Annotated in this window: 34 protein-coding genes (1 of these 34 only partly in view); 16 read left to right on the top strand and 18 right to left on the bottom strand. The window is 52.2% G+C overall.

Annotated features, from left to right (window positions below; genetic code table 11):
* Nucleotides 1–344: 344 nt before the first annotated feature.
* Complete coding sequence (locus DUE52_RS23310; protein ID WP_114408480.1) at nt 345–1844, bottom strand: acetyl-CoA carboxylase biotin carboxylase subunit; 1500 nt, start codon at nt 1842–1844, stop codon at nt 345–347.
* Nucleotides 1845–2069: 225 nt separating this feature from the next.
* Between DUE52_RS23310 and DUE52_RS23305 the strand changes: the two genes are divergently transcribed.
* Both DUE52_RS23305 and DUE52_RS23300 read left to right on the top strand, forming a co-directional pair.
* On the top strand, nt 2070–3380 hold the full coding sequence (locus DUE52_RS23305; RefSeq protein ID WP_114408474.1) for an aminotransferase class I/II-fold pyridoxal phosphate-dependent enzyme: 1311 nt from the start codon (nt 2070–2072) through the stop codon (nt 3378–3380).
* A 158-nt stretch (nt 3381–3538) separates the two neighbouring features.
* Nucleotides 3539–3718 carry a BF3379 family histone-like protein gene (locus DUE52_RS23300; protein ID WP_114408473.1) on the top strand — a complete coding sequence of 60 codons (180 nt, stop codon included), beginning with the start codon at nt 3539–3541 and terminating at the stop codon, nt 3716–3718.
* Between the two features lie 80 nt (nt 3719–3798).
* Here the strand turns inward: DUE52_RS23300 and DUE52_RS23295 are convergent, their stop codons facing one another.
* Together DUE52_RS23295 and DUE52_RS23290 are read right to left on the bottom strand one after the other, a co-directional pair.
* On the bottom strand, nt 3799–4206 hold the full coding sequence (locus DUE52_RS23295) for a MaoC family dehydratase (RefSeq protein ID WP_114408472.1): 408 nt from the start codon (nt 4204–4206) through the stop codon (nt 3799–3801).
* Nucleotides 4207–4222: 16 nt separating this feature from the next.
* Nucleotides 4223–4654, bottom strand: a complete 432-nt coding sequence (locus DUE52_RS23290) for a YybH family protein (RefSeq protein WP_114408471.1) — start codon at nt 4652–4654, stop codon at nt 4223–4225.
* Between the two features lie 157 nt (nt 4655–4811).
* Here DUE52_RS23290 and DUE52_RS23285 point away from each other — a divergent pair, with 157 nt between their 5' ends.
* Nucleotides 4812–5687, top strand: a complete 876-nt coding sequence (locus DUE52_RS23285) for a diacylglycerol/lipid kinase family protein (protein ID WP_114408470.1) — start codon at nt 4812–4814, stop codon at nt 5685–5687.
* Between the two features lie 110 nt (nt 5688–5797).
* Nucleotides 5798–6145, top strand: a complete 348-nt coding sequence (locus tag DUE52_RS23280) for a translation initiation factor (protein WP_114408469.1) — start codon at nt 5798–5800, stop codon at nt 6143–6145.
* 68 nt (nt 6146–6213) lie between these two features.
* Here DUE52_RS23280 and DUE52_RS23275 read toward each other — a convergent pair whose 3' ends face one another.
* Nucleotides 6214–7704 (bottom strand): peptide MFS transporter, encoded by a 1491-nt coding sequence (locus tag DUE52_RS23275; protein ID WP_114408468.1) that lies wholly within the window; start codon nt 7702–7704, stop codon nt 6214–6216.
* Nucleotides 7705–7842: 138 nt separating this feature from the next.
* On the opposite strand from DUE52_RS23275, the gene DUE52_RS23270 reads away from it, so the two are divergent.
* Nucleotides 7843–8499, top strand: coding sequence for a peptidoglycan DD-metalloendopeptidase family protein (locus tag DUE52_RS23270; protein WP_114408467.1), 657 nt, complete (start codon nt 7843–7845; stop codon nt 8497–8499).
* Between the two features lie 140 nt (nt 8500–8639).
* Here DUE52_RS23270 and DUE52_RS23265 read toward each other — a convergent pair whose 3' ends face one another.
* Nucleotides 8640–9122, bottom strand: coding sequence for a hypothetical protein (locus DUE52_RS23265; RefSeq protein ID WP_133299924.1), 483 nt, complete (start codon nt 9120–9122; stop codon nt 8640–8642).
* Nucleotides 9123–9344: 222 nt separating this feature from the next.
* Here DUE52_RS23265 and DUE52_RS23260 point away from each other — a divergent pair, with 222 nt between their 5' ends.
* From DUE52_RS23260 to DUE52_RS23250, 3 genes are all read left to right on the top strand, one after another.
* Nucleotides 9345–10061, top strand: coding sequence for an SIMPL domain-containing protein (locus DUE52_RS23260; RefSeq protein ID WP_114408465.1), 717 nt, complete (start codon nt 9345–9347; stop codon nt 10059–10061).
* Nucleotides 10062–10172: 111 nt separating this feature from the next.
* Nucleotides 10173–12656, top strand: a complete 2484-nt coding sequence (locus tag DUE52_RS23255) for a zinc-dependent metalloprotease (protein ID WP_229312277.1) — start codon at nt 10173–10175, stop codon at nt 12654–12656.
* Between the two features lie 190 nt (nt 12657–12846).
* Nucleotides 12847–14262, top strand: coding sequence for a hypothetical protein (locus DUE52_RS23250; RefSeq protein WP_114408464.1), 1416 nt, complete (start codon nt 12847–12849; stop codon nt 14260–14262).
* 74 nt (nt 14263–14336) lie between these two features.
* On the opposite strand, the gene DUE52_RS23245 is transcribed toward DUE52_RS23250, so the two are convergent.
* A complete protein-coding gene (locus tag DUE52_RS23245; RefSeq protein WP_114408463.1) occupies nt 14337–14990 on the bottom strand; it encodes a YceI family protein in 654 nt (217 codons plus the stop codon).
* 51 nt (nt 14991–15041) lie between these two features.
* Entirely contained in the window at nt 15042–16091 is a 1050-nt protein-coding gene (locus tag DUE52_RS23240; RefSeq protein WP_114408462.1) for a ligand-binding sensor domain-containing protein, read from the bottom strand.
* Between the two features lie 243 nt (nt 16092–16334).
* Between DUE52_RS23240 and DUE52_RS23235 the strand changes: the two genes are divergently transcribed.
* Nucleotides 16335–17720 (top strand): sialidase family protein, encoded by a 1386-nt coding sequence (locus DUE52_RS23235; protein ID WP_114408461.1) that lies wholly within the window; start codon nt 16335–16337, stop codon nt 17718–17720.
* Between the two features lie 187 nt (nt 17721–17907).
* Here the strand turns inward: DUE52_RS23235 and mdh are convergent, their stop codons facing one another.
* Nucleotides 17908–18843, bottom strand: coding sequence for a malate dehydrogenase (gene mdh, locus DUE52_RS23230; protein WP_114408460.1), 936 nt, complete (start codon nt 18841–18843; stop codon nt 17908–17910).
* A gap of 170 nt (nt 18844–19013) precedes the next feature.
* Between mdh and DUE52_RS23225 the strand changes: the two genes are divergently transcribed.
* From DUE52_RS23225 to gatA, 3 genes are all read left to right on the top strand, one after another.
* Complete coding sequence (locus DUE52_RS23225; protein ID WP_114408459.1) at nt 19014–19448, top strand: YkvA family protein; 435 nt, start codon at nt 19014–19016, stop codon at nt 19446–19448.
* 84 nt (nt 19449–19532) lie between these two features.
* Nucleotides 19533–19742, top strand: coding sequence for a Sec-independent protein translocase subunit TatA/TatB (locus DUE52_RS23220; protein ID WP_114408458.1), 210 nt, complete (start codon nt 19533–19535; stop codon nt 19740–19742).
* A gap of 203 nt (nt 19743–19945) precedes the next feature.
* Entirely contained in the window at nt 19946–21388 is a 1443-nt protein-coding gene (gatA, locus tag DUE52_RS23215; RefSeq protein WP_114408478.1) for an Asp-tRNA(Asn)/Glu-tRNA(Gln) amidotransferase subunit GatA, read from the top strand.
* Nucleotides 21389–21628: 240 nt separating this feature from the next.
* Here gatA and DUE52_RS23210 read toward each other — a convergent pair whose 3' ends face one another.
* The 9 genes from DUE52_RS23210 to DUE52_RS23170 all read right to left on the bottom strand — a co-directional run bounded on the left by DUE52_RS23210 (nt 21629) and on the right by DUE52_RS23170 (nt 34787).
* Complete coding sequence (locus tag DUE52_RS23210) at nt 21629–25465, bottom strand: PVC-type heme-binding CxxCH protein (protein ID WP_114408457.1); 3837 nt, start codon at nt 25463–25465, stop codon at nt 21629–21631.
* A 283-nt stretch (nt 25466–25748) separates the two neighbouring features.
* The gene (locus DUE52_RS23205; protein WP_114408456.1) at nt 25749–26684 is read right to left on the bottom strand and encodes a hypothetical protein; all 936 of its coding nucleotides are present in this window, start codon (nt 26682–26684) and stop codon (nt 25749–25751) included.
* Between the two features lie 99 nt (nt 26685–26783).
* A complete protein-coding gene (locus DUE52_RS23200; protein ID WP_114408455.1) occupies nt 26784–27242 on the bottom strand; it encodes a hypothetical protein in 459 nt (152 codons plus the stop codon).
* Nucleotides 27243–27254: 12 nt separating this feature from the next.
* Complete coding sequence (locus DUE52_RS23195; protein ID WP_114408454.1) at nt 27255–29939, bottom strand: fibronectin type III domain-containing protein; 2685 nt, start codon at nt 29937–29939, stop codon at nt 27255–27257.
* A gap of 44 nt (nt 29940–29983) precedes the next feature.
* Nucleotides 29984–31270, bottom strand: coding sequence for an FG-GAP repeat domain-containing protein (locus tag DUE52_RS23190; protein WP_114408453.1), 1287 nt, complete (start codon nt 31268–31270; stop codon nt 29984–29986).
* Nucleotides 31271–31383: 113 nt separating this feature from the next.
* A complete protein-coding gene (locus DUE52_RS23185; RefSeq protein WP_114408452.1) occupies nt 31384–32019 on the bottom strand; it encodes a response regulator transcription factor in 636 nt (211 codons plus the stop codon).
* 77 nt (nt 32020–32096) lie between these two features.
* A complete protein-coding gene (locus DUE52_RS23180; protein WP_165841011.1) occupies nt 32097–33167 on the bottom strand; it encodes an ATP-binding protein in 1071 nt (356 codons plus the stop codon).
* A 25-nt stretch (nt 33168–33192) separates the two neighbouring features.
* Nucleotides 33193–33855, bottom strand: coding sequence for a hypothetical protein (locus tag DUE52_RS23175; RefSeq protein WP_114408450.1), 663 nt, complete (start codon nt 33853–33855; stop codon nt 33193–33195).
* A complete protein-coding gene (locus tag DUE52_RS23170) occupies nt 33852–34787 on the bottom strand; it encodes a hypothetical protein (protein WP_133299923.1) in 936 nt (311 codons plus the stop codon). The genes DUE52_RS23175 and DUE52_RS23170 overlap by 4 nt, the downstream gene beginning before the upstream one ends.
* Nucleotides 34788–35381: 594 nt before the next feature.
* Between DUE52_RS23170 and DUE52_RS23165 the strand changes: the two genes are divergently transcribed.
* Entirely contained in the window at nt 35382–36077 is a 696-nt protein-coding gene (locus DUE52_RS23165) for a lipid-binding SYLF domain-containing protein (protein ID WP_114408448.1), read from the top strand.
* A 50-nt stretch (nt 36078–36127) separates the two neighbouring features.
* On the opposite strand, the gene DUE52_RS23160 is transcribed toward DUE52_RS23165, so the two are convergent.
* Nucleotides 36128–36904, bottom strand: coding sequence for an NUDIX hydrolase (locus DUE52_RS23160; protein ID WP_114408447.1), 777 nt, complete (start codon nt 36902–36904; stop codon nt 36128–36130).
* 129 nt (nt 36905–37033) lie between these two features.
* Here DUE52_RS23160 and DUE52_RS23155 point away from each other — a divergent pair, with 129 nt between their 5' ends.
* The 3 genes from DUE52_RS23155 to DUE52_RS23145 form a co-directional block, all read left to right on the top strand.
* Nucleotides 37034–40807 carry a ThuA domain-containing protein gene (locus tag DUE52_RS23155; RefSeq protein ID WP_114408446.1) on the top strand — a complete coding sequence of 1258 codons (3774 nt, stop codon included), beginning with the start codon at nt 37034–37036 and terminating at the stop codon, nt 40805–40807.
* Between the two features lie 77 nt (nt 40808–40884).
* Nucleotides 40885–44220 (top strand): glycosyl hydrolase, encoded by a 3336-nt coding sequence (locus DUE52_RS23150; protein WP_114408445.1) that lies wholly within the window; start codon nt 40885–40887, stop codon nt 44218–44220.
* Nucleotides 44221–44299: 79 nt separating this feature from the next.
* Nucleotides 44300–44558 carry the start of an alpha/beta hydrolase family protein gene (locus DUE52_RS23145; protein WP_114408444.1) on the top strand. 1034 nt of this gene lie beyond the right edge of the window, so 259 of the gene's 1293 nt are visible here — the first part of the coding sequence; it begins with the start codon at nt 44300–44302; the stop codon falls past the right edge of the window.

The following is a 44558-nucleotide window of genomic DNA, read 5'->3' as shown; positions in this document are numbered from 1 at the left end:
ATCCGGGTGGCCTTAGCCGTCTTACAATCGGGGAAGCCGTTTGATTCTCGACTAAACCTGCCAACCGAAGAAAATTTGGTTTCAAACTTGTAAAATTTGACAGTTCATGGGTACGCAATCACCTGCATCTGCCTGTTGCGTACCCAAAGGCACGCGGGAGGAACCGGGTAGCCTTTTCGTTACAAACATCTGTCCGCTAGGCGGCCAACCATCCCTCATTCGCGTTACAGTATCAGAAAAAACCATTCTAAAGATCGTTCTGCGCCAACAGCCAAAGAGGGTGTAAAAAAAAGCAACCTTCGTACACTACTGATTTTACATTTGAAATTTCCGAAATCGGTGGTCTACCTCAATCGTCTTTCCTTCCACTTACTTTTCTTCGCGTCGGTGACAACGACCTCCGGGGCGGTTTTCACCTGGCGGTTTTGAAACAGCCAGGCCGCCAAAACCCCCGCCAGTTGGGTTTCTTCCAGACTCGTTTCGGGTGTCAGTTTATCAGGTGTAAAATAATGGTTGACGAAATGGGTGTCGAACTGTCCCGAGCGGAAGGCATCGTGCTGCATCACAAACCGGCAGAACGGCAGCGTCGTTTGCACACCCGTAATGCGGTATTCATCGATGGCGCGGATCATTTTCTCGATGGCTTCGGCGCGGGTGGCTCCCGTTGTCACCAGTTTGGCAATCATGGGATCGTAATAAATTGGAATGGCCATGCCCTGTTCAAAACCATCGTCGACCCGAACGCCGTTGCCCTGGGGGCGCACGTAGGTTTCCAGCGTTCCGACGTCGGGCAGAAAGTTGTTGGCCGGATCTTCGGCATACACCCGGATTTCGATGGCATGACCGTTTATTTTCAAATCCCCCTGTTTGATTTCCAGCGGTTTCCCTTCGGCAATGTAAATCATCTGTTTCACCAGATCGATGCCCGTAATCTGTTCCGTCACCGGGTGTTCGACCTGAAGCCGGGTGTTCATTTCCAGAAAATAGAAATTCAATTGGTCGTCGACGATAAACTCCACCGTTCCGGCCCCGTAATAGCCACAGGCCCGCGCCACTTCGACTGCGCAACGCCCCATCTCGGCCCGAATTGCCGGCGTTAACACCGACGATGGTGCTTCTTCCACCACTTTCTGGTGACGGCGCTGAACCGAACATTCGCGTTCGAAGAGGTGAATGATGTTGCCGTGTTGATCGCCCAGCACCTGAATTTCCACGTGGCGGGGCGACGTAACGTATTTTTCGATAAAAACCGATCCGTCGCCAAAGGCCGATGTGGCCTCGCTGACGGCCCGGTTCATGCCTTCGTCAAACTCCGCGTCGCTTTCCACAATCCGCATTCCTTTGCCTCCTCCGCCCGCACTGGCTTTAATCAGAATCGGGTAACCGATCTGGGCCGCCGTTTTCCGGGCGTCGTCGCGATCCGTGATGGCTTCGGGCGTGCCGGGAACCATCGGGATATTATAGGACGCAACGGCCGCTTTGGCCGCCAGCTTACTGCCCATCACTTCGATGGATTCCGGTGACGGCCCGACAAAGATCAGCCCGGCGTTGCGGACGGCGCGGGCAAAACCGGCGTTTTCCGACAAAAAACCGTAGCCCGGGTGAATGGCATCCGCACCGGTTTGCCGACAGGCTTCAATGATGGCATCGGCCCGCAAATAGGATTCGGAAGAGGGGGGCGGCCCCACGCACACGGCTTCGTCGGCATACCGGACGTGGAGCGACTGGCGGTCGGCTTCGCTGTAGATGGCTACGGTTCGAATGCCCATTTCGCGGGCGGTTCGCATGATTCGCAGGGCAATTTCACCGCGGTTGGCGACGAGTAATTTCTGAATGTTAGCCATTGAATGTGAATCGTTGGTCATTCGGATTTCGGTGGCTGAAGGGCCTTGTTGCAGCAGATAACCGAACCGGAATGTACCTGCAAAAATATACTTCTCGCTGCCTGCTCCTAATTTCCGGTGGTAATTTCTAAAACCAACCCCCGCTTTGCGGTTGACAGATTTTAATTTACTTTTGTACTAATGTGGTTAACAAACTCATTATAAACCGGTAAATAGCGCAATAAAGTGGATTTATTTGAGAAATTACGCACCAACCTCGGACCCATCGGTTCGTCATCGCGGGAGTATAACGCGCACCATTATTTTGCATTTCCCAAGCTGGAAGGCGAGTTAGGGCCGCACATGGTGTTTCGGGGGAGGAAGATGCTCAATTGGAGTTTGAATAATTATCTGGGGCTGGCCAACCATCCCGAAGTCCGGAAAATCGATGCCGAAGCGGCTAAGGATTGGGGTCTTGCGTACCCGATGGGCGCCCGGATGATGTCGGGTAATTCGGATCTGCACGAAGAACTGGAGAAACAATTGGCGGAGTTTGTCGGCAAGGAAGACTCGTTTCTGCTCAATTATGGCTACCAGGGCGTGATGTCGGCCATCGAAGCCGTGGTCGATTACCGGGATGTGATCGTCTATGACGCCGAATGTCATGCGTGTCTGATCGACGGTATTCGGTTACACAAAGCCAAGATGGGCGAATACTACAAATTCAATCACAACGATATCGATAGCCTGGAGAAAAACCTGCAACGGGCCACCAAAAAAGCCGCTGAAAAAGGGGGCGGTATTCTGGTCATTACCGAAGGCGTATTCGGCATGTCGGGCAAAGTCGGCATTCTGAAAGAGATTGTGGCTTTGAAGGAAAAATATGATTTTAAATTGCTGGTCGACGACGCCCACGGTTTCGGAACCATGGGGCCGACGGGTGCCGGTGTGGGCGAATTGCAGGGGTGTCAGGATGGCATCGACCTGTATTTCTCGACCTTCGCCAAGTCGATGGCGGCCATTGGTGCGTTCATTGCCGGTGACCACGACATTATCATGTACCTGAAATATAACATGCGTTCCCAAACGTATGCCAAAGCCTTGCCGATGCCTTACGTCGTTGGGGCCATGAAGCGGCTCGAACTGATCAAAACCCAACCGGAACTCCGCGAAAAACTGTGGCAGAACGTACGGGCGATGCAGGACGGTTTGCGGGCGCGTGGGCTCAACATCGGGGATACGACCTCGCCGGTGACGCCGGTTTTCCTGCACAGCGAAGGCGGTGTTCAGGAAGCGGGGGTGCTGGTTCGCGACCTGCGCGAAAACATGGGCGTCTTCTGCTCCATTGTTGTCTATCCGGTGGTTCCGAAGGGTGTCATCATGTTGCGGATCATTCCAACGGCGGCTCACTCGCTCGAAGATGTTGACTACACCCTGAAAGCCTTCACTGCAGTGTCCGAAAAACTAAACCAGGGATTTTATCGTGAAAATGCCCACCAGGTCCTGATTGATGCCGCCCTGGTGCCCTCAGAAGTCGCCAAAACGGTGGCGGAATGACCGTTTAGTAAGGAAACGTGCTTTATTTGGATTTTTCCAACGTTTTTTTTGACGGTTTTCTTGCGCTGAATCATAGAATGCGTATATTTCGTCAAAAACGCGGTTTTTGAGCGTTTTAGGGCATTTTTCACAACTTTTTAACCCCCATACGAACTGTTATGGCACGTTTCGATGAAATAAAAAATCTGGTCATGTCTTTGGAAGGTGATTTCGAGAAATTCTACGAAAAAGGCAATCAGGCTGCCGGTACCCGCGTACGGAAAGGCATGCAGGATCTGAAGACATTGGCTCAGGAGATTCGCTCTGAAGTGCAAGGTCAGAAAAATGCAAAAGAGTAAACAACAACTTACTCCAAAACCAAACAAGCCCGGCGATTCGTCGGGCTTGTTTGGTTTTTGGAGGGCAATGAATCCGGCGTTCAGGATTTCTTATACATCAAGGTCGCCACGCCACGCGTCGTTAACTTGCCGGTTTGGGTATCTTTAATTTCAGTCGACACTTCCGCGATGTGTTTGTCCGGATTGGTGGAAACCACCGTAAAAACCGCTTCATAGTCTGTATCGACAAACATGGGCCGCAGAAAGTCCAGCGTTTGCTTCAAATACACCGAACCGTGTCCGGGGAATTGCGTTCCCAGGATTTTGGTGAACACGCTGGCACCCAACATGCCGTGAATAATGGGCCGTTTGAAGGGCGTCTGGCTGGCAAACTCCGCGTCGAGGTGCAACGGATTGTCGTCGCCGGTAACGCGCGCAAACGCTTCGACGTCGGCTTGCGAGAAACGAAAGGTATGCCGGTGAACGGCGTTTAATTCAAAAGGGGTCATAAAAACGAAAACGTGATTAGCTGGAATGGTCGCTGACGATCACCCATTGTCCGTTAATTTTTCGCCAAAGTAACGTAAAATGTCCTTCCGCATCGCCGACTTTCGGGCGGGTCAGGTGAAATTTTCCGATCACATACGCTACATTTTTGGCCTGGAACTCCAGTTTCAGAATGGTAAACTTCAACGTTCCCATGGCCGCCCGGTCCGGATACCGGCGTTTGTAATTACTCAGCGTAGCCTCGTAGCCGTACGTAATGCCCACTTTGCCGATAAACGTCAGTGAGTCCGACTTCCAGTAGCCGTTCATGAAAGCCGTGGTATTGCCGGCATTCCAGTCGGCGGTTTGGCGATCCAGAATGGACAGAATCGCTTTGCGGTCGGCGGGTGTCTGGGCCTGAGAACCGGTGATGACGAACAAAAAAAGAAAGAAGCCGACTAGTTTTTTCATTTTATCCCGTACTTTGATGGCTTATAATTTCCCCAATACTAATGAATAAAATTCGCAAATTTTACGAAGAATATAAGCCTTACATCTTTTCGGATGGCTGGTATTACATTTTTATCATTGTGTTCATCCTGATCCTGTTTATTTTCTTTTCCTGACCGTGGCGCAAACAACTTTGCTGGCGATTGTCAATCCCCTGTCGGGGACGGCTTCGGTACAAAAAAAGCAGCAATGGATTGAATTTTTGTTGAAAATAGCGGTTGATGCTGGGTTTACGCCTGAAGCACGCTTTACGACGCATCCCGGACACGCCACCGAACTGGCCACCGACGCCGTTCGGCAGGGCATCCGCCGGGTGGTGATCATCGGGGGCGATGGCACGATGAATGAAACCGCCCGGGCGCTGTTGAACACGCAAACCGCCCTGGGAATTGTCCCGGTGGGTTCGGGAAACGGGCTGGCACGGCATTTGAAGTTACCGCTGAATCCGAAAAAAGCCATTGAGCGGGCCATCCATGGACGCCCGGTGGTGATCGACAGTGGTCGGATCAATGAACACGCTTTTTTTTGCACGACCGGAATAGGCTTCGATGCGTACGTTGCCCAGGAATTTGCCCGGCAGCCCATCCGGGGGTTGCCCACCTACATCCGAACCACCTACCGGGCGTTCTGGAACTACCAGCCTGCGACCTACGAAATTGACGGGAAACCGCAGTCGCTCTTCTCCCTGACCGTGGCCAACGCCGGGCAGTTTGGCAACAATGCCTGGATTGCTCCCCATGCCAATGTCGCCGACGGGTTGCTGGATGTCTGTCTGCTAAAACCGTTTCCCCGCAGCGCGGTGGGCCTGCTGGCGTGGCGGCTTTTTAACAAAACCCTCGACCAGTCGAACTACCTGACGGTGCGACCCGCCCGGTCGGTGGTGGTGAAAGGAGCGGGGCCGCTATTGATCCACGTCGATGGGGAGCCGTTGCTACTGGACACCGACACGGCAACGGTTCAGGTGGTGCCGTCGAGTTTGCTGGTGATTCGGTAGAGTGGTTCGTCTTGGCTTTTTGGTCGCATAGCGACCGAATGTTTGTAGAAAAAAGTAGCAATATTCCCTCTATCGGTCGCGTAGCGATCGAACTAAAATGGCTAAAAACGATGAGTAAGAAAAATAACAACGATAAATCCCGCTTCGGAATCGTGTATTCGACGGACCCGAATTATGCGTACCAATCCGGCGCTTCCAACGCGAAAACGCTGAAACCGGAACAGCAGAACCTAAAAATCTGGCTCGATCGCAAGGGGGGCGGGAAGGTCGTGACGGCCGTCCGGGACTTCATCGGCACCGACGCCGACCTGACCGAAGTGGCCAAACAGCTAAAAACCGTATGCGGCTCCGGCGGCTCGGCCAAAGACGGCGAGATCCTGATTCAGGGCGATCACCGCGACAAAGTCCTGGCCTGGCTCACGGCAAAGGGGTATAAGGGGAAGAAAGCGGGGGGGTAAAAGGAATGATGGATGATGAATGATGAACGATGATTGGGCTGACGCGTAAATTCATCATCCATCATTCTCTATTTCACTCCTCCCAGCCAGCTTTTTAGCGGTTTGTGGAAAATCAGGATCAAGAGGGCGAAGCCGAAGCTGAAATAGACGACGCTCATGAACATTTCCGGCATCTGCTGAACATTCCCTTCGTCGAAACCGCCCGCAAACAAACCGGCAATCAGGTTGCCCAGTGAGGTGCCGACAAACCAGATGCCCATCAACTGGCTGAGGTAGCGTTTGGGAGCTAGTTTGGTGAACGAACTCAGCCCCACCGGACTCAGGCAAAGCTCGCCCAGCGTGTGAAACAAATAGGTGAACGTCAGGAAGATCGGGGAAGTGAGCTGGCCGGTCAAAGCAATTTTGGAAGCCATTACCATCACCAAATACCCGAGTCCTAAAAGAAACAGCGCGACGGCAAACTTGAGGTGGGGTGCCGGATTCTGGTTGCGGTTTCCCAGATAAATCCAGAGTGCGGCCAGAATCGGGGAGAAGATGAGGATGAACGCCGGATTGAAATTCTGGAACCAGCTCGAGGGCATTTGCCAGCCAAAAAGATTCAAATCCGTATACCGGTCGGAGAAAATCTGGAGCGACGAACCCTGCTGTTCAAAGCCCGCCCAGAACACGGCAGAACCCAGGAAGAATACGAACAGAACACCCACCCGCTTCTTTTCAACGAGCGTTAAGCCGCCCGCCAGCAGAATGAACAGAAAATAGCCGACTGCCGTCAGTGTAATGATAACCCCGGCGCCTTTGGCTAATCCCTGCGCGGTGGTCAGATCCAGAATACCCGTAAACTGCAAAACGGCGAGGATGGCCGCGAGGCCCACCACAAAAAACAGACTGCGGTTCTGGTTGGTCGTGTCGGTAGATGCTTCGGCTTTGGCCGGGACATTTCCGTAGTCGCTGAGGTATTTCTGACCGAAAATCCGGAAGACCACCAGGCCGAACAACATGCCGACGGCAGCCGCGCCAAACCCGTAATGCCAGCCCACTTTCTGTCCCAAATATCCCACGATGGTGATTCCCAGAAACGAGCCCATATTGATACCCATGTAGAAAATCGAAAAAGCCGCATCGCGCCGGGCACCACCTTCGGGATAGAGTTCACCAACGATGGAACTGATGTTGGGCTTTAACAAACCCGTACCGATGGCAACGGTGGCTAAACCGATATAAAACAAGGCGCTCCCGGCCGGAATGGCCAGCAGAACATGCCCGAACATGATGACAAAACCGCCGTACCAGATGGATTTTCGCTGTCCCAGAATGTTGTCGGCAATCCAGCCGCCGGGCAGCGAAAGGAGGTAACCCGAAGCCGTATACAAGCCATAGATGGCGGCTCCTTCCATTTCGCTGAGGCCCATGCCGCCCCGGACGTTGTCGATCAAAAAGAGCAGCAGGATGGCCCGCATGCCGTAGTAGCTAAACCGCTCCCACATTTCGGTGAAAAACAGGACATAGAGGCCTGTAGGGTGTTTGGCAGACGTGGTAGTAGGGGATGCAGTGGCTTGCATTCGGCAGTTTAGGTTGATGAGTGTAGTTAAGAACGAAAATTCGGTGTTTTTTCAGGATTCAGGACATTAAATATAGAGGATACGCCGGAATCTCCCAAAAGTTGTACGGGTATTGGCAAAACTGACCAACTTTGCGCTATGATTCTGCCCTTCGATTTTCGCACCGATCCGTATCTGATACTGGATTTTACCGCCCAAAATTCAGAACTGGACAGCCTTGACCTTACCAATACGGCTGTTTTTACCGATTACGTCTTTGGGAAACTTCGCCGGCAGGGTGCCGTGGTGGGCGTGGGTGGTTACAACGAACACCGGGTCATCTACCGGCGCAGTCCGCATTTCAATCAGGCCGAAGCATCCCGTTGCATCCATTTAGGCATCGACCTCTGGGCCGAAGCCGGAACGCCGGTTTTTGCCCCGCTCGATGGCGTGGTACACAGTTTTCAGGATAACAATCATTTCGGCGATTACGGCCCCACGATTATTCTTGAACACCGGCTGGATGAAAAACCGCTTTTTGCACTTTACGGGCATCTCAGCCGTTCGTCGTTGCGGGGTTTAACAGTAGGAAAGTCTTTCAAAGCCGGGGAGAAAATCGCTGAAATTGGCCCGTATCCGGAGAACGGCGACTGGCCTCCGCACCTGCACTTCCAACTGATGACTGATTTGTTGGGTCATACGGGAGACTTTCCGGGTGTTTGCTCGCTGGCGGATCGGGAACGGTATCTGGCAGTTTGCCCGGATCCGAACCGCTTGCTGCAAATACCGGGGTTATCCCAACCCCCTGAAGGGTAGGGCTGTTAGGTTTTGAATTGGAATTGATTAGGCCGATCGTTCTGACCCTCATTTGCCCCCCAGCCCCCTAAAGGGGGAGCTTGGAGCGCGAGAAAACTCCCCCTTTAGGGGGCTGGGGGGCAAATGCGGATTAGGGGCAATTATTTTTCGGTAATCGAAATGATGATGTCGTGGGGAGCCGGTTCGTCACCACCAAAATACGGATAGAGCCGGTAGCGTTGAGTACTTTGCACAATGTTGCAGCCCCGCGCAATGGTGGTCTCCTTACCTTTGAAGGTGAAGACATAGTTGCCGCCAACGATGCTGATTTGGTAATCAGCAGGCTTGTTAAGTTCAGCGGTGCCGAGTTCTTCCGAAACGCGCTCGCCGTTGCGGTAGCAATAGGCATAAATCCGGAGGGCTTTGTCCCGCCAGTTCCAGCCAAAGCGGGCGCTGGACGTGTTGTGTTGAACATTACAGTCCGAAAAACCGTATAGTTTGTTGATGTCGTGCTGGTTTTCGGGAATTTTGTTGGTATAAACGGCGGAACTGTCGAAAATGACGCTGAACGACAAGGTTGTTTTGGCAGTATACGAAAAGTCGTTGTGATCGGCGTAATTGCCACCGGCTTTGATTGTGTACACGGTGGTAACCGGCGCGGTAGGGTCATCCGGTTTTCCGGAAGGAATCTTGCACCCGTGAAGACCAATCAGGCCCAGGAATATCAAAAGAATAAAATAACGCATTACCAGGTTGATCCAGAGAATCTTAAAACGAGTGTGAGGTGTGAACAGTTTTAGGCAACCAAAAATAACGAAATGATCACTTATTCAAAAACGGTAAACAACCAGTAATCTTTTATAACCATGCGGAAACTTAGTTTTTTTGTATTGAGCATATTGAGTCTTTTTTCTCCGGCGGTTGCCCAGACGCCGGACCTGCCCGTCAACCGGATTGTGGTGTTGGGTGATGCGGAGCTTGAATTACCGGCCGATCAGGTTCGCATCACGGTCACTTTGCAATTTTCGGATCCGGCCGACGCCCGGAAAGCGTATGTTGCGCACCAGGCTGCCGAAAAACGGCTAGTGAAGTTACTGAAAGATTACCAGATTGACGAGAAAGAAATACGGTACACCTTACTGCAGGTTCAGAAAAATGATGGGTCGATCTACCAGAATGGCCAGCAGAAGCCGGAGGTCATCACCAATCAGCAAGTCATTTTTGAGTTGAATAAACCGGAACGGTATCTGGATCTGCAACTGGCGCTGATCAATGGCGGTTTCAACCGCTTTCAGGCCGGCTATCGTTCGACCAAACAGGAGACCAGCAAAAATCTGGTGCTGGAAAAGGCCGTTGAGGTGGCTCGCGAAAAAGCGGCCATTCTCGCCAAAGCCGCCGGGCGAACGCTGGGAACCGTGCTGAGTGTGCGCGACACGGAAGAAACCGACCCGGTTTTACAGCGGGGCTTTGGACTTAGTGCGATGGACGAAGTCGTACGCGTCGGGTATGGCGGCAGTTTACTCGATATTCCGCAGACGATCCGGATTCCGGCGCAGGTGAAAGTGACGTTTGAATTGAAGTAAAAAAGGCGAAATGCCGCCGGTATTTGAATAAAGTGGTTAAAAAAAGGGGTGGTTCTGGGTTCAGAGCCATCCCTTTTCTATATTTAGTGCAAGAATACGAACCTGCACTTTATGAACAAACTACTCCTCGCATTAACCATTTTGCTCACTACTTCGGCGGTTGCCCAGACCGCTTCGACCGGCACTCCCCCTACCATCGCGTCGTATACGGCAGGCATGGAAAAGCAACCCGGTTTTATGACGTTTTACTGGGATGCCAAAAAAGGGAAGATCTGGCTGGAGATCGACAAGTTCGATACTGAACTCCTCTATTATCCGACCCTGGCCTCGGGCATCGGTTCCAACGACATTGGTCTTGATCGGGGGCGGCTGGGGCAGGAACACATCGTCAAATTTCAGCGCACCGGCCCGAAGGTGCTGATGGTCGAACCCAATTACCAGTACCGCGCCATCACCAGCGACGCCCTCGAACGCCGGGCGGTCGAAGAGTCGTTTGCGCAGTCGGTCCATTGGGGGTTTGACATTGTGGCCGAAGAGGAAAGCGGTCCGACGGGTCGGCGGGTGCTGGTCGATCTGACGCCGTTTCTGATGCTCGATGCGGTGGGGGCGGTGCAGGCCATCAGCCAGACCCGCCAGGGAAATTTCCGGCTTGATGCCAGCCGTTGCGCCATGTATCTGCCGCATTCCAAATCGTTTCCGCAAAATACCGAATTTGAAGTCACCATCACGCTGACCGGCGACACGCCCGGCGCGTACCTGCGCTCGGTGGTGCCGACACCAACCGCCGTAACGATGCGGCAGCACCATTCCTTTGTTCAATTGCCCGAAGCAGGTTATAAAGCACGGGAGTTCGATCCGCGCATCGGCTACGGCGGCATCGAGTATTTCGATTACGCAACGCCCGTCAGCCAGCCGATCATCAAGCGGTATATTTCGCGGCACCGGCTGGAAAAGAAAGATCCGAAAGCGGCTGTCAGCGAAGCCGTTAAGCCCATTGTCTATTACCTCGATCCGGGTACGCCCGAACCGATCCGCACGGCCTTGATGGAAGGCACGGCCTGGTGGAATCAGGCGTTTGAAGCGGCCGGGTACAAAGATGCGTTTCAGGTGAAATTGCTGCCGGCCGATGCCGATCCGATGGATATTCGCTACAACCTGATTCAGTGGGTGCATCGTTCCACGCGCGGCTGGTCCTACGGAGCGAGCATCATCGATCCGCGAACGGGTGAAATCATCAAGGGAAAAGTGACGCTGGGCTCGCTGCGGGTTCGGCAGGATTACCTGATTGCGCAGGGACTGGTCGGCAACTTCGACACCGATACCTCGCACGTATCCGAAATGATGCAGATGTCGCTCAACCGGCTGCGGCAACTGGCTGCACACGAAGTGGGCCATACGCTGGGACTGCCACACAACTACATCGCCAGCACGCAAAATAGGGCGTCGGTGATGGATTATCCGACAATGGTGGCCAAAGTGAAAGGCGCGGCCATCGACCTGTCGGATGCCTACACGCTGAGCATTGGCGACTACGACAAATGGAGCATCATCTGGGGCTACCAGGATTTTCCGGCGGGAACCAACGAGAAGCAGGAGTTGAACAAAATCGTTCAGCAGATGCACGCCAAAGGTCTGACGTTTCTGACCGATCAGGACGCCCGGCCCGAGAGCAGCGCCCACCCGGCCACGCACTTGTGGGACAATGGCGGCAATGCGGTCGATGAATTGAAGCGCACGATGGAGGTTCGGCGGGTGGCTCTGGATCATTTCAACGAAAAGAAAATTCCGGCGGGAACGCCGATGGCAACGCTGGAAGAGGTTTTTGTGCCGATGTACCTGTTTCACCGGTACCAGGTCGAAGCGGCCGCCAAGGTGCTGGGCGGACAAACGTATACCAATGCGTTGCGGGGCGATGGCCAACCGGTTCTGTCGGTGGTTCCGGCGAGTGAGCAACGCCGGGCACTGGATGCTCTGTTGTCTACGCTCCGCCCACAGGTGTTGACGGTACCGTCGGTGCTGTTGAAATCCATTCCACCGAGGCCGTTCCGGTACAGCCCCAATTCGCGGGAGGTGTTCAAACGCCGGACGGGCATGACGTTCGATCCGCTGGCCCCACCCGAAGCGGCCGTTTCGATGACGTTGCGGATGATGCTCAACCCGGAGCGTTGCGCCCGGCTGGTTCACCAGAAGGCTTTCGATCCGGCCCAACTCGGCCTGGACGATGTTCTTGTTCAGCTACTTAAAGCGATTTATAAACGGCCCTTTGATAAAGGCTATGTTGGAGAAATTAACTACATGACCAGTTTGAAGGTAGCGGAACAACTCATCGCGTTAGCCCAGAACAAAGAGGCCGACGGAGCGGTGCGGGCTTTAGCCCACTGGTCGGTCCTGCGCATCAAAACGCTGGTCGGTCCTGCGGTGGCAGGTGACACTTCTTACGGACTGATTTCGCACCTGATTCGTCAGTATGAGATGAATCCGGCGGAGGTGCCTGCCCCTTCCGTTCTGGCTGCGCCGGATGGAGCGCCCATTGATCCTGGCCAGGAATGGCTGGAGTCGTTGCTGGGCGAACCCGCCTGTGAGTGGGTGCGCTAACTCATTTTAATGCGGTTTAAACCGTATTCAATCACATTTTAGCAGAATTAAAGACCGAACCGCCTACTTTTGGGGGTTCGGTCTTTGTTTTTTTCGGAAAAGAGAGCTGAGACAAGAGAGAAAAGACCCAATACTTTACCCGGTCTTTTTTCTCTTGTCTCAGCTCTCACGTCCCTTACACCACCTCCTGATGAGAAAAATACTAGCTATCCTTTGTTTCGTAGGAAGTCATTCGATTTTCGCCCAACCATCCGCCGATTCGCTGGCTTCGGCCAAAACCGCCCGACCAAAACCGGTACCGGAGAAAAATGAGTTGAAATACAACCTGAACGAGTCAGGTTCCCACTTTTTCAAAGTCACGTTTCTGAACCAGACCTGGTTGCGGCTCAACCAGAGCAACCCCGGCACAACGGTTGTTGGGGATGCCAAAGACCAGACGTTTGACATTGGTCTGCGCCGGACCCGGATTCAGCTATTCGGTCAGCTCAACGACCGGGTTCTGGTGTACTTCCAGTTTGGGATGAACAACTTCAATTTCCTGAATGCATCTCCCGCTTTCAACACCACCGGTACGGTTTCAAACCGGAAGGTACAGGCGTTTTTTCACGATGCCCTGGCGGAATACCTGGTTTTCAAGGACCGGGATTACCTGAAAATCGGGGGCGGTTTAACCATTGTGAACGGCTTGTCGCGCTTTAGCCAGCCCGGCGTCAGTTCGATCCTGTCGATGGATGTGCCGGTTTTTGCCCAGGCCACCGTCGATCAAACCGACGAGTTTGCCCGGAAACTGAGTCTATACGCCCGGGGTCAGGTCGGTCGGTTCGACTACCGGGTGGCCATCAGCGATCCATTCCCGATTCAGACCAACGGGGCGGCTCCTCCGGCGCTGGGACCCAACGCCAATTTTGCGCTGAAAGGCCACACCAAGCAGTTTCAGGGCCTGTTATTGTACCAGTTTTTCGACAAAGAGTCGAACCAGACGCCGGGCTATATGACAGGTACATATTTGGGGAAAAAGAAAATTGTCAACCTCGAAGCCGGATTTATTTCGCAGAGAAACGCCGTCTGGCACACCGGTGCCACGGCGACCGACACGGTTTACCAGAACCTGAATCTGTGGTCCGTAGCGGCTTTTCTGGACATGCCGGTCAATCGCGCGAAGGGTTCCGCCGTTAGTGCTTACCTCGGGTATTTCAACCTCGATTACGGCAAAAATTACCTGCGTTACAACGGCATCATGAACCCCGCCAGCGGCACCACGCAGTCGGTCGGCGGGCTGGGCGGAACGCAGGGCAATGCGTTCCCGATGTTCGGGACGGGTAGTGTGATTTATTCGCAGGTCGGGTATCTGTTCCGCCAGGATTTGCTGGGCAGCAACGGAACGCTGATGCCTTACGCGCAGGCCCAGCTTGGCAACTACGACCGGGTGAACCGAAGCATGGGTGTTTACAACGTCGGTCTGAACTGGCTAATCAAGGGCCACAATTCCAAAATTACGCTCGACTATCAAAACCGCCCGTACTACATCGCGCTTCCGGCCACCGGCCAACTCGACGCGCAGGGACGGCGTGGTCAGCTTGTGTTACAATACCAGGTATTTATTTAAGAAATCCATGATGAAAATGAGAGCGGCTCGAAAGGCCGCTCTTTTGATGCGTCGGCAAAAAAGGTTTCAGGTGTTTATTTTCTTGCTACGATCTTCATATAGAGTTCAATGTTATCTGAAACAGCTTGATCAGCTAAATTATCGTAAAACTTTCCTGATCTGTAACGGATACCCCATTGTGTCCGATCAATGATCAACCTGCCATTCGCTTTTACAATTCCGTCCTGAACTTCCATTCTGGCCGGAAAAGTAACCGGTTGTGTGACACCTTTAATGGTCAGATCACCTTTAACGATAGTGTGACCTCTCAATGATTCAATGTTGGTAATGGCGATTGTAGAAACGGGGAATTTTTCGACATCAAAATAATCAGGCGATTTTAAGTGTTTAACAGGCGTGTTTTTACTTGCTTTGTCTTTATATTCTATTGAATTCATGTCTATTTCAGCTGTACCACCCATAAGTTGGCCGTTTTCAATCATCAACTCTCCTTTTGATAGATGGATATACCCTACGTGTTCTTCGTCAATATCAAATAGCATTGAACCTTTCCATGTTATAACACTTTCAGTCGTATCAATACTATATTTTTCACGCGTAACATGTCTCAGGGATACGGCGCTTGCCGCTGCATTATTTTTATTTTCCTCTTTTACAGATCCATCACAACCAAAGAATAAAGAAGCAATAAATAAGATTAAGTTCGTGATTGATAGCTTGTTGTTCATCCTGTAGAAATGATAATAATTGACAAATGATTTTAAAGGTAGTAATACACATTATTTTTGATCCTCTTTACTTTTAAAGTCCGTGATGGTCTTTCCGTCGTAACGATACACGCCGTTCAAAGATCCAAACCAGATACTTCCATCCTTAGCTTCCAAAATCCCACAAAGCATTTTTTCAATTGACATTATTTCGGTTACTATAGGCTTTTTATTGTACAAAGAATTTTGATCATAACGGAAAAGTTTCCATGCTCCAACTCCATTGGGTTTTACTGCACCAGTAGTCCAAATGTTCCCCTTTTTATCTTCGATTATAGCAGAAGTACTCCTCTGATTAATTTTGGTAAAGGCACTGCCATCATAGCGCCAAAGACCAGATGTAACGATCAGCGTATCGCCTTTTTTGTCTTCGATTATCGTTGCCCCGAACCAGATAGCACCCTTTTTATCTTCGGTCATACCCCAAACGTTGTTGAAGGCTTTACCGTCTTGATTTCTGAAAACGGTAAATGTTTTTCCATCATAGAAACAGGCCTCGCCCCTTGTGCCAATCCATAATTTCCCGGTTTTGTCTTCCAGAATAGTAGTAACAGCGTTATTGGGCAGTCCGTCTTTCGTTGTAAAATTTCGAAAGGATTCCCCGTCGTAACGGCTTATTCCTCCTCCTGTTCCGAACCAAATAATGCCTGCTTTATCTTCATAAATAGACATAACCGCATTATTGGCAAGCCCCTCCCTGGTTGTAAAATGCTGAAAGGATTTTCCATCGTAATGATAAACCCCAGAATCAGTGGAAGCGAACCAAAGATTTCCGCGTCGATCTTCCAGAACATCCCAGTATCTGCGCGAACCTATTTTACTTGCGATATTGGTAAACGATTTTCCATCATATCGAAAAACGCCACCCCATGATGCCGCAATCAAAATGTCTCCGTTTCTATCCTGCTTTACATTCCGAACCATTGTGTTAGGCCCGTAGGAAGTAACAGTGTCTTTGATATTGTAATTGATCGTATCTTTTGGGAGGTCTATTTTTTTTCCTCCACAGGAAGCGCAAAGAACAGATAGCAATAAAGCACAAACGTATACGAGTTTAGTCATTACTCTTTTTGTTTTCAAGGGTTTCAACAAAGCTAAAGGTTGTTATTCTGGGGTCTGTCAAGAGCCTGTAAAAGAAGGTTAACGAAATGTTAAAGTTGTTTGTGAGCGGCTTCCCAACAACGATCCAGTATAGGCCTGATTTAAAAAGGAAGAATAATATCACAAATGGAAATAAAAGTAGTAGAACGCTGAAAGCGTGGCGTCTAACTTTGTCTATGAAGGCATTTTAGAAACACCGACACGATGGAAACAAACGCTACCGGGAATTCATCACGAAGAAATTTTCTGCAAAAAACCGCTCTGCTGGCGGCCTTGACGCCGAAGCAGTGGGGACGTTCTGCCGCTGAAACGGAACCGGCCAATTGGGCCGGGACTGGCGAAAATGTCCCGGAAATGGTGGAAGCGGACGGCCGGTTACGCCTGAGTTTTGGCGAAGAAAAGGTGATTGTTCCGAAGGGATTACAGCCGTTCATGCTGGTGACCAAAACCGGCGCGATTATCGTTCAGGCGCAACTGCCGGAAAAACCGTTTCCCTCGCCCCGGATGCATTATGAACGGGCGATGGGAACGTACATTTCCCGCGATGACGCCGAAACCTGGACGAACATCCCGCTGAAACCCGGTGAAAACGGTGTGAATCTGGAAGGGGGCGGTATTCAGTTGAAGGACGGTACGCTGGTCGCACTGGATACGTACATTGTACCGGGAAAAAAAGACGGGCAGGGGATGGGGCAATTGTATACTTCCCGGGATGACTGGCAGACGCTGGAAGGGCCGGTGGACGTTCCGTTCGATCTGCCGGGGGCTGATTTTTACGCATCCAAAGACGATGGCGGCCATCCGCACGAAGCCCAACGGCTGCACCGCCGAATTCTGGAAATGCCCAACGGGGATCTGCTGACCACTTTTTACGGGTGGACCAAAGAAGATCGGACGCCTTCGACGTACATGGCCAGTATGATGAAGACCCGGGTTTTGCTGGTGCGCTCAACCGATAAAGGGAAACACTGGAAACAGGTCGCCACCGTCGCCGTTGGACCCGACATCGGCACGGAAGGACTCGATGAACCCGTCATTGCCCGGATCAGCAAGGGACCCAATGCCGGACGACTGCTCTGTTTCATGCGGACCGGTCGTGAACTGCGGGAGTCGTTTTCGGATGACAACGGAGCGACCTGGAGCCCGCACCAGCCCCGGATTTTTGCCGGGCTGGATATTTACCGGACAGAACTCTGGGTCGACTGGCTCCGAAACAAAACCGACTCCAAAGGAAAACCGCTCGATGAGGGTAACCCCGACGAACTCCGGGGGGCGGTGGTGGACCCTGACCTGATTGTGCTTCGGAGCGGCCTGCTGGTGGCGGCATTCGGCATTCGTGTCCCCCAGAAAGCGTGCTGGAAGTACCCGGAGCATTCCTGGAATGGCAACTACCTGGCGTTCAGCCAGGATCACGGAAAAACCTGGCCTAACGTGGTCCGGATGACATCCGGTGTCATGACCACCCATTACATGGCCATCGAGGAGATGAAGACTGATAATAAAGTGTATGTTGCCTATGATTTGGGAGCCTGGGGGAAAAGTCCGCGAAACGCCGTCGGTCGTACCCTGGAGATCACGATCAAATCCTGAGGACCTCAATACAGAATAGTCAAGCCGTCTGATAGCCCCAAAATCCCCTAAAGGGGACTTTTAGCATCCGGATTTAGCTGCGTCCAAGTCCCCTTTAGGGGATTTTGGGGCGGCAAACGAAAATCCCGATACGAAAAAAGGACACCATCATGGGTGTCCTTTTTTCGTATCGGGAAACGGGATTTTTTTACAAGTCCAGCGTTTTCAGAATGTCGTTCATGTTCCGAACGGCGTCGGCCGACTTGTTGAAAGCCGCCTGCTCGTCTTCGTTGAGGTCGAAATCCACGATGCTTTCCCAGCCACTGCGGCCGATGACCACCGGCACACCGAGGCAAATATCCGACTGGCCGTATTCGCCTTCCAGCAGAACGCAGCACGGAATGACGCGTTTCTGATCGCGAACGATACTTTCGACCAGGGCCGCACCGGCGGCTCCGGGCGCATACCAGGCCGAAGTGCCGATCAGTTTAGTCAGCGTTGCTCCACCCACCATCGTGTCTGCGGCTACTTTTTGCAGCGTTTCGGCATCCAGGAACTGGCTGACCGGAACCCCCGAATACGTCGCCAGACGCGTCAGCGGAATCATGGTCGTATCGCCGTGACCGCCGATTACCACGCCCTGCAAATCGTTGGGGGAACACTTCAGGGCCAGCGACAAATAGGTTTTGAAACGGGCCGAATCCAAAATTCCTCCTAATCCGATTATACGGTTTTTGGGGAGTCCGGACGACTTCAGCGCCAGGTACGTCATCGTGTCCATAGGATTGGAAATGATGACGAAAATAGCGTCTGGAGAGTGTTTTAAGATATTTTCGGTAACGCCTTTTACAATGTTGGCGTTGGTACCAATCAGGTCTTCACGGGTCATTCCCGGCTTGCGCGGAATCCCCGATGTAATCACGACAACATCCGAATTGGCGGTTAATTCGTAATTATTGGAGGAACCGGTGATTTTGACGTCACAGTCCAACAACGTAGACGCCTGAAGCATGTCTAAACCTTTGCCTTCGCTAAGCCCCTCTTTGATGTCCAGGAGCACAACCTCCTCGGCTAATTCACGTCGGGCGATGTTATCGGCACAGGTCGCTCCGACGGCCCCGGCACCTACTACGGTAATTTTCATAGAGTTAATGGTTTATTAACTGACAACTGTTTTGAACGATACAAAAATAGGGGAGCCGGGGGACACTGGTACTGTAAATAGAAGCTTTTTTTTACAGAATTAGACAATTGGGGTAGAAAATGTGTTATTAGGGTGTCCAGCTATCCAGGGACTTTAGATAACATCCAACTATGGCAAACCGTCGCTTATTAACGGCCATCCTGAGTTCAATTTTCTTCCGGCGCTCCACTGAAAAGGCGTCGCGGTATACCCGAAGTGGGAAGAGTATGCTTGATTTGCTGCACCGCGTGGCCGACAAAACCCGCGTTCTGGGCGTAGGGGCCAGTTATTCGGCCGCCAAAGACCAGATCAACATTCTGGTCCGGATGGTGCGGGCGTATGCCAAAGGCGAATACCGGGCCATTTCCGGCAAAACGCTGCTGCGCATGGTCGCGGTGCTGGTGTATTTTGTGTCGCCACTCGACTTTATTCCGGACGTGTTGCCGGTGCTGGGCCTGACCGACGACATTGCCCTGATTCTGTGGCTGGTCAGTTCCATATCCGACGATATCAACCAGTTTACGGAGTGGGAACGCAACCACGCATCGTCGATTAAAATTGGGTGAAATCGTTTTTTTAGTACACAATAAATTCGTAATAATCGTTACTTTTGTAAAGAGTTTCTGCATACACTCATAACTCATACTATCATGGCATTACTCACAATTTATGCATTTTTAGGCTCACTCGGCGGAACGGAACTTCTATTGATCGGTCTGGTGATCCTGTTATTCTTCGGTGCAAAACGGATTCCTGACCTGATGAAGGGCCTTGGCAAAGGCATTAAAGAATTTAAAGACGCTACCAAAGACGTTCGCGAAAACATCGAAGAAGGACTTCGCGATACGAATGTGAAATAAGGAATGATGCCTTGTAAAGGAATTATAAATGTAAAATGCTAAATGATGAATGTAAAAGTTTCCGGACGCAATCTGCTTTTACATTTTACATTCATCATTTAATATTCTACATTCCTTTTCATCATTTCAAAAGATTTTCAGACAACAGCTCGGCCTGAACGGTCGTTCTGTTGTCTCTTTTTTTCTACCAGCCGTACTTTGTTATGCCCGTAAAACCGTACGATTCCCTTTCTGACATCCAGCGCGATCTGGCCGCTGGATCAATTACCTGTCGCCAATTGGTGGAGCATTACCTCCAGCGAATTGACGACCACCAGCACCTGAATGCGTTTGTGGCGGTGTATACCGACGAAGCGCGGCAGCGGGCGGATGAAGTGGATGCCAAATTGAAAGAGGGAAAGGCAGGTCGGCTGGCCGGTATGGTATTGGGCATCAAGGATGTGCTGTGTTACAACCAACACGGTGTTCAGGCAGGGAGCCGGATTCTGGACGGTTTTGTGTCGCAGTTTACGGCCACCGCCGTGCAGCGGGTCATCGACGAGGATGTGATCATCATTGGCCGTCAGAACTGCGACGAGTTTGCGATGGGTTCCTCCAACGAAAATTCGGCGTTTGGTCCGGTCCGGAATGCGGATGATCCCGACCGGGTGCCGGGTGGATCGTCGGGCGGTTCGGCGGTGGCGGTTCAGGCGGGGTTGTGTCTGGCGTCGCTGGGGTCGGATACCGGCGGGTCGGTGCGTCAGCCTTCGGCCTTTTGCGGCACGGTGGGCCTGAAACCCACCTATGCCCGGGTGTCGCGCTGGGGTCTGATTGCCTACGCGTCGTCCTTCGATTGCATCGGTCCGATTACCCATACCGTCGAGGATGCGGCTTTGCTGCTGGAAATCATGGCCGGTGCCGATGAGTTCGACAGTACCGTGAGCCGAAATGACATCCCGGCGTATAGCCAGCAACTGATGGTAAACCGCCCGTTGCGGATCGGCTACCTGCGCGAAGGCGTCGAAAGCGAAGGCGTCGATCCCATCATTCGGCAGAAAACGCAGGAGGCTCTGGGCCGTTTGCGCGAGCTGGGCCACACGGTCGAACCGGTGGATTTTCCGCTGTTGAAGCACATCTTGCCTACGTATTACATTCTGACTACGGCTGAAGCCAGTTCCAATCTTTCCCGTTTCGACGGCGTCCGGTTTGGTTACCGCAGCCCCGACGCCACGGATCTGGAGTCGCTCTACAAAAAATCCCGGACCGACGGTTTTGGCGATGAAGTTCGTCGCCGGATTATCCTCGGCACCTTTGCCCTCAGTTCCAGTTACTACGACGCGTATTACACCAAAGCCCAGCAGGTTCGCCGGTTGATCAAGGATGAAACCGATGCGCTGTTTGCCCACTACGATCTGATCGCTTCCCCCGTAACGCCGACAACGGCATTCCGGATTGGCGAAAAATCCAGCGATCCGCTGCAAATGTACCTGGCCGACATCTTTACGGTGCAGGCCAACGTAGTGGGTTGCCCCGCCATTTCCATTCCAAACGGCACCGACGAAAATGGGCTGTCCATCGGTTTTCAGTTCATGGCGGCTCCCTTCCGCGAAGCCGATATGCTGGCGGCTGCCAATCAGTTGACGAAATTGCAAGCCGTCGAAGCGTAGCCCATTTCTTTCGTCGGGTAACGTCTTTGAGTAACCGAGACATTTAGCCCCGTCAGGGGCTAAACAGCGCAGCGTCGGTAGCCGAAAGGAACGACAATCTTCCCCGCGTGCTGTGAGGTACGCGACAATTTGCAGCACCGGGAGGTTGCGTACCTCACGGCACGCGGGAGCGTGGAACAACCGGGTTAGCTACCGACGCTGCGCTGTTTGATCCCTACGGGATGAATAAACCAGATGACGTTACTTTTTCGCCTGTTTCACCGGCGTGGTCGTCCGCAGGAAAGCCACGAGGTCAATGACTTCGTCTTCCGTCAGGGCGTCGAGCAAACCGGTGGGCATCATGGAGTTAGGCGTCACTTCGCGCGACTGCACATCGGATTTGTTCAAAACCACCGCATCCTGACCCACCACGCGCAGGGTGAGTTGCCGTTCGTTTTCACCCGCCACATTTCCGGAATACGTGCGCCCGTCGCGGGTCGTCACCACCACCATCTTGTAGTCGTCCTGAATTTCGCCACTCGGATTGAGAATGTTGCTGAGCAGATAATCCACATTGCCCCGGTTTGAGCCCGTAATATCCGGGCCAATGCTGCCGCCTTCGCCGTACATTTTGTGGCAAGGACCACAGGTTCGCTGAAAAACCAGACGCCCTTTGACGGTATTGGCACTCAGCAACGCCCGGTCAGTGAGCAGTTTCTGGTAGCGGGTATAGGCCTTTTCGTCGATACCGTGCTGCTCAATCGGCCCCCAGATCTCGACAAAACCGCTGCCCACCACCCGCAGCAACTGCCGGGCGGCATAGGTGGGTACATCCCGTTTCGGAATCTTGTTGTTTTTCAACGCCTGCGCCAGTTGCCAGCCGTATTTCGGGCGGGACGACATCGTTTGCACCACCTGAAGTTTGTCGGCAGGACTGAAATCCGCATACCGCGCCAGCAACAGTTCGCCCAGCGATTCACGGTCATACCCGGCAATGGCGCGGATGGTTTCGCTGCGCAGATTTGGCTCGTTCAGTAACGCGGGCAATTCCGCCAGGAGTTCGGGCCGTTGCTGACCCGCGATGGATTTCAGGGCTTTGAGCCGTTGGTCGAGGGGCGCTTTCCGGTCTTTCAGCGTCGCCAGCGACTTCCGGGCGGTTTCCGTATCACCAAACTGCTGGCCCACCTGCTGAGCGAGCGGGGCGGTTTTGGGATTGGCTTTTAGTTTGGCATAAACCGTTTTCCAATTGGCCGGGGTTGCCAGATCCGTGCGTCCTTCCAGACCATCGCGCATGCCTTCCAGCAAGCTCACCTGCGTTTTGGGCGATTTCCCGAGGGCCGTAATCAACGTTGGCGTTTGGTCGGCATCCACAATTCGACGGGCAATGAACCGCGCCACCATCGGAATTTCGCAACGGGCCGCGAGGTCTAACGCCCGGGTCGGATTGGTTTTGACGAGTGGTTCAAAACCGAACCAGATCATTTTGGGCAGGTTGTGATCGTTTTTGTCTTCGCCGTGGGCCATCAGTTCTCCGGCGATTTTCCACTGCGATTCTGTGTCAACCCGTTGCAGGGCCGACGCCAGATAAAGCCGAACCACCGCCGAGGGGTCTTCGCGGGCCATCCGAACCATTTTTTCCTGAACAACTGTTGGTGGCGCTTTGTCTTCACACAACATCTGAACGGCCCAGGCCCGAACGTAGGCGTCTTTGTCGTCCAGGACTTTCGTGAGTGCTTTTTCGTCGAAACCGCCGGTGATGTGCAGCGTCCACAAGGCCCGGAGCCGCCAGTCGGCGTTGGCATTCGTCTCGAATAGCTGGCGGAGTTGCGCGTGGGTTTGTCCGCCGAGTTTCCCCTTTGCGGCCCGGTTTTGCAGAATAATCCGCGCCCGCCGGGCGTGCCAGTCGCTTTTAACGGTTTGCAGACCGACCAACTGCTGATCGGTCATTTTGGTGAGGTCCGAATACCGCCCCGTCCAGTTTTCAGCCAATGAGTTTTTGGGCATGATCCGAAAAATCCGGCCGGTTTCGCTGTTCAGTACTTCCTTCCCGCAAATGTCCGCATCGTGCCAGTCCAGCACATAAAGCCCGCCATCCGGCCCGACTTCCATGCTGAAACCCACCCACTGCGCGTTGTTGGCCTGCAAAAAATCGGCACCGTGATGGCCGACGAATCCCGACCCCTTGGGTTCCAGCACATCCGCCAGAATGGCGTGTTCGTGGATATTCGCCATGAAAATCCGGCCCTGCTGCGACGCCGGAAAGGCATCGGACTGGTATACCCGCGCCCCGCCGTGCGCCGATCGGTGGCTGTGGTCGGCAATGGTTTTGATGTCATTATAGATGTACGGGTTGAAATGCTGCCCGCCTTGCCGGTGGTAAATACCGCCCGGAACGACGTGCCAGAGGTGCGGAATGACGCAGGCCGTCATAATAAGCTGGCCTTTCGCGTCGTAGTCGATGCCCCACGGATTACTGAAACCGTGGGCGACTACCTCAAACCGGTCTTTGGTAGGATGATAGCGCCAGACGCCCCCGTTGATATCGACGCCTTCGCCCTCCAAAATGTCTTCGGGAAAAGGATCGTTGTGTTTATACAGTTTCCCTTTGCCGTTCGGTTTTCGAACCTTCGACGGGGTGGCAAACCCTTGCAAACCGTAGAGCCAGCCGTCGGGTCCCCAGTGCAGGCTGTTCAGTGTTTCGTGCCGGTCGCGGATGCCCCAGCCCGTTAGCCGAACCTCGATGTCTTTCACATCCGCCACATCGTCGCCGTTGCGATCGGGAACGAAGAGCAGATTGGGGGGCGCACCCAGAAACAGGCCGTCGAAACCCACGGCTATGGCTGAGGGAAACGCGATGCTATCCAGAAAAACTTTTTGTTTATCCGCCACGCCGTCGCCGTTGGTGTCTTCCAGAATCAGAATACGGCTGTTTCCGGCTTTGGAAAAACCGTGCCCACGTGATTCGTAATCGCGGTTTTCGGCCACCCAGAGTCGTCCGCGATCATCCCAGCAAAAGGCCATGGGTTGGGTCATCATCGGTTCCGACGCCCAGACGTTGGCCTTGTACCCCTCCGGCATCGTCATGCTTTCAACCGCTGCCTGCGGAGTCAGAAATTTGGCTTCCAGTCCTTCTTTCTGAGCAAGGCCCCACAACGTCGAGGTATTATACATGGAAGTATTGCCGCTGAACTCACTCCAGGTTTTGGTCAGTTCCACATCATTCAGTTCGCCGGTGTAAACGACGACCTGATGGCGGATGGTTTCCGTATCACCTTTTTCGATTTTCCAGTCGCCGGTTCGGGCGCGGGCAGGGCCGATGCCGAGCTGGTTGTCGACCCGCCAGGTTTGGGGATACCCTTTGTTTTCCGGATGATCAAAAATGGCGATGTGCGCCAGATCGGTCCGGCCTTCCACCTGCATCCCGGCATCGACCCACATGGCGCGTTGGCCCTCCGCTTTTTCGTTGCGTTGCCGGGCCGCGTTGATCACTTCGCCCTTGATGCCTTCACGCCAGGGCATTCGCAGAAACAGCCCGCCGTAGTCGTATTTACCAATGGTAATGTCGGTGATGGCTTTGCCTTTCCACTCTAGATCCAGCAGAAATTTTCCGTTTTGCTCGCGCATCGTCCAGTTCTGGGTTTCCCGCAGAACGGCCTCGCCTTTTTCGTCCAGCAAATCATACACGGTTTGCCATTTGACGTCGGTTCCGGTGGCTTTGGTCACCGTGGCCGAAACCCGGCGCCAGTAGTCGCCCTGTGGGTGGTGGAAATAATCCCGGCCATTAACGCGGGTAAAGCCCCAGTACAAACCGGTCTGGTGCTTGTGGTGGCCGGGGCTGTATTCGGTCAGAACGCCCTTGCCGTCGGGCGCGTTGATGGGGTGGAGGTAAGGTCGGAAATCAGGCTTCGCATTCTGAACCACAATCGGTTTTTGGCCGTCGCTTCGAAAAACCGAAATCTTACCGGTTTTGGCATCCTGTTTAATGCGCAGCGGTTTTCCCGTGCCGGGCGGTTGCCTGGACGATCCTGTTTGGGATCGTTGAAAAAAGCTGGCAGAAGAGAGAATGATCAGGGTTAGGAATAAGAAAACGGATTTCATGACGGTTTAGGAGCAATGACGGTTTATGGCCAAAATTAGTACTAAAACGTCTAAGAATTGCATAATAAACAACAATGTCTATCCGATCTTTGCGAATGGGTTGTGCTGGATAAATTGCCTGATTGTTACAAAGCTTGATATGATTTTGAAAGCGGGCTGTCATAAGACGATCTGGTGAGAGCCTCTTTAGCTGTTGAATTACGCGAGTTGGAGGAAGTTATCATTGTCTTTCCAACCCAATCCAAAACCGCGGGGCAGAACGGCAAGATCAGAGTGGTATGATTCAGCGTAATTTCAGGGTACCATTCTGCTCAAAGTAGACGTTGCAAATAGGGACGTTACTATAAGTCCGGTTCAGGTTTTTTAACAAATTTTCTTTTATCCGTTTCACAGGAATTAGATTCAGAAAATCAGCTCTGGCCTTGAAATTTTCCAGACTTAGCGTCACTTTATTGGCTTCGCAATTGACAACGATGTCAAAATCAACATCCAATTCAGAATTTGGTCCCCAATGGGCAACTTGTAAATCCAGATCAACGCTGAGCCGGTTCTGATTTTTGAATGAAAACTCAACCGCTTCTCCCCAAAGCGTATTGATCCCGCTTCTACTGCCCCAGTTTACGGTTCGATCCGAAATGTACCGAATCTGATTGCCTACGATCGATTCAATCATCACGCGCAACTCGTTCACCGGAATGACGAGTGCCGGCTCATGAACCGGACGGTCATAATAGCCCCAGGAGCTGTTGGTCCTCAGTTGGGTCGCGTTGTAACTCAGGCTAGGGCTATGTCCATCGTTTCCGTCGATCCATTTTGCGCCCAGCAAATCCTGAAAAATGACCTGGCCATTAACGAGTATTTTTAGGTCTTTCAGGCCCCAGCCATCCGTTCCCTGCTTGGTTAGCGTAAACAAGTCCAGGTCACGAATGGTCTTGATCGTCGGGTCAATGATGTCATATATATTTAGGTGGTTTCGCTCCCGATCATCTTTCGCTACATCCAGATAATAGCCTTTCATTTGGGTATTGAAAACCACAAAAACCCGGTCGTCGGTTCCGGCATCCCCAACGTTGGCGGTTTCAACGGCTAGTTGCAGGCGGTAAACCGGAACATCCTCAAAATTGGCCGGTTTGGGAAAAATCTGGCTATATCCCGGTAGCCACAGTATACTGACGAGCAAAATGGCCCGGAGCGCGATGATTGGTGTGTAAATCGTCATGATCGAAGCAAAGAGAAAAGATTGGAGTGATAGAATAGGCGAAATCGTACTAAAACAGCATTGGCTATTCAGAACAGGGCGGTTTTGCCTGCCGGATTTTTATTCCGGAACCAGCGTGTATTCGTTGCGCGTGTTCCCGGTTTTGGGGTTTTCCGTATTGCGAAGAAGAACAAGTTGGTCGGGACTCCAACTGACCACCGTGTAGTTGATGGTCGCATTGGTTCCGTAGGGGATCGGATTCAGGGCCTGCAAGGTGAGCTTTTTTTGCTCCGGCTCCAGCGTCCAGTTTCCCGAAAAAGTTTCGCCTGTCACTTCGGTAAGACTGACCCGGCTTTGCTCAAAAACCAGTCTGAATCGGCTGTAGCCGGGGTAAATACTGGCTGTAGCATTCGCTTTGTAGACCACTGTCGTACCTTCTTTCGCTTCGACGGTTTTCCAGGCTTTATTGAGGTCGATGCCCGGAGTCGGCGTGGTTTTGGAACCCTTGGACTTACAGTGGGTGAAAAAAGCCAGCCCAAGGAGCAGAAGCAGGGGCGATAGGCGGAACGTTGTGTTCATGAGAAGTGGTGATTATTGTTTGAGAAACCGATAAAGCTGAGGGCGTTGGTTACCCGTAATTTCGAGATAGTACTGGCCATTGGGCAGTTGGCTGACCGGTATTTCTATGACGTCGGGCCGACCGGTGGGAATCAGTTCCTGCTGCAAACGACCGGCGGCATCGCGGATGCGGATCTTTTGGGGCGGTTGCCCGTTGCCGGTTGTCAACGTCAGGCTCTGGCTGACCGGGTTCGGAAACAGGCGGGCTTCATTGCGCGGAACCGGTAGGGCCGTAATAACCAGATTGACGCTGATCGTATTGGAATAGTCTGATGTGGTGCTGCCGGTATAGGCCCGAATTCGGTATGCATAGGTGTTCTGGGCGCGTAAATTTTCGTCCTTGTAGGTGATGGTATTGGGGCCGGGTTCCGCCAGTTTTTCAAAAACCGCCCCGTTGACCGATCGTTCAAGCTGAAAACCGGCTTCGGTGCTGGAATTATCCTGCCAGATCAAAAGAGCCGTGGTGCCGGAGAGCGAAAGGGTCAGGTGGCTGGGGGGCGTGAGGGCGGCCACGGGCGGGGCCTGGGTGGTCGCTTCCACCGGGGGCGGGGCTTCCGAATCGCCTTTGCAATTTCGGGCTTTCAGGACAATCACATACCGGGTGTTGGGCAGCAAACCGCCGAGGGTGTAGCTGTCGGTATTCATGCCTGCTTTCACCTCTTTCGCCGGTTGTCCGGCCGGGTTGTAGCTAATCACAAATTCGCTTTCCCGGCTGAATGACTCGTTGGCACCACGCCATTGTACGTCGATTTCGGTCGTACTTTTGGCCGTTGCCAGCACAGACGACGGTTTTTCGGGAGCTGTGATTTCGGCAACCTCGTCGTGGACCGACCAATCCGAGGCTGCATCGCCTTTTCTGGCCCTCACCCGGACGAAGAAGCGGGTGTTGCAACCGTCCCATCGCCCTTCCGCCTTGAAACTGGTTGTACCTGCGCCGACGGATTTCATGCCGCCGTTGCTGTATTGACTGTCGGTGCCCCACTGCACGTCGAACTCCGTCTCGTCGCTGGAGTTGTCGTTCCACGAAAAAGAGATTTCGGTGATTTTGTCGCTGTTGCCGGTCCAATTACGCGACAGGCTTTTCAGGATGGTGGGTGCTTTGGGAGGAATACTCGGAGGAGCATCCTGCGTAGTCGCCGAAACCGCATTGGCGAGCGATGATTCTCCGGCGCAGTTTTTCGCTTTTATTCTGAAATAATACGTTGTTTTGGCGTTTAACCCGCTGATCGTCAGTTTATCCGAATTCATCGAAGCGGTTTTGGCCTCATTCAGGGCGTTCGGATTGGTTCCGTACACGATCTTAAACTCACTCTCCCGGCTATACGATTCGTTGGCTCCTTTCCAGGTGAGCTCAATTTCTGACGAAGATTTGGGCGTTGCCACCACCGTATAGGGCATTTCAGGAATCGCAATGCCCGTTGTCAGGCTCCCGGTCGACCAGTCCGAGTTTCCGCCGGCATTTTTGGCCCGCACCCTGAGGTAGATTTTTGTGCCGCAACCCGGCCACGAACCCGTAATTTTGTGCTGGGTTTTATTGGCTTCCACCGTTGTTGAGCCGCCGTTGTATTGATCGTTGTCGCCCCACTGGACTTCAAAACCCGTTTCGTTCCCTGATTTATCCAGCCATTCCGCCAGTACTTCGGTGATTCGGTCGCTGTTGCCCGTCCAGCTTTGTGCCAGGCTGGAGGCCATCACCGGGGCCGTAGGTGGAGAACCGGCGGCTGTGGTGGCGGTAACCAGTCCACTTTGACTTTGTCCCCCGCAGTTTCTGGCGTAAACCTGCAGGTAGTAAGTCGTGCCACTCAGCAGGCCCGTCAGGTCCACACCATTCGTATTCATTTCCTGGGTTACTGTCTTGTAATTCGAGAAATCCTTGGTGGCGCTATACAGGACGATATAGGTGCGTTCCACACTTTCGGGCTTGTTGGCACCTTCCCACGAAACAGCCAGAACGGTTTCGGACCTGGGCGTTGCCTTAACGGATTGCGGAGGGTCGGGCATCCGGACAGTGGGCGAAAGGGTGCTGACGGCATCCGCTGAACTACGCACAGGGGCAAAACCGCCCTCATTAATGACCGCCCGAACTTTCACTTCGATTTTAGAACCGCAGCCCGGCCAGGAGCCTTTAATCGTATGTTCGGTGAGATTGGGGTAAAATTGTCCAAAGTCGGAAAAGCCCTGTGTGACGCCATCCAGCGCCCAGCTAACAACAAAACCGGTGGCATTGTCCGACATCTTCTTCCATTTTACTTTGATGCCGGATACTTTTTCACTGTTTCCATCCCAAATTGCTTCCGTGGACGTAATCACCGGGGCGGCTGGTTTATCGGTCTTCAGCGTGGTGGCTTCGGCTTCATTCGAATGCTCAATGGGGTTTCCAATGCAATAGATTCTGTAGGTATATTTAGTATTCTCTTTTAAGCCAGTATGTTTACATGTACGTGCATTTCCATCCAGAACAGCGATAAAACCCTTACCCCACTTCCCATCCAATAAATACTCTACGCTAAACTGGGAATATTTCTTTCCGGCGGCAACCGACCAGGTCAGAACGACCTCCGAGGAAGACGCGGGCATTGCTGCCAATTTGACATTTTGTCCAAAAGCGCTGAAACCACACAACCAGGCCAGGCAGAGTATACTAAAAATAGATTTCATGTCGATTGATGGGGGAGATGATGATCAGGAGAGATTCGAAGCGGTTATTGATTGTTCCAGTAGTCGATGAACCACTGTTTGGCATTGAGTAGGCCCAGGTCTGCTTTCCCGTCGCCGTCATAATCGGCCGGAACGGGTTTTCCCTGCGTGCCGTAACCCGGGTAAACTTTGTTCCACTGACCAAACCCATTGGCTGCATAGTCGATGTACCAGTTGCCGTCTTTCCGCAGTCCGATGTCCGCCTTGCCATCTCCATCATAATCCGCCACCGCTTCTCCGCCCAGGGAACCATAATTAACGAGGTCAGCACGGTTCCAGCTACCGAAGCCATCGGTCGCATAGTCGATGTACCATCGGTTGTCGGTGTGCAGGGCAATATCCGCCTTGCCATCCCCATCATAGTCGGCCGGCACTGGATTCCCCAATGTACCATAGCCTTTTAAATCGGCGCGGTTCCAGCTACCAAAACCGTCTTTTGCGAAATCGATGAACCATTGGCCATCTTTAAAGAGTGCAATGTCGGCTTTTCCATCTCCGTCATAATCCGCCACCGCTTCGCCACCCGGTTTTCCGTATCCACTGGACAGTTCCGTTTTGGAAACAAAGCCGTCTTTCGCATAATAAATAGACCATGCTCCTGTAGCCCAGTGAATTCCCAGATCGTCTTTGCCATCTCCATCATAATCGGCCGGAACAATCGCTTTTGTGGTGTTCAATAATCGCACGGTTTTATCCCATTGAGCAAACCCGTTTCCGGCATAATCGACCTGTAAATAGTCATCATCAACGCCATCGATTAGGACGGCTATGTCTGTTTTTCCGTCGCCGTCATAATCGGCCGGAACACCTTCTCCGGTTTCAGAATAACTGATAATTTTATTCCAGGCTCCAAAACCGTTGGTGGTGAATGTCAGGACCTCACCCGTTGCCGTTGCCTGTTGATTGGTTGCATAAGGCTTGACATAATACGTTATGGATTCCTCCAGATTCGTAAGTTGTGAGGAAAATTGGGCCGGAAAAGGACCGGTATTGGTGCCAAGTTTTGTCTTTTCATCGCTTGCACCCGGATCTTTACTGGTTTTGGAAAAATAATGGCCATGTTCCGTAATGGCAGAAGAACCGCTGGCCGTTATGGTGCTGGTTATTTTCGCCGAATTCGTACTGATTTCGCTTCGTATACTGGCGGACTGGAGCGCCAGTGGCGTGATGGTTGTTGCCGGAGGAGGGGGATTTACGTCCGCCGGAGCAGGCGTATCCGTTTCTTTTTTGCAGCTACTTAACAGTAGACATACCCACACACACGTGCTGATGACAGACCCTGTAGTTTTCATTTTAAAACTTTGTTTAGCGTTTATTCTATGCCAAAGTTCTCTTTTAAAACCACGCCTGTAAATCGCATAAATTCATGATTTTTGCCGCATTAAAGCGCAAAATACCGCCTTTGTTAATCGACTAATTTTTGTCGCAATGCCTTCGAAATGGCTTCCTGCGAAGAGTTGACGTGCAGCTTGTCGTAAATTTTACGAATGTGTGAATTGACAGTATTGATACTGATAAAACAGGTGTCGGCAATCAGTTTATAACTGAGCCCGTTTACCAGACATTTCAGGATTTCTTTTTCGCGTTTGGAAAGATCATAAAACTCCGGTTCGGGCTGGTGAACGGTCTGGAAAAAAGACAGCACTTTGCGGGCAATACTCGGACTCATGGGCGAACCGCCCGTGTAGACTTCGGCAATGGCTTCCAGCATATCGTCGGGGGGTGTTCCTTTGAGAATGTAGCCCGAAGCACCCGCACAGATGGCCGCAAAGACCTTGTCCTCATCCTCAAACACGGTTTGCATCAGAATTTGGATGGCCGGATGCTCTTTTTTAATGGTTTTTACAGCCTCAATCCCCGACACTTCCGGCATTTTTATGTCCATGATAATGACGTCCGGTTTGGCCTTTACTACTTTGGCCACTACATTCAGGGCGTTGGAGAAAACCCCGGTTAGCAGGTAATCGTCACTGCCTTCAAACAGCAGCGAAAGATTATCCGTGAACGTCTTATTATCATCGAAAATCGCTACCCGAATCATGCCGTATACCGGTTAAAAAGTAAGTGCCTAAAAAGGATCAAATCTCCGGATACTGCAGAGAGAAGTCAATAGCGAATTCATGCGATTGGAATCACCATGTTCAGGCAAGTGCCTTCGCCCGGTTTCGATTGCACTTCCAGGTTTCCGCCAAGCTGAGCGGCCCGGTTTTTCAGATTCCGAAGTCCGTTGCCTTCCATCACCAAACGGGGATCGAACCCGTTGCCGTTGTCTTTGATCTGGATCCAAACGTGATTTTTCTCAGTTTTTATACCAATCAATGCCTCGGTAGCGTCTGAATGCTTGGCGGCATTCACCACGGCTTCTTTGAAAATCAAAAATAGATTGCGCTGGAATTCCAGCCCCAGCGGCAGGGTTTCTGTGGCCTGGATTAAAAACGTCACCGCGATTTTTTTACTGCTTAATACGGCTTCCGAAAATGCTTTCACCTTCTCGAAAAAATCGGCGGCTTTGTCGTTCTGCGGATTGATGACCCACACCATGCCCCGCATGGTCTGCATCATTTCGCGGGACTCGTTCATGATTCGTTCCAGAATGGGCCGGATTTCTTCCGGTTTTTTCTCAAACCGGGATTTGGCCATTTCGCCCAGAAACGTAATGCTGCTCAGGGCGGTCCCGACGTCATCGTGGAGGTCGGCCGCAATTTCGTTGCGGATTTGTTGCAGGCGCATTTGGTTGCGGAGCCGGTACATCCGGATGAAATACAGGATCATGCCCACCACCAGCAAACCGTAGGCAACGATCATCGGAACGAACCAGGGCCGTTGCCAGAATGCTTCGTCCAGGTGAAATTTCAGCGTGGCTATCTGGTTGGGGAAATTCAGATTTTTCACCTGGAATTCGTAGTCGCCCCCAAAAAGGTTGATGTAGTTAACGGCGGTAAGCGAGCCGTTTTCGTGCCAGCGGTTGTCAAAACCGGTGAGCCGGTAAGCATACCGGGCTTTGACTGAATCCGGCGGATCGACGAAGTTGATCAGGATGTGGGTTTCCTTGTAATTGAGGGAGATGGGCTTACTTAAATTATAGGTGGAATCGGTGTATTCGTTGGTGGCTTTGAAAGACCGGAATTGAATAGACTGAGCTTGAAGCCCAAACGAAAAAAGGAAACAGACCGCCGACACCAGGAGCATACGGCGGTCTGTTAAAAAGTGCATTTCAGTTCCCAAAACCCGGCATTTTGTCAAGGCTGGGGAGTTTGGGTTTGACGGAAAGGATAAGTAAGACAAGGGCGGCAACTCTGAGTAAAATATAAACGGGAAGAATTTCTTTCCACAGTAACGTCATGAAGTTGTCAGAAAAATATGATTTTAGAAAGTTACTAATCATATCTAAGAATAAATTAACGCAGAATTCCATCAAAAGGAATAAGACCAGAAAGAAAACAGAAGTATTTAAATTTTCGGAACTTCGCAAGTAATGAATAACATATATTCCTGAAAATGTAATCATGAAAATATCAAATGGGATAATTATTCTCAATTGAAATCCTTTAACCCCATTTTGAAAGCTATACCAGCTAATAATGGCCCAGATGAATGCTACACACATCCAAATTATATTTTCGTTTATTGCCTTCCTTAATAGGATATGGAATAAAATTCCATATAAAGTAACGCCAAATAATGCACTTAAATAAAAACCAATATTGCTGTCGTTAAACCGAGACTTAACTATACTGATTAGAGCCGATAGGAAGGCTCCAACTATAAAAATCCGGAAAGGTGCAGGGAGGTGCTTCCATTTGATAAAACCGGCTAAAAGAATAGGGATTACTAAATAGGGGGTTATTAAATGGATTATGGTTAGAATTCCCCTCATACCGTATCGGTTAGATTATAGCTGCAGGAAGAACCTAATATACCCGTACGCTCATGCCTTGGAAATTCTGTTGAAGCTTGCTCGCCCGACTCTACGTAAATATTTGTTTTTGAGCGTTCCTGAGTACTCCAGACGGTATCCAGAGCGTAGTTTTGAACACTATCGCCTGGTTCATCTGCAGCGATAGCAACCAAATGCAGGCATTTTGCTGACATTGGATTTAGAGTTAAATTTTTATAACCCAGGAATAATTTAACGCCATTCTTTGACTTGATTCCTTCATTCTTATTTGTCTTTTCTTTTCTAATATGGTTCAGAATACCCCAGCCGATAAAAAAACCGGTAATCAAGGGTTTATACCGAAAGGTTGTTGGATGGCCAGGATCAAGATTCAGTTGTTTCAGGAAACTTTGGGATGAAATTGTATACGTCTTTAAATCATTGTCATCTTCAAATCTATCCTGAAAACGTTTCCGAAGCGAATGATAGAGTCCTCCATTGATATCAATCCGATGGAGCTGAGCCAAACCGTCAACATTAACCGGCATTATGGCAAATTCAATAATTTGGACTTCTTCAGTTGTTCGGTTATAAACTGAAGCTAGTTGGGGTATATATTTATACGTTTCAAATCCGATAAAGTCTTTAACTATTTCAGTGCGATGGATTAGTAATACAATTTGATTATTTGTAGTTAAACCGAAATAAATGTGGAACCCATGAAAAGTATTTTCTTTTCTTTCACCCTGTAGAAAATCGATTAGCGTATCGCTATCAAAATAGAAAGAATTTTGTGTCGTATCGATATTGTTGGAAGCACCAACTGTAATAAAACCACTCAGTAAGTCTTCGGCATCGGCTAGAGGTAAAGGATCGAAGCCATGCATGTGAGGGGCAATATTTTTGTTTGGTTTTATTGGTTTGTGGGTCATGAAAGTATTATTTATGGATAAGGGAAACTGGAATCTATTTGGTTTTGAGAGCATCATAAACGGTAGCAAAATTATGCCAGGCCCTCTCTACAGGAAATAGCGAATATTGATGGTTTTACAGGCCATGACAAGAGTAGTTGCCCTGGCTGTAGATTACGCAAAAATAATTGGCAACCTCCCACACCTCAAATCAACAGCAACCCCACCACCGCAGCCGCAATGGCCAGAAGCGACAGAATCAGCCAGATGCGGGCGGAATGATCAGGTCCTGACTTCATCGCAGGAAAGGTTACCGGGTTAGTGGGCCAAAGGTCTGCTTAAATGCCGAGCCAGTAAATACCAAGATCTTGGTATATTGTTAGGTAGAACTACGTGAAATACGCAAGCTGAGACGCTGCAAACGGGCGATGATCGTCTTAAGATGCAGGATAGATGACGTTATTCTTGTGGGGATCCTTCTTTGCCGGGCACTATTTTTCGCCCGGGATTCGTTGACTACAAGCAAAGGACCTCTTTTTATACAACCACCGATCGGTTGCCGAACAACCCGTTTCAGGATTAAGGCAAACCGTAAACTTTACACTTGAAAGCATCATGAATTTAAAAGCATCCGTTCTCGCCGTTTTGATGAGTGGGTTCAGTATCGCATCAACCCCGTCGATGGCCCAGGCGAATTCTGGAACTTCGGGTCAGAAAGAGTCCGCCAAACTCGAAGCCGCCAATACCATTTTAACGGAGTTTAGCCAAATGAAGGAAACCATACCCCAGCAACTCCTGGACCTTTCGGAAGGAATTGTCATTATTCCCAAAATGATCAATGCCGGTTTTGTAGTGGGTGGGAAAAGAGGGAAAGGAATTGCGCTGGTAAAGAATAAGCAGGGCGACTGGAGTGACCCGGTTTTTGTAACCTTAACGGGCGGAAGCTTTGGTTTCCAGATCGGCGTTCAGGCGGTGGATTTAGTACTGGTTTTTAAAAGCAGCAAGACGTTGCTTGACATGAGCAGCGGGAGTTTTACGCTCGGCGGTGATTTGTCAGTAGCGGCCGGTCCGATGGGGAGAAGTTCAACCGCCAGCACGGATTCTAAACTGGAAGCCGAAGTATATTCGTATTCACGCAGCAAAGGTCTGTTTGCGGGCATCACCCTCAACGGGGCGGCTTTATCGGTGGATAGGGATGCCAATACCGCCTTTTATGATAGGTTTGAAAACGCCAACACCTTGTTCAACAGCTCCAGCAGCACGTCCAGAGAAGTACAGGACTTGAAAAATACTCTGAAAAGTCTCGAGTAAAATACGGTCGGCATACCTGCAAAGGGCTGTACAATAGACCCATGCAGCCCTTAGTAGGTATGCACGATCCCCTGTTTCAGGGCATCCTCATAGGCTTCTTTCTCAAATTGATACAGATACGGAGATCGGTGAGGGCCAATCGCCCGCTGTTCCGCCAGTTTTTTGATCAGCCCCAAACTCACGAGCTTTTTAGCAAAATTCCGCTGATCCAATTCTTTGCCCAAAACCGTCTCATACAGCGAGTGGATTTCCGCCAGCGTGAATTTTTCGGGCAACAGATTGAGCCCGATCGGCTGGTGATAAATCTGGAGCCGGAGGGTTGCCAGTGCCTTTTCCACCACCTCGTTCTGATCGAATAAAAGCGGAGGAATGTCACTGACATCCCACCACCGGTAATCTGTCGTGAAAAAATCCGTCCGGACGCTCACCTTCGAGTAGTCCACCAAAGCAAAATAACCAATCGATAACGTCCGTTCGAACAGCCAGTTATCGTCTCCAACAACGAGTCCGTATTTTTCGGTAAACTCACGGGCACTTCGTTCCTGGAGCCGGTAGGGCGAATCCCCAAAAACGTGGAACTGTTGCAAAAATAAGTCTTCCAGACTCGTTCGCTCCTGCAAAATGCGGTGGGCGGCCTGGCTCAGCGGTTCCCTCCGACGTATAAAACCGCCCGGCAGTCCCCAACCATCCAGTCCGATCCATTTGAGAAGTAAAATTTTTAGCTGCTGATCATGGTAGCCAAAGATGACTGAGTCGATACTGAGGTGGGGCAGATACTGCTGATGGCCGTTTTTAACAAAGTCGTTTACTTCTTCTTCCGAGTTCATAAGCCAAAGATAAAAAAAAGTATTCCGTAAAATTTACGGAATACAAAAAAGTGCCCTACCTTTATTCTGTAAAATTTACGCTTTAGAGATTAGTTTAATTTTATACGGCAATAAGTCTATTCAAAAACGATGAAAAAACGTATTCCTTATTCCCTCCGCTGGTTGGCTGGGGTTGTGTTGGTGGGCTTTTTGGCCACCGGACTTTGGTCGTATGGGTTCGTCAAAGACCCACCCCGCATTCTGGTATTTAGCAAAACGCTGGCCTTTCGTCATGCGTCTATCGGGGCGGGTCAGAAAGCCCTATTTCAACTGGGTAAGGAACAGGGATTCGCTGTCGATACCACGGAAGATGCGGGCCGCTTCAACGAAGAAAATCTGAAACGCTACCGGGCGGTCGTCTTTTTGAGCACCACCGGCGACGTGCTGAATGCCCAGCAGCAGAACGCCTTTGAACGCTACATCCAGTCGGGAGGAGGCTACATGGGCATTCACTCGGCAACGGATACCGAATACGACTGGCCCTGGTACAATCAACTGGCCGGCGCCTGGTTTGCCAACCACCCCATGCCCAACAACATCCAGAAGGGAACCTTTGTGGTGGTAGACAAAAACCACCCGTCCACCCGGTTTCTGCCGGAGCGCTGGGAGCGGGAGGACGAGTTTTATTCCTTCAAAAACATCAGCCCGGCTTTGCACGTCCTGATGACCATCGACGAAAAAACCTATCAGGGCGGCACCAATGGCGACAATCACCCGATGGCCTGGTACCAGGAGTTTGACGGCGGACGTTCGTTCTACACAGCAGGTGGCCACACGGATGCCAGCTTTTCGGAACCGCTGTTTTTGAAGCACCTGGGGGCCGGGTTGCACTACGCGATGGGGGGCGATTCGCCAAAACCGCTGGATTATACCAAAGCAAAAACGAAACGACTGCCCGAAGAAAACCGGTTTTCAAAAGTGGTGTTGGGCGAGAAACTCGACGAGCCGATGGAGTTGACCGTGCTGCCGGATAACCGCGTACTGTTTGTTGAACGCCGGGGCAATGTTAAACTCTACAGCCCCTCGACCGGTAAGATTACCCTCATTGCCCATATTCCGGTGAACACCAAAGTCACCGATAAGGAGGGAAAAGTCGGTGAAGACGAAGGCGGTTTGCTGAGTCTGACGAAAGATCCCCATTTTGCGCAGAACCACTGGATTTACCTGTATTATTCGCCCGAAGGAAAAGAAGCCAAAAATAGCCTGGTCCGTTACGAGTTGAAAGGCGACGAACTGGTGATGAGTTCCAAAAAAGTCATCCTCGACGTGGCGACGCAACGCGAAATCAGCGGTCACGCGGGCGGTTCGTTGACTTTCGACGCCCACGGAAATTTATACCTGTCGACCGGCGACAACATCAATCCGCAGCAATCCAACGGCTACAGCCCGGCGGATGAACGACCCGGCCGGTCGCCCTTCGATGCGCAGATGACCTCGGCCAACACAAACGATCTGCGCGGCAAAATCCTGCGGATTCATCCCACAGCGGACGGTTCCTACACCATTCCGGAAGGCAATCTTTTTCCAAAAGGAACCCCTAAAACCCGCCCGGAGATTTACACGATGGGCCACCGGAATCCATTCCGCATCTCGGTAGATCCCAAAACCGGTTTTCTCTACTGGGGCGATATTGGTCCGGATGCGGGACAACCGGGCGAAAAGCGCGGACCCGCCGGACAGGATGAAATCGGGCAGGCGCGGAAAGCTGGGAATTACGGCTGGCCGTATTTTGTGGGCGATAATAAACCCTATTTCCAGTATGACTTTGCCACCGGCCAATCCGGAGCGCTATATGATCCGGAAAAACCGGTCAATCATTCGGTCAATAACACCGGCTTAAACCAGTTGCCACCGGCGCAGAAAGCCTTCATCTGGTACCCCTACGCCGAATCCAAAGAGTTTCCGCTGATGGGAGCCGGTGGTCGTTCGGCAATGGCCGGGCCGGTTTTTCACCGGGACCAGTTCACCCAGGCAAAGCGGCCTTTCCCGGATTATTATGATGGTAAACTGATCATCTACGAATGGATGCGCGGCTGGCTGATGGCGGTGACGCTGGACGCGAACGGAAACTATGCGTCGATGGAGCGGGTGATGCCCAGCTATAAGTTCTCCAATCCGGTTGACATCGAGTTTGGCCCGGAAGGTGATTTGTACATGCTGGAATACGGCAGCGGCTGGTTTACGCAAAACGACGACGCCCGGCTGGTGCGCATCGAGTACAACGGCGGCAACCGCAAACCGCTCGTTCAGGTAGCCACGTCCAAAAAAGGCGGATCAATACCGTTCAAAGCCCGGCTTTCGTCGGAAGGCACCAGGGATTTTGACAACGATGCGTTGAGGTATAGCTGGACGGTCACTTCTCAATCTGGAAACTCCAAACGAACCTTCCCGGTGGCAAACCCGACCGTCAGCTTCGACAAAGCCGGGATTTACAAAGCGACCTTAACGGTAACCGATGCCAAAGGCGGCAGCAGCAGCCGGACGGTGGAAATTATGGCCGGTAATGAAGAACCGGTGTTGACGTTCGAAACCAAAAACAGCAACCAGACCTTTTTCTTTCCGGGACAACCGTTTGCCTACGAAGTAAAAGTCCAGGATAAGGAAGATGGTAGTCTGGCGAGCGGAAAAATCAAACCCGCCGAAGTTGCTGTCAATATCGACTATTTAGCCGAAGGCTACGATCTGGCCGAAATTGCGCAGGGGCACCGCAGCGCCGATGCGTCCGCGCAGGTCGTCAAAGGGCTGAAATTGATGGAGAGCAGCGATTGCAAGGCGTGTCACAGTGTCGATAAAAAATCGGTGGGGCCTGCTTATGAGCAAGTTGCTCTGAAATACAAAGGCGAAGCCGGTGCAGCCGAGCGTCTGGCCAAAAAAGTGATCTCCGGTGGTAGTGGCGCTTGGGGCGATGTCGCCATGAGTGCCCACCCCCAACTGGCCCAGGCCGATGTGCAGGAAATGGTGCGCTACATTCTGAGTCTGGCCGAAAAGAAGCAGGCGTCTCCATCGTTGCCGGTCAAGGGAAGTTATACCATGAATCTGCCCGCGGGTGACAAGGGCGAAGGCCGGTATCTGGTTCGGGCTGCGTATCGGGACAAAGGCAACTCCGGTGTTCCCGCGATTACGGCCGAAAAAACGCTGGTTTTGCGCAGTGCGAAGCTCCCCGCCGGGAAAGCCGACAAGATCGAGGGCGTCATGAAATACGGCACCGTGATCATTGCCTCGGTTAAAAACTCCAGCATTGGGTTCAGCAACCTGGATTTAACCGGTATCGAACAGATCAAATTTACCGCTTCGGCACCGAAATCCCAGTTGAACGCAGCCGGTGGCACGATCGAGGTGCGGCTGGATGAACCAACCGGCAAACTCGTCGGCGAAACCGCCTTCATTTCTCCGAGTGAGGGAGGGAGTGTCACCAGCATGCCCCCGCCGGTGGTGGCTAAACTGTCGGGCGCTACGGGTCTTCACGATGTGTATCTAGTCTTTAAAAACGACAAAGCCCCCGCCGGGCAGTCGCTGTTCGTGGTGATCGATCTGGAGTTCCAAACGCGTCAGTCGGCGGAAACCAGCGCAAAACCGGCTTCGACGCCAGCGTCTGCGGCATCAGGTCAATCCCAGGATCTGGAAGCGTATGCGGGGAAATACAAGATGTCCGGGCTTCCTTTTGAGTACATCGAAATTACCCCCAAAGCAGGACGGCTGTCCATGAAGGCGGGTGATAAGGAAGGCGAGCTCACGCCCGGGCCGGGAGCCGATGAATTTAAAGGCGGAAATAACACCGTGTTCAAATTCAGCCGTGGTGCCGACAAAAAAGTTACGTCGTTAACCCTTGAGGTTCAGGGCATGTCTTTCAAAGGTGATAAGTAATAATTGTACCATACGGACTTTTCGCACCGGGAAGAGTCCGTATGGCTCACCGCCTGATACCCCAACGACCAATCTCTATGAAAAAAATGACGGTTCTGGCCTGGCTGCTCCCGGCTTTGGCCTTTGCGCAGCCTTCCGCGCTCCAAAAAGGCTTTCAGACCCCGCCCAATGCTGCCAAGCCCCGCGTGTGGTGGCACTGGATGAATGGCAACATCACCAAAGAAGGCATCACCAAAGACCTGGAATGGATGAACCGCATCGGCATCGGCGGTTTTCAGAATTTTGACGCCAGCCTGTTTACGCCCGCCGTGACGCCCCAAAAGCTGGTGTTTATGACCCCCGAATGGAAAGACGCCTTCAAACACACCACCGATCTGGCCCAGAAACTCCAGTTGGAAATGGCCATTGCCGGATCGCCGGGCTGGAGCGTGACGGGTGGCCCGTGGGTGCCTGCCAGCGATGGCATGAAAAAGTACGTCTGGACGGAAACCCGCGTTCCGGGCGGTCAGCCGTTTTCGGGGAAACTTCCCCAACCACCGAACACGACCGGCAATTTCCAGAACGTACCGCTCGGTGCCGCCATGCTCGGCGGTTCGGCGGGAAAACCGCAAAACTACTACGCCGATGCTGCGGTAATCGCCTATCGACTGCCGGCGGCTGAGAAATCGTTGGCTTCGCTCAATCCGAAAATCACGTCGAGTGGCGGAACGTTCAGCCTCGCCGACCTGACCGACGGTGATCTGGCAAAAACTACGATGCTGCCGCCAATGGAAGTGGGTCAGGACATGTGGATTCAGTACGCGTTCGACAGCCCGCAGACGGTCAAGGCGCTTACCATTGTGGGCGCCACCAGCGGGGGCGCACTGGCCGAATTTAGAGGAGCGCCCGACAACCGGGCGCTGAAAGTGAGCGACGACGGTGTCAATTTCCGGGATGTGGTGGTGATTCGGGGCAGTACGGTTCCCCAGAACACGATGAGCATTTTGCCCACCACCGCCAAGTACTTCCGGGTTACGTTTAAAACCCTGGAACCCCAGGGCAATCCGTTTGCGGCAATGATGGGCGGAAGTGCCGCTCCGGGCAAACCGGAGGGTGTGCCGGTGGCTGAACTGGTGCTGCATAACACCGACCGGGTGGACCTGTTTGAAGAAAAAGCCGGTTTTAATCCGTGGAAAGAAAGCACGCACTCGCTCATAAAAACCGATGCCGACGCCATTCCGACCCAGGATGTGGTGGATCTGACCGCCAAAATGAGTGCCGACGGAACGCTGAACTGGACACCGCCGACCGGTGGAGACTGGGTGGTCATGCGACTGGGTTATTCGCTGACGGGCCGCAACAACCACCCCGCTTCGCCCGAAGCCACCGGTCTGGAAGTCGATAAGCTCGACAACGTTGCCGTTCGGAAATACATCGATACCTATCTGGACATGTACAAGGAGGCTACCGGGGGCCAGATGGGCGCGCAGGGACTGCAATACATGGTGCTGGACAGCTACGAAGCGGGTCACATGACCTGGACCAAAGCCATGCCCGAAGAGTTTCTGAAACGACGCGGCTACGACATCAAACCCTGGCTACCGGTGCTGACGGGCCGCGTGGTGAATAGCGCCGAAGCCAGCGAGAAATTTTTGTGGGATTTCCGGAAAACCATCGGTGAGCTGATCGTTGAAAACCACTACGAAGTCATTGGCGAAGCGCTGAAAGTGCGGGGTATGAAACGGTATACGGAATCGCACGAAGGGGGGCGGATTTTTTTAGCAGACGGCATGGATGTAAAGCGGAAAGCCGATGTGCCGATGTCGGCCATGTGGACGCCGGGTAGTCTGGCCGGTGGTGCCGACGAGGAAGTTCGCAGCGAAGCCGACATTCGGGAAGCGGCTTCGGTGGCGCACATTTATGGGCAGAATCTGGTGGCTGCCGAGTCGATGACTTCCGTTGGCAATGCGTTTAGCTGGCATCCCGAGAAACTGAAACGCACCGCCGATCTGGAAATGGCGTCGGGGCTAAACCGCTTTGTCGTACACACGTCGGTGCATCAGCCGCTGGATGATAAAAAACCGGGTATTTCGCTCGGGCCTTTCGGGCAGTATTTTACCCGGCAGGAAACCTGGGCCGAGCAGGCCAGCGTCTGGATGAGCTACCTGGGCCGGAGTTGCTTCCTGCTCCAGCAGGGCAAACCGGTCGTGGATGTGCTTTATTATTACGGGGAAAACAACAACATCACCCAGTTATTTACCCAGAAACTGCCCGCCATTCCGGACGGTTATGCCTTCGATTTTGCCAATGCTACGGTGGTGAAGAGCGCACTGCGGGTGGAAGGCGGAAAGATGGTGACGCCGGGCGGTCAGCAATACCGCCTGATGGTGCTGGACTCGTCGGCAAGAACCATGACGTTGCCCGTGTTGAAAAAACTCGGTGAACTGGTTAAAGCGGGGATGAAAATAGCGGGTGTCAAGCCCGAGCGTTCTCCCAGCCTGAGCGACAATCCGGCCGGGCCGCGTTCGGCAGAGTTTACGGCCCTGGTGAATCAAATCTGGACCCATCCGAACGTCTCGACCAAACCGGTGGATGCGGTTTTAAGCGAGATGAACGTTCCGAAAGATGTGGACATTTCCGGAGCCAGTTCGAAAGTATTGTATGTCCACCGCCAAACCGCCGACACTGATCTCTACTGGCTCGATAACCGCAGCGACAATCCGAACGAGGCCACGGTCAGTTTCCGGGTGACGGGAAAAGTGCCGGAATTATGGAATCCAGAAACGGGCAAAACCGAGAAAGTGTCGTACCAGATCAAGGACGGACGTACCATTGTACCGCTCCAATTCGAGTCGTGGCAAGCGTATTTTATCGTTTTCCGCGATAAGGCGACGGTAACGTCCTTCACCAAACCCGCCGTCACGGAATCACCCGTTGTCAGTGTGACGGGTGCCTGGAAAGTTGCCTTTCAGGAGGGGAGGGGCGCTCCCGCGCAGGCCACGTTCAACACACTGGCGTCGTTGACGGAAAATACCGATCCGGGCGTTAAATACTTCTCCGGAACGGCCACGTACGACAATGTATTCGATGTGCCGAAGGTAACGAAAAATGCGTCATATATCCTGGATCTGGGCGAGGTGAAGAACATCGCCGAGGTGATTGTCAACGGCAAGATTGTGGGGACGGTTTGGAAAAAACCGTTCCGCATCGACATCACGCAGGCGCTGAAACCCGGTCGCAATACCGTACAAGTCAAGGTGACGAACCTCTGGGTAAATCGCCTGATCGGTGACGCCCAGCCTGCTGTGACCAGCAAGATCACGTTCACCACCATGCCGTTCTATCGGGCCGATTCGCCCCTGCTGCCGTCGGGGCTTCTGGGGCCGGTTCGGGTGCTGGAAGCGACACCCGCTGCTGCAACCGTGAAACAGTAGGGGGAACCCGCTGGTGAGCCCAAAACGACTTCGGTAGTTTCCCGGACGAATGGTCTTTACCAGGTAATCTCCTGAAACGATGAAAAGACCGTTAACCGTACTCATTTTGATGGCGTTCTCGCTGGCGGCTCTGGCGCAACAGCCAGCCGCTAACCGGCCAACGCTGGTGGCCGGGATTCCCGTCAATTATCAGGAAGACTCCGTTGGTTCGTACGAGCTTCCTGATTTATTGACGGGTGCTGATGGTCAAAAGGTTACGAATGCAAAGGTCTGGACCCGAAAACGGCGACCGGAACTCCTCAAGCTCGTGGAGGAAATCCAGTTTGGAAAAATGCCCC

The organism is Larkinella punicea, from assembly GCF_003334855.1.
GTDB classification, from domain to species: Bacteria; Bacteroidota; Bacteroidia; order Cytophagales; family Spirosomataceae; genus Larkinella; species Larkinella punicea.
The sequence above is the reverse complement of the archived record's forward strand: the minus strand, read 5'-3'. Positions and strand labels throughout refer to the sequence as shown.

Excerpts from the sequence above, each read along its gene's own strand:
- DUE52_RS23310 (WP_114408480.1), bottom strand. The coding sequence starts at position 1,844 with ATGGCTAACATTCAGAAATTACTCGTCGCCAACCGCGGTGAAATTGCC.
- DUE52_RS23300 (WP_114408473.1), top strand. The coding sequence starts at position 3,539 with ATGGCACGTTTCGATGAAATAAAAAATCTGGTCATGTCTTTGGAAGGT.
- DUE52_RS23295 (WP_114408472.1), bottom strand. The coding sequence starts at position 4,206 with ATGACCCCTTTTGAATTAAACGCCGTTCACCGGCATACCTTTCGTTTC.
- DUE52_RS23290 (WP_114408471.1), bottom strand. The coding sequence starts at position 4,654 with ATGAAAAAACTAGTCGGCTTCTTTCTTTTTTTGTTCGTCATCACCGGT.
- DUE52_RS23280 (WP_114408469.1), top strand. The coding sequence starts at position 5,798 with ATGAGTAAGAAAAATAACAACGATAAATCCCGCTTCGGAATCGTGTAT.
- DUE52_RS23275 (WP_114408468.1), bottom strand. The coding sequence starts at position 7,704 with ATGCAAGCCACTGCATCCCCTACTACCACGTCTGCCAAACACCCTACA.
- DUE52_RS23270 (WP_114408467.1), top strand. The coding sequence starts at position 7,843 with ATGATTCTGCCCTTCGATTTTCGCACCGATCCGTATCTGATACTGGAT.
- DUE52_RS23260 (WP_114408465.1), top strand. The coding sequence starts at position 9,345 with ATGCGGAAACTTAGTTTTTTTGTATTGAGCATATTGAGTCTTTTTTCT.
- DUE52_RS23255 (WP_229312277.1), top strand. The coding sequence starts at position 10,173 with ATGAACAAACTACTCCTCGCATTAACCATTTTGCTCACTACTTCGGCG.
- DUE52_RS23250 (WP_114408464.1), top strand. The coding sequence starts at position 12,847 with ATGAGAAAAATACTAGCTATCCTTTGTTTCGTAGGAAGTCATTCGATT.
- DUE52_RS23245 (WP_114408463.1), bottom strand. The coding sequence starts at position 14,990 with ATGAACAACAAGCTATCAATCACGAACTTAATCTTATTTATTGCTTCT.
- DUE52_RS23240 (WP_114408462.1), bottom strand. The coding sequence starts at position 16,091 with ATGACTAAACTCGTATACGTTTGTGCTTTATTGCTATCTGTTCTTTGC.
- DUE52_RS23235 (WP_114408461.1), top strand. The coding sequence starts at position 16,335 with ATGGAAACAAACGCTACCGGGAATTCATCACGAAGAAATTTTCTGCAA.
- mdh (WP_114408460.1), bottom strand. The coding sequence starts at position 18,843 with ATGAAAATTACCGTAGTAGGTGCCGGGGCCGTCGGAGCGACCTGTGCC.
- DUE52_RS23225 (WP_114408459.1), top strand. The coding sequence starts at position 19,014 with ATGGCAAACCGTCGCTTATTAACGGCCATCCTGAGTTCAATTTTCTTC.
- DUE52_RS23220 (WP_114408458.1), top strand. The coding sequence starts at position 19,533 with ATGGCATTACTCACAATTTATGCATTTTTAGGCTCACTCGGCGGAACG.
- gatA (WP_114408478.1), top strand. The coding sequence starts at position 19,946 with ATGCCCGTAAAACCGTACGATTCCCTTTCTGACATCCAGCGCGATCTG.
- DUE52_RS23210 (WP_114408457.1), bottom strand. The coding sequence starts at position 25,465 with ATGAAATCCGTTTTCTTATTCCTAACCCTGATCATTCTCTCTTCTGCC.
- DUE52_RS23205 (WP_114408456.1), bottom strand. The coding sequence starts at position 26,684 with ATGACGATTTACACACCAATCATCGCGCTCCGGGCCATTTTGCTCGTC.
- DUE52_RS23200 (WP_114408455.1), bottom strand. The coding sequence starts at position 27,242 with ATGAACACAACGTTCCGCCTATCGCCCCTGCTTCTGCTCCTTGGGCTG.
- DUE52_RS23195 (WP_114408454.1), bottom strand. The coding sequence starts at position 29,939 with ATGAAATCTATTTTTAGTATACTCTGCCTGGCCTGGTTGTGTGGTTTC.
- DUE52_RS23190 (WP_114408453.1), bottom strand. The coding sequence starts at position 31,270 with ATGAAAACTACAGGGTCTGTCATCAGCACGTGTGTGTGGGTATGTCTA.
- DUE52_RS23185 (WP_114408452.1), bottom strand. The coding sequence starts at position 32,019 with ATGATTCGGGTAGCGATTTTCGATGATAATAAGACGTTCACGGATAAT.
- DUE52_RS23180 (WP_165841011.1), bottom strand. The coding sequence starts at position 33,167 with ATGCTCCTGGTGTCGGCGGTCTGTTTCCTTTTTTCGTTTGGGCTTCAA.
- DUE52_RS23175 (WP_114408450.1), bottom strand. The coding sequence starts at position 33,855 with ATGAGGGGAATTCTAACCATAATCCATTTAATAACCCCCTATTTAGTA.
- DUE52_RS23170 (WP_133299923.1), bottom strand. The coding sequence starts at position 34,787 with ATGACCCACAAACCAATAAAACCAAACAAAAATATTGCCCCTCACATG.
- DUE52_RS23165 (WP_114408448.1), top strand. The coding sequence starts at position 35,382 with ATGAATTTAAAAGCATCCGTTCTCGCCGTTTTGATGAGTGGGTTCAGT.
- DUE52_RS23160 (WP_114408447.1), bottom strand. The coding sequence starts at position 36,904 with ATGAACTCGGAAGAAGAAGTAAACGACTTTGTTAAAAACGGCCATCAG.
- DUE52_RS23155 (WP_114408446.1), top strand. The coding sequence starts at position 37,034 with ATGAAAAAACGTATTCCTTATTCCCTCCGCTGGTTGGCTGGGGTTGTG.
- DUE52_RS23150 (WP_114408445.1), top strand. The coding sequence starts at position 40,885 with ATGAAAAAAATGACGGTTCTGGCCTGGCTGCTCCCGGCTTTGGCCTTT.